The organism is Methanobrevibacter ruminantium (genome assembly GCF_016294135.1).
GTDB lineage: Archaea > Methanobacteriota > Methanobacteria > Methanobacteriales > Methanobacteriaceae > Methanobrevibacter > Methanobrevibacter ruminantium_A.
Genome location: NZ_JAEDCO010000002.1, coordinates 1 through 57671, shown reverse-complemented (window position 1 = coordinate 57671; position 57671 = coordinate 1). Strand labels below are relative to the sequence as shown.

Here is a 57671-nt window from a genome sequence, read left to right as displayed (position 1 = left end):
AATCGGTTATTTTGTTTATCCATTGGCTATCGTTATTGCCTGTTTGGTTTCAATAATTGCAATATGGATAATATCTTATTATAGGAACAATTTTTGATTCCAAAATAATTTTTATTTTCTATTAATTTTTTAAATTTATTTATAAAACTCTTTTTTAAATCATAATTATTATATATAATATAAATCAAAAATAATAATGTATATTAAATAACTTAAGAAATTATTTTTAATTTCCAGTTGTTTAAACGTATTTAGTTTGATTAATAATTTAATTATTTTATATTAGCTATTAATTCTAGTAATTAATTATTATAACGATTAGTTATTAATGAATAATTATTTTTTAATAGTTAATTGCTATAATAGTTAATTATCGTTCTTATATTATGAATTAAAGCTAAATATGTACTGCTATTTGACTAAAGTGTGTGAATAGTAAATTTTTATTACAGAGGTGTTTTAAGATGAAAACTACTGTTAGTGTTATCAAAGCAGATATTGGAAGTGTTTCTGGACACTGTGTATCACATCCTGCATTAATGGAAAAATGTGATGAAGTATTATCCGGTTCTTTAGAAACTGGCATTCTTGAAGATTATTATATTACCCGTTGTGGTGACGACATTGATTTAATCATGACTCACAGAAACGGTGAATTAAACGAAGAAGTTCACAAGACTGCATACGATGCATTCCTTCAAGCAACTGAAATTGCAAGAGACTTAAAATTATACGGTGCAGGTCAAGACTTATTGACTGACACATTCTCTGGAAACGTAAAAGGTATGGGTCCAGGTTGTGCAGAAATGGAATTCAAAGAAAGAGGAAGTGACCCTGTAATCGTTTACTGTATGGACAAAACCGAACCAGGTGCATTCAACTTACCTATTTTCAGAATCTTTGCAGATCCATTCAACACTGCAGGTCTTGTAATTGACCCAAGCTTACACGATGGATTCAGTTTTGAAGTATTCGATGTAATGGAACACAAAAAGGTTATCTTAGATTGTCCTGAAGAAATGTACGACTTACTTGCATTAATCGGTTCCACTGGTAGATACGTAATTAAAAGAGTATTCAAGAAAAACGGTGAAATCGCAGCTGCAGTAAGTACTGACAAATTGAACATGTTAGCTGGTGAATACGTAGGTAAAGACGACCCTGTAGCTATTGTAAGAGCTCAATCCGGTTTCCCTGCAAACGGTGAATGTGTAGAACCATTTGCATTCCCACACATGGTAAGTGGATGGATGAGAGGATCCCACAACGGTCCTATGATGCCAACCAGCCAAGAAGAAGCTAACCCAATCAGATTCGACGGACCTCCTAGAGTTGTAGGTTTAGGTTTCCAAGTAACTGATGCTAAACTAATTGGTCCTGTTGACTTATTCGATGACCCTGCATTTGATGAAACCAGAAGACAATCTGCAAACATTGCTTCCTACATCAGAAGACATGGTCCATTCGAACCACACAGATTACCAGCTGAAGAAATGGAATACACTTCTTTACCTGGCGTAATGGAAAAATTAGAACCTAGATTCGAAGACATGGATGATGACTAAATCATCTATCTCTTTTTCTTTTTTTATTTAATTTTTATTAGTTTTATTATATTAAAACAAACTATTGTAGGGGGAAAATTATGACTTTTTGTCCAAGCTGTGGGGCAGAAAGAAAAGAAGGAAGCAAATACTGCCATAACTGAGGATATGATTTTGGAAATGTAGGTGCTGAAGAAAATTCAAATTCTAATTCCAATGCACAAGTAACTCAAAATTCTATTCCTAATGTTCAATCTGAAAACTCCTATACTTTTTCTAAGATTTTAGGTTATGTATGTGCAATATTAATACCTTTATTCGGAATTATTTTTGGTATCTACTTAATTACTCGTGATGAAGAGAATGCAAAAAAACATGGTAAGTTAATTATTGGGCTTTCTATAGTTATATGGTTTATTTCTTTCATGGCTATGAGTATGTAAACTCTTTATTTAATTTTTTTATTTTTTAGTTTTTCACTATTTTTTAAATTTGCATTTTTTTTATTTTTCTAAAAGCATAGCTATTTCTCGTGTTTCATTTCCAGAGAGATCTGTATTTTTCATATCACAATAATACTTGAATCCTAATTTTTCCAAGACTCTTTTTGATTTGTGGTTTTCATATCTGTAACTGGCATGGATTCTGGTAATGTTCAAATCTTCAAAAGCATGTTTAATCAGTTCTTCACATGCTTCAGCAACTAATCCTTGACCCCAATATTCCTCTCCAATCCAATAACCTAATTCAACTCCATCGTCTCCCCAGTAATGATTAGTGTGTGGATAGAATAAAAGCCCTGCACAGCCTATTGCATTATCGTCTATGGTAATTGCATAAGTTTCCTTTTTGGAAAAAAGAGTTTTGATAATTTCTAAGCTTTCCTCAACACTTTTGTGTGGGGACCAACCTGCAATAGGCCCAATTTTAGGATTCCTTGCAAAATGGTATAGGCATTCTGCATCACTTTCCTCCCAAGGTCTTAGGATAAGTCTTTCTGTTTTTAGAATCATATTAAAGATTTTATCTGATAAATTATTTATTGTTTATGTTTAAATAAAAAATTAGTAAAAAAAGCAATTAGATAATCTGTAAGTATAAATTTATATAAAAAAGTAGTAAAATTTGTAAAAGAGATAAAGAAGTAAAAAAAAATAAAAAAAGTAAATGATTATATTGCACCAAGTTCATCTAATTCTTGGATAACAATATCATGAGAAATTTTAGTCATGATTTCTCTAATCAATACATTTTTTTTACCTTTATTAGTGTAACCGTTTTTTTCTAAGATATTAATTAATTGTTCTTCAGTAAGATCCTCTAAGATAATTCTAATTTCAGTAACATCAATATCTGTCATAATGATATCTCCCATTTTTAATCAAAATATTTTTAAATTTAATTTTGAAAATTTTAGAGTTAGTTTAAATTTTTAAAATTAAAAATTGTTCTTATTATGTTGAATAAATATTTATTGTTGAAAGTATTTAAATTTTTAGTTTTTATTCTATCAAATAGTTTGTATATTTATGGATGATTTTTCATCATTTTTTAGAATTTTTCCAAAATTTCAATCAAAAGATCATTCAAATTTTTGAAATTTCAATTTGATAAATATTTTAGATACAAAGTTTAATTATTTTATAGTTTACGATATAAAACTATCATTTAATCAATTGAATATTTAATTATATTAATCCATGTATCATTCTTAGTGCATCGAGTAAACCGTGGCTATATTCAATACAACCAAAAGCAGTTCTTGTGTCTTTTTTCTCTAGGTAATATTTTGAATCATTCCAATAATCGATTGCCCTATCAAAAACTTCCTTCTCTTTTCCTTCGAACTTGATGTCCTCAACTTGTTTCAAGTTTCTCTCAAGTTTTGCAATATCAATTGCAATTTTCTCTTCACTTTCAAGATCTTTCATTTCATATGCTCCGAACAATTTAAATTTTATTTTTTTTTAATTTCATTATTGAATTTTTTTTAGAAATATTAATATTGAAAAATTTTAAATTTTTAAATTTTCAAAATTTTCCAATTAATATAATTTTATCTTAATCTTTTTTGCCTATGTTGTTTTGGTCCATTCAATTCTTTCCATACATGGAATATTCTTTGACCAACTGTAAAGTATGAAAGAACTACAAGTATGTAAATGAAATATGTGAAAATTATGTTTGAATGGAATATTGCTGCAATTAATGCACCTAACATTAAGATTATCATTCTGACTGCACGTTCAGCTATTCCTATATTGCACTCAACACCTTGAGATTCTGCTCTTGCCCTAACATAACTGACTGTAATTGCTGAGTGAATAGCTAAAACACCTACAAACCAGTGACAGTATCCTCCAAATATGATTCCTATGAATATGATTGCATCTGCAAAACGATCCATAGTGGAATCCAAGAATGCTCCAAATGGGCTTGCCCTATCATGGTATCTTGCAACAGCCCCATCAACAACATCCAAGAATCCGCTGAGAAGGATAAATATTGCTCCTCCTATTAGATTTCCTGTAGCAAAGAAATATGCTGAGATAATCGCCAAAAATGGGGAGATTACAGTTACAATATTTGGATTAATATTCAATCGACTAGCCAAAGGTTCTAAAAATTTTGTAAGATATGGTCGTAAACTATTAAGCATAATTTTATTATATTGATTAACTAATATATATTTAATTAGATTATCTTAGTAAAGTTTAAAATTGAAGTTAAAAAATTAATCAAAATTATATTCAATCTATTTGGTGAATTTATGAAAATATTTAAAATAAGTCCTGAAAATCCAGACATGGACCTAATCGGTGAAGCCATTGATATAATGGCAGATGGAGGTATCATTCTCTATCCTACAGATACCGTTTATGGACTTGGAGCAAATATTTTCAATAACGATGCAGTTAAGAAAATCTATGAAATTAAAAAAAGAGATTCATCAAAGCCATTGTCTGTGTTGGTTCAAGATGCAAATAGCTTGGAACTGATTGCAGACTTAAATAAAAATTCAAGAGCTATTGTCAATAAGTGGCTTCCTGGGCCATTTACATTTATTTTAAACAAGAAAAAGATAGTTTCTCCCTATGTCAGTGCAAGCGCTAAAGTTGGAGTGAGAATTCCGGATTATAAGATAGCCCGATTGCTTGCAAGCTTGTTTCCAATAACAACCACAAGTGCAAACATTACAAATGAATGCACTTTATCAAATCCTCAGGATATTCTAAAGCAGATTGGAAATGATATTGATTTGGTTATAGATGTTGGTGATTTAGGTGCTGCAAAGCCATCCACTGTAATAGACTTAAGTGCATCCAAGCCCACTTTAGTTAGAAACGGATTCGATTCCAATGATATGGATTCCTTAAAAGAGGATTTGGAGAAACTGATTTAGGAAAATTATCTCTATTAATCATTTTTACAAGTTTATTATAATATTTGATTTAATCTGTTGATTGGAATCTATAAAAAAATTAACTTTAAATATATCTAATTAAATATTATGTTTACAGATTAAAATTTTAATTTGATCATTATTAAAATTATTAAAATATAAAAATTATAAAATTATTTTATTATTTGAAGGGAAAGAAATGAAAATATTATCTAACATGACAAGTCAGGAAAAGATTTCCACTAACTCTCCTTTAGATGAATTGTTGGATGGAGGAATTGAAAAAAGGACAATTACACAGGTATACGGTCCTCCAGGTGTAGGTAAAACCAATATTTGTCTAAATATAGCTATTGGTGTAGCCAAAAGAGGAAAAAAAGTGGTTTACATTGATACTGAAGGTGGAATATCAGTTGATAGGATTAGACAAATTTCTGGAGAGGATTTCGATACCGTTGCAAAGAATATCATTGTATTCGAACCTACTTCATTTAAGGAGCAGGAAGGGGATCTTGGTCTTATTGAATCTTGGATATCTTCCAATAGTGCAGATGTTGAACTCATAATATTGGACTCTGCTGTTGCATTGTTTAGGGTTGAAGATGACAGCACAAAATCTCACCTTTTAGGAAAACAGATGCAAATGCTTTCTGCACTTGCAATCAATCATGATCTTGCTGTTCTTGTTACAAATCAAATCTATGCCTCATTTGATGAGGAAAGTGAAGAGGATTTCTCTCCTGTTGGTGGAACAATCATTCAATACAGAAGCAAAATCATCATTGAACTCAAGCGTGAAGAAGGAACCAATCAAAGAATAGCTCTTTTAAAAAGGCATAAATCAAAAAGAGAAGGATTGGCTGTTCACTTCTTGATAACTAACAATGGAATTGAATAATTTAGTTCCTTTTTTTATTCTCTTTATTCTTTTCATTCTTTATTTTTTTTTTACTTTTTTGATTTTTTTATCCTTTTACCTATTGTCTTTCTTTATTACTTTTTTTATTTCATTTATTAATTATTAATCATTTTTTAAAAATCTAAGTTATTTTTTCTTATTTTTATAAATAATTTTATATGTTACTTTTAATAGATACTATAATGTTGTATGTTTATTTGAAAACATATTCAGTTTGATTTTTTTTTTTAAAAACTGACACTATTAAATTATATTTATTAAAATTATTTTTAGATTTTTAATTAAGATATAGGATTTGTGATAAGATGATCCAAAAGAAGAAATATGCAAAAGCAGCTAAGATTATTCCAGATGGTTATGAATCTGCAAACCACTTTTTTGAAGCTGTTTTTAAGGATAAAGAAATGATTTGGATGGGTCAGAATACAAATGAATTGCATATTGGTCACAATGAGGATGTACACAAGGCAATGATTGACTGCATTGGAAGTGACGAATACTGCAAGTACCCACCTCCAGAAGGTTTTACAGAACTGCAATCTTTGATTTTGAAAGATTTGGAATTGGAAGACTTAAGTATATATGTTAACGCCGGTGCAACCGAATCATTATACTTAGCCATGAATGCGGTTTTATCTCCGGAGGACAATGTTATCACACCAGATCCAGGATATCTCATTATTGATAACTTTGCAAGCAGATTTGCTGCAGAGGTAAGACAAGTAAAGATCTACAGTGAAGAAAACAACTATAAGTTAACTCCAAAATTAGTAAGGGAAAATATGGATGAGAACACTAGGGTCATTCTCTTAATCGATCCATTAAACCCACTTGGAAGCTCTTACACTGAAGAGGAAATCAAGGAATTTGCAGAAATAGCTATTGAAAATGACATTTTCCTCTTGCATGATGTAACTTATAGAGACTTCGCTTACAACCACACTCTTTGTGCTAAATATGCTCCAAACAACACTATAACCTGTTACAGTTTCTCCAAGATATTTGGTATGGCAGGTTTAAGATTAGGAGCTATCATTTCAAGCGAAGAAGTGATTGATGTAGTAAAAAGCATTATCATTAACGATGTAGGTACAAATATGATTGCACAAGCTGGTGCACTTGCTGCCTTGAAATCCAAACCAGAATGGATTGATAGGGTTAGAGATACCACTTTTGAAAATCAAAAGATTATCAAGGAAGCGGTTGACCAATGTGAAGGAGTCTTCTTGCCAGTCTATCCATCAAGTGCAAATATGATGGGAATTGACTTATCCGGTGCAGGAATCGATCCTGAAGACATGTCTTCCTATTTGATTGAGAAAAAGGTGTTCACCAGACAAGGTTCTTATACCAGCAATACCTTTGGTCATAACTACTTAAGAGTAAGCTATTCAATCGACCCAGAAAAAGTCAAGGTATTTGCTCGTGAATTTGTGCTTGCTGTTGAAGCTTTAAGAACTAAATAATTATTTTTTTATTTAGTTTCATTTTCTTTTTTTATTAATTCTTATTAATTTTTTATAATTTTTTTCATTGTTTATTTTCTCTTATTTTTTTATTTAAGCAATTTTAAACTATTCTTTATATTTTTCATGTAATTTCATGTAATATAATTCGTATGTTATAAAACTTTTAAAAAAGTTAAAAAAATATTAAATATTAATTAATATCTTTTTTATTAAAGTATTTAATTCCAAATATGGTAAATATGATAAAGAGAAATGCATCAATTTTTATAGATTCCCTCATATCTAAGCGGTTCATTGAAGTTAATTGGGCTGTTTGTCCATAGGGATTTATATCAAATAGGAATTGAATTAAGAGATTATTATCAGTCATTAACATTCCATTCATGATCAAAGCTGCAATCAACAGTATGAATGCTAATCCCATATTTATGATGATTGCCTTTGATTTTTTCCCAACAACTATTGAGACCAAATAGAATATTCCTACGAACACAAGCATTATGAAAATTCCAAATATGAAATATAAAACATAATCCAAAATGGAGATATTGATTGAAAATAGGAAATAGGAAACAATCAAAGTGAATAAAGCAGTAATAAGATAAACTATTACTGATGCAATTAAATTTGATAGCAATCCTGTAAGATATATTTCTCTACGGTTATTATTGGAAATGATCTTGTTTTTGATGAACCCATCATCAAATTCTTCAGATACAAATAGGCTGATTAATACTGAAATTACAATTCCATACATTACCATAGGCAAAAAGACAACCCTGTTTATTCCAACAGTATATGACATTGCTGTCTTCTGCATGAGAATAAATCCGATTGAGAATATTATCATGAAAAAACAAGCTAGATATAACCATTTTTCATGAAAAATCTTGTACAATTCAGCTTTAAGAATTTTATTTGTCATTTTCATCCATCAACCTTATAAAAAATTCCTCTAAACTAGTTTCAACATTAAAGCATTTTGTAACAATGCAACCATAGTCATTGAGTTTGATTATCAAGTCAGTAATTGTATAATTGGAAAAGATATTCATTTTTAAATTATCTGCTTCCACATATGAGATTTTCAAATCATTCATTGCATTTTCAAATGAATCTTTATCATTAACTTCCAATTGGATATGTCCTTTATTGGCATTTGAGAATTCCTCACTTGTCATTTCGGATATGATTTCGCCATGGTTAATAAAAATAAAATCAGTAGCTATTTTTTCAAGTTCATAAAGAAGATGGCTTGAAATTAAGAAAGTCACTCCTTCCTCATTTAATTTTAAAATCAGATTTCTAAGGCTAATGATTCCTTTTGGATCCAATCCATTCATAGGTTCATCTAAAATGATCAATTCTGGATTTCCAACAAGCATCATTGCAATTGCAAGCTTTTGTTTCATTCCTAGTGAAAAATGCTTCACTTTTTTATTTTTTGTATCTTCAAGTCCAACATATTCAAGGAAATCCTTTGGATTGAATTCATCTTCAAGCCCATATAAAATTAATTGTTGTGTAATGTTTTGGCTTGCATTAAGTTCATAAAATAAGGCGGGCTCTTCAATCAGCCCGCTAAAGACATTAGCATTAACATTAACTTGGCCAGAATCTGCTTTTTGCAGTGATGTGATAATTCTTAGAAGTGTTGTTTTCCCTGCACCATTTGGTCCAACAAGACCGCAGATTGAGCCTTTCGGAATGTTGATTGTAACTCCATTTAAAACATAATTCTTATCAAATTTTTTTGATATATTTTCTATGGAAACAATGCCATTCATAAAAAATCACCACTTGCCAAGTTAATGAAATTTCATTTTTAAAAATTATTTTTGCACTATAGTTTTTTAGTCTTTTAAGTAGTAATACTCTCCTTGCTCTTTTTGTTCTCTGTCAAGGTAAGAGTCATATTTATTTACTCTAGGACGTTTAGTTTCCTTATCTCTTCTAAAGGTAATGTCCAAGTCTCCTAAGAACTGATTCATGCTTGTTCTAAGGTCTGCTGGCTTGGAAGCGATACCATTGAGTCCAGGTTCTCCACTGAATACCATAGCCCTATCTGAAATGTAGTCAATAAATACGATATCGTGGTCTACGATCAATGATGCTGCATTTCTGCTTTCAATGATCTTTCTGATTACTCTAGCTGCAATCAACCTTTGCTCTACATCCAAGAATGCAGTAGGTTCGTCGAAAAGATAAATGTCTGCATCTTGTGATAATGTTACAGCAAGTGCAAGTCTTTGAAGTTCTCCACCACTTAATTTCTTAACCTTTTTGTCAAGCAAGTTATCGAGAGCAAGCGGTCTTCCGATTTCACTATTGAATATGTTTGAGCCATATGTTGGAGCATTTGCATAAAGGAATTCCTGTGCGGTTCCATCAAAGTCAGATTCAATGTATTGTGGCTTGTATGCAATATCCACTTTTTCCAAGATGTCTCCTTCAGTTGCCTTTTCAACTCCTGCTAATATCTTAGCAAAGGTAGTCTTACCGATACCGTTTGAACCGAATGCAGTGACAATCTCGTCATGGTAAATCTTACCTGCTTCTGCCTCAAGTGTGAATCCATCGTATTCCTTCTTAAGGTCGCTGTATTCACTTAGGACTTCGCCATCATCTTCAGGTGTTGGCGGACGAATGCTGAATTCAATTGGCTGTTTCCTAATTCTCACATTCTCTTCTTGCAAGAACCCATTGATGTATGCATTTATTCCCACTCTCACACCTTTATTTCCACTTACTACACCATATCCTCCAGGTTCACCGTAAAGAAGATGCACATTGTCACTCATAGCATCCAAGGTAGCTAAGTCGTGCTCAATTACAAGTACGGATTTGCCTGCTTCAGCAAGGGAACGGATTACCTTAACGGCATTCAATCTTTGACGTACATCCAACCAGGATGTCGGTTCGTCGAAGTAGTAGAAATCACCTTCACGAAGAACTGTAGCAGCTATTGCCACTCTTTGAAGTTCCCCACCACTTAAGTTTTGCATATCTCTTTCAAGAACATTCTTAAGGTCTAAATCATCTACTATTTCATCTAACTTGTTTCTTTCATCCACATTTGTAAGTAATGTTTTTACATTTCCTTTCACGACTTTGGAAAGCTGGTCAACCATTTGTGGCTTATGGATTGTCTTGATTTCACCAGCTTGAAGCAATTTGAAGTAGTTTTGCAATGCTGACCCTTTGTAGTAGTCAATTACTTTGTCCCAACTTGCTTCCTCTTCATAGTTTCCAAGGTTAGGGATAAGCTCTCCAGACAATATCCTCATGATTGTTGACTTACCAATACCGTTTTGACCAAGCAAACCAATAACGGTTCCATCCTTAAGGGTAGGTAAACCAAAGAGTTCAAAGGCATTTTGGCCGTAACGGTGAATAGGCTCATCAAGAGCTTCTGGTAAATTGATAACACTGACTGCACCAAATGGACATCTGTTGGTACAGATACCGCATCCGGAACATAATTCTTCTGAAATTAGTGGCTTTTTACTCTTTTCATCAATTACAATTGTATCTTCTTCCATACGTACGCCAGGACAATAGTGCATACATACATAGTTACATTTTTTAGGTTGGCACTTGTCCTTGTCTAAAATAGAAATTCTACTCATTTTATCTCCGTTTCCTCTAAAATAATAATATAATAAGTTTGATTAATTAATTTATAATAAATATTATTTGTTTTTAATAGTTTATAATAATTTTGTGTAATACTGTTAAATTCCATTTGTTTCCCATTTGTTAAATATTTATTAGTCGTTTTTTGGTTAAATTTAAATAATTTTGAGTTTAATATAAAAATAATATATAAAAAAATAGGAAAATGATTTTCTTAATTAATTTTACTGGGATTTAAATGAAACAGGTAATGATTGTAAGAACTGACATCAAGATGGGAAAAGGAAAAATAGCTGCACAATGTTGCCATGCTGCTATAGGTGCATATAAACAGGCTGACAAGGCAAAAATCAGAAAATGGGAAAATGAGGCCTATGCAAAAGTGGTTTTAAAAGCACCTTCATTGCATGATCTTTATAATTTAAGGGAGCTTGCTAGAGCCCATGGTGTAGCATATTATTTGGTGACTGATGCAGGAAGAACCCAATTGCCTAAATCAACAGTGACTGTTTTAGGATTAGGTCCTGATGAAGATGATGTTTTGGATAAGATCACTGGTGATTTGAAGTTATTATGATCTTATCTTTTAGCTTTTACCTTATTTATTTTTCAAACTTTTTTTTAAATTATTTTATAAATTATTTACAAATAATTTTACAAATAATTTTACTTATTTTAATCAATTTCTATAAACCTTTTAACTTTTTTAATCTTATACTCTTGATAAATCATACCGATTCCAACGAATTCGATGGCGAATATCATAAGATCAATGATTAAATCAAATACCCAATTGAAGAATCCAAACATGTCAATTCCATATTGGAGGTAAGCCAAAATTGTTATTGAAAGCATAATCTTAGTGTAATCTGCAGTATAATGTCTCCATCCTATTGTATCGATGCAGCGTTTAATGGAAAGTATGTTGAATGCACCAAGCAATCTTCCACCATCTGCAAGTCTTGCAAGTGAAATTTCCAAAAAGAATGCAACTATATATGTTATCATAATGCTTACAATGATAAATTCAATTGTGCTTACAGGATTATGCCAATAATATCATTTCAATGTTTCAATCAAATGGGATGCTGCAAATTTTAAGTGAAATTCAGCAAATAGGATCTGGTTGAAAGGTCATATAATAGAAATCCTTCTATAAATGAATAGCGAGTTATCATAATGGACGCTTTTATACCAAAAACAGTGCATTGCTTAAGTTTTATTATAGGCAATTTCTCTCCATTTCTTATGGTGTCTTTTGTAATTGCCAACCCATACCCATACATAAAAAGAGTCACTAAAAATGCCATTGGATAAAAAATGAGCTTATATTTGATTGTATGTGCATCGGCATAGCTGTTCATAAAATTTATAGACCAGATTAAGAATAAGATAATTAAAAAACCTATGGGATTTGCGCTGCAATAATCAAATGTGTATTTCAATCTTTTTAATGGCATTTTAGCTTCAATAATTGATTTGCTCCCAATCATATTTATGCTTTTTTAATATTTACTATATTGACTTATATATCTATTGACATAAATATTATTAATTTCTTTTTTATTCTTTTTATTAATGAGATGAATCATATCAAAATCATTTATTGCAAAAATTGAAGAGAAAATCTTAATGATGTCAAAATCAGATTTCATGGACTCACAAGAGAAAATAAATGATTTATTAAAAGAGAGGTTAAATGCTGATGAAAAGTTTCCAAAAAGCATCTTTAAAAGCATAGATTTTAAAGGAACTCCTCTTTTCACTTTTGGAGATAAAAATGCTAAAAAAGTGATTGTTTTTATCCATGGAGGAGCTTTTATAAATGAGATCAACTATCAGCATCACTTATTCTGTCTAGCCATTTCTAAAAAATTGGATGCTTATGTAATCGCTCCAGTTTATCCTTTGGCTCCAAAGCATTCATGTGATGAAACCTTTGACTTGATGGATGATTTATATGGATCCCCGATTTCAAAAATGGGAAAAGATCAAACAATTTCTTTAATGGGAGATTCTGCAGGGGGAGGATTTGTATTGTCATTCTGCCAGTATTTAAAGGCAATAGATCTTCCTCAACCAAATAATATAGTTGTATATTCTCCATGGGTTGACATTGCACTTAGCAATCCTCCTTATGATAATGATTCAGATCCAATTCTTGGTGAAATTGGACTTAGGGAAATAGGAAAATCATGGGCTGGAGAATTGGATACTCATGACTATAGAGTAAGCCCTCTCTGGAGACAATACTGATTTGCCAAGAACACTTACTTTTGCAGGAGACAATGAAATATTCTATAATGACATTTTAAAATATCATGAAAAGCTAAAAGAGGATGGTGTAGATGCTCGCTTGATTGTAGGTGAAGGAATGTTCCATATTTATCCATTGTTCCAATCTCCAGAGGCATGGGATGCTTTTAAAGAACTTAAAAAAGAGTTTGAATAATTCTTTAAAGTGATATTGTAAAAATAATCTTTTTTTTTAAATTTTTAAAATAAAAATAAAATTAGTATTAAAATGTCTTTTTTTTAAAATAAAATAAAATAAACTTATGAGATAATAAATATTATCTCTATTATCTCATGTATAAAATAAATTTACCGTATTGTGGGATTCTGTAAATAATAGCAGCTGCCGCGTAGCTGAATATTATCAATAAAATCCAAAGGATTATAGCTTTTACCGGTTCTGTAAATGGTAAGAAAATAACCAGCGGAAGCAGTGGAATTTTAAACAGGTTGTGTATTAAGAACACTGCAAAGGATTATTTGGATAGGAATTGAACTCCTTTAAATCCTCTGACCTTTTTCCTTCTGGAACATAACTCAAACAATGCAAGTGAACCAGTTAGGATAAATGGGAATTCATACCATAATAGGAAAGGATATCCTCTGATATATGCATAGTATTGGAACAGAACGCAAATTAAAAATGAAACAATCGCAAGCAATCTGAATTTATTGCTGGAATACTTTTTGAATTGTCCTTTTTTAACTAGCCATCCTAAGATAATGTAAATACCATAGATTCCACCACTAAAACCAAGACAGAATTGTATGTTTATGTTTCTGATTCCTTCCATGTCAAACAACAATGAGATGAATGGCAATAGGAATGCTAAAAGTGAGAAGACAATTGTAGCTTGCTCAATTGTTTTTGGTTTGTAATGGCTTAAAGTGCTTGCTACAAATGGCAATGAAAGATACATTCCAATAATCATTGGCATATACCACATATGGCTAAAGAATAGGTTTTCTGCTTCTATTGCATTGACATCCGGACTGAAAAGAGATACATACAATATGCTTACAGCATAAATTGCAGACCAAATGACGGTTACTATAATTAATCCTTTACAATTCTTTGTCCAGAATCTGTGAACTTTCTCATCATCATAAGTTCTGTCAAGCAATAAGTATCCTGTAATCATCAGGAAGAATGGAACTCCTATACGTCCAATGAAAAGGGATGCAAATTGAAATATCCTTGAAAACAATGTATAGTTCATAATTGCATCAGATGATATGATATATATTCCATCAGTTGCATGAATGTACAAAACAGTTAAAATAGATATTGCCCTTACAAGATCAATCCATTCTATTTTGACTCATCAATTTTTCTCCGAAAATTATATGTTTATTTTTATATTGCTGAATATATATAATTTATTTTTTAAAATTTGAAAAAACATAATTATATATAATGTAAAAAATAAATAATTAATAAATGCTATTTTTATAAGTATTTTATTTTTAAAAATATTCATTTTTTGAAAATTTCATGTCTTGAAATATTATTTTTGGAAAAATGTATTTTTTTAGAAATATACCATATTTTATAAGAATTAAATTTTTTAAATTATTAATCATTCAGTTGTGATAGTATTATTGAATGGGTAATTAAGATTGGTGGAAGTTTATTCCCAAAGAAAGCAATTGAACTTGCAAATGCATTAAAAGGTCAAAACTGCTTGTTTGTTATTGGCGGAGGTGGATTTGCCAATCTGATTAGAAAATATGACAAGGAGATTGAATTCTCCAAAGATGTAACCCATGAGACAGCTATTGATTCTATGGATATCTTGGCTAAATTGCTGAATGATAAATTAGCATTTACAGAAATCAGCTATACTATAGAAGAAGCAAAAAGTATTTCTGACTTGAATAAGATACCAATTATGATTTGTTCCGACATTCTAAAGGAAAATGAGCCATTTGCACATTCATGGGATGTGACAAGTGATTCAATTGCGGCCTACATTGCAAGCCTTTTGGATGCAAAGCTTTTAATAGCAACAAATGTAAATGGTATATATACAAAAGATCCATCCTTAAGTGGAGCGGAATTGATCAATGAAATTGATGTAAATAAACTACTGACTTTTGATGAATCATCAATTGACTTGATGTTGCCTACTTTATTGATTGAGTATGGATTGGATTGTTATGTTGTAAATGGAGAGTATCCTGAGAGAGTCCTGTCTATAATGAATAATGAGAATAAGGATTCCTTTGAGTATACATTTATACATAATGAATAAGCATCTTTTTTATTAATTCATAGGTGAACTTAAGATGAATTTAAGTTTTAATGGCTTAAATCAGTTTCTTAGATTAGCTGCTTAAATTCTGATTAATCATTAAGTTTATAAATTAATAAATTAAAATATTTATAATATATTCGGTGATATATATGGAAAAAGTAAACTGTCAATCTTGTAAACAAGAAATACCATTAATTGAACCTTATGTTCAATTCAACTGTCCTGTATGTGGTAAACCTATCGCAAGATGTGAAAGTTGCCGTACTTTCGGTCACTCTTACAAATGCGAATGCGGATTTGAAGGACCATAAGTTTAATTTGGTATAAATTAAGTATTGTATTTAAATTAATTTAATTCAGATCAAATTTAGATTAATTAATTATCTAGAATTATTGGAGGAATGATTATGGGAGAAGTTGTTAACACTTTAAAAGTAATGCCTGAAAGCCCAGAAGTAGATTTAGAAGCATTAAAAGCAGCAATCACTGATGCAATGCCTGCAGATGCAGAATTACACGAAATTACTGAAGAACCTATTGCATTCGGTTTAGTAGCTTTAAATGTTGTATTCATCGTAGAAGACGGTGAAGGTGGAACTGGGCCTACTGAAGAAGCTGTCATTGCTTTAGCAGACGTAGCTAGTGCAGAAATTACTGATTCTAGAAGATTAATGTAAGCAGCTTTTTAGCATTCTGCTAAAAACCTGACCAAAATCTTACCACTTTCTGTGGTAAATTTTCTTTTTTATTTTAAATTTTTTTAAACCTATTTTTATTTAATTACTTTTTTTCAAAATTTCATTATTTGTTACTTTGTTTAATCTAATTTTTTATTTCATATCTTTACAATATTTTAATTATTATAATTGAAATTTATATACAATTTTTTAAAATTTTTAAAAAATATTCAATTATACATATTTTTATTAATTGTTTAACCAGTTTTATTGTAATTTTTTTGAATAGTATTCAAAATTTTTATAAAGATTTAAATAATTAGTTAACTAAACTAATTATTAGAGATGATTATTTCCAGCTTATTCCAGAATTGATTAAATCTTATATAATTTTTTAGGAGATATAAAAATGAGAGGATTGGCAAGAATCGAACAAGACGTACTTGGCTGGGTTGACATTGAAATCGATGAATATGGACCTTACGACGCAATTTGTAAACCTTTGGCTATGGCACCATGTACTTCAGACGTACACATCGTATGGGGTCATGCATACATGAGCGATGCACCTAACCGTGTAGTAGGACACGAAGCTACTGCTGAAGTAGTTAAAGTAGGGGACAAAGTAAAAGACTTCAACCGGGGGACCGTGTAATTGTACCTGCTATCACTCCGGACTGGTTAACTGTACCAGCAGAACAAGGATTCTCCCAACACTGTTAGGGTATGGGAACAGGTATGAGCTTTGTAACCTTCAAGCATGGTGTATTTGCAGAACAATTCCATGTAAACCAAGCTGACGCAAACTTGGCACACTTGCCTGAACATGTAAGCTTAGAACAAGCTGTAATGATTTCAGACATGATGACTACCGGTTTCTATGCTGCAGAACTTGCAGAAATCAAACCTGGTGATACAGTAGCTTGTTTCGGTATCGGTCCTGTAGGACTTATGTCATTAGCTGGTGCACAAATTATGGGTGCTTCCCATCTTATTGCTGTAGGAAGCCATCCAGCAGCTATTAAAGTAGCTAAAGAATACGGTGCACATGATATTGTAGATTACCACAACGGCAGTACTGTAGAGCAAATCATGGACTTAACCGATGGTAAAAGTGTAGACAAAGTAGTAATCGGTGGTGGAGGAAAAGACACCCTCTCCGAAGCTTTATCCGTACTTAAAGTCGGTGGTATTATCGGTAACGTATTGCACTATGACGGTATTGAAACCATCCCTATCGACGGTCTTTCATGGGGTCAAGGACTTGCTGACAAGACCATCCGTGGTGGAGTATGCCCTGGTGGACGTGCTAGAATGGAAAAATTAGCAAATCTTATTGAATATGGCCGTTTCGATTCATCCAAATTAATCACCCACAAATTCGACAAATTTGATGACATCGAAGAAGCTATTATTTTAATTAGAGACAAACCACGTGACTTAATTAAACCAGCTGTTATTTTGGATGACTAGCCAAACTTTTCCAGTCTTCGGCTGCAAAAGTTTGATCAAAACTTTTATCACTAGTTGGGAGTTAATTCTCTTAACTAGTTCTTTAACTTTTTTTACTTCTTTTATTTATTTTATTTTTTTCTTGTATTCTCCATTTTAAAAATCTTTTTTTCAATTATTTTTTTACTAATTCATTATAATTTTCATTATTATTTTAATTTTTCAATTCAAAATCAATTTTTAATTGTAATATTAGTTTTACAATCTTATTTTAATATTTTAACTGTTTTTAACTGCTTATTTTAAATATAAGTTCATATAAATTAGTTATTGTATTGAAACTGCTTAAATAAGCAAAATAAATATGGTGTAAAAGATATGTTCGATTTGGTTTTGGCATGTTTTATTGGCATTGGAATAGGAACATGTACAGGGATGGTTCCAGGAATACATGTAAATACTGCAGGTGCCATAATGTTTGCATCCTCCGCATTTTTAATGAATTATGTTTCTGCAGAATTCTTATGTGTAATATTTGTTGCAATGTCAATTGCCCATGCCTTAATCGAATTTGTTCCATCAATGCTCCTTGGAGTTCCAGAGGAAGGAACTGCTACATCCATTCTTCCAGGTCATAGGATGGTTTTAGAAGGAAGATCTAAGGAAGCTATTCGTATCGTTTCTGTTGGAGGGTTTGGAGCCATCCTTGTAGTGATTATCATGATGCCAATATTTGCAGTGGCACTTCCCTTTCTGCAAGGAATATCCAAACCATATACTTGGATTATCTTGACTGTAGTATCGGTATATATGATTCACAAATTAAGTTCAGGGAATATTGCTTTTCTATGGTCCCTCCTCCTTTTTGTTCTATCAGGTATAGTAGGTTGGATAATGCTTCAAACCCCAATATCTTCAGGAATCTCTTTAATGTGCACCTTTAGTGGTTTGTTTGGGATCAGTACTATTTTATTTAGCTTGAATGATAGCTCTTCAATTCCTCATCAAAATAGATTTTATGATTTGGAAATTGATATGGATGCAATCAAAAGCATCTTTGCAGGTGGAACTGCTGGGGCTATTTTAGGATTTTTACCAGGATTCGGTCCAGCTCAAGGAAGCATAATAGCACAAGGAGCATGTGGAACAAGTGATGACAGTGATGATACAAAGAATTTCTTGCTGGCTAATAGTGGATTAAATACTTCAGACACTCTCTTCTCGCTAATAGCTATTTATTTGATTGGTAATCCAAGGAGCGGAATTGCTGTATATATGTCCTATCTGATTTCTGAATTCACTTTATCACATTTGATGATATTCACTTTTGCTTCTTTAATTGCAGTTTCAATATCTTTGATGATCTGTTTGAAATTAGGGGATAGCTTTTCAAATCTCATGCAGGGAATAGATTATAGAAAGCTTTCAATAGCGGTGATTTTATTGATGATTGCAATTCTGTACGCTTTTGCAATAATCTACAAAGGGCCAATCTTATATCTGACCCTTGCATTGATTACAACCACTGCACTGGGTTTGCTTCCACATTACTTGGGAGTGAGCAAATCACATTTAATGGGAGTTCTAATCTTGCCCGCTATAATAATTTACATGCAGATGTACATATAGAATAAAAATTTTATTGTTTTAATCTAAACTATGCTAATTTCAAATGGTTTTTAACATGATTTGGTGATTTTATGGTAACAAATTCAATCCATAATGCTAAGGAAGATGAAAATTATAACCTGATTCCAAGATACAATGTCTTGAAATTCAACTTTTCAGATGAGGAAAAGCTCATATTAGAAGAGCTAAGGGAAAATCTGATAGATTTAGCTATTTCAGAGAAGATGTCTTCCTTTAATGAGGAACTGATATTGAAGGACATTATCCGTTTTTTGGAAAATAGGTTGCAAAATAGATTTGATTATGATTACAAGGAAAATCTGGCAAGGAATATGCTTAAGGAACTTATCGGATATGGAGAATTAAGTGCATTGATTGAAGATGATAATCTGGAGGAGATAATGGTTATAGGTATAAATAAGCCAGTTTTTGTCTATCATAGAAAATATGGGATGATGGAAACTGACCTCCTCTTTGAAGATGAGGAAAAGATAACGAATATCATTGATTCAATAGCACGTGAAACAAATAGGAGAATAGATCAACAATCTCCGATTCTTGATGCAAGGCTTTCCAATGGCTCAAGAGTTAATGCAACAATCCCCCCATTATCTGCAAATGGGCCTACAATAACAATTCGTAAATTCAAGAAAGACCCATTGACTATTGTTGACTTGATTAGATACAACACATTGAATAGTGAAATGGCATCATTCTTATGGCTATGTGTTGATGGATTGGGAGTGAAACCTGCAAACATCATAGTATCTGGTGGAACAAGTTCAGGTAAGACAACACTTCTTAATGCACTTTCTATATTCATCAATCCCATGGAGAGAATAATCACAATTGAAGATACTTTGGAGCTTCAGATTCCACACAATCATATCATCAGAATGGAAGCGAGAACAGTGAATATTGAAAACCAGGGAGAGATAACAATTGAGGATTTGGTTAAAAATGCATTAAGGCAAAGGCCAGACAGAATTATCGTTGGTGAAGTTAGGGGAAATGAGGCAATCACACTATTCACTGCATTGAATACAGGACATTCCGGATTTGGGACATTGCATGCAAACAATTCACGTGAAACCATTACAAGACTTACCAACGCTCCAATGAATGTTCCTAAAATCATGATTTCATCAATTGATTTCATTATCATGGAAAAGAGAATCTACAGGTCAGATGGAATTTCATACAGAAGAATTACAGAAATTGCAGAGGTTACCGGTATGGAAGAGGGAACAATTCAGTTGAGCAAGTTATTCGAGTGGGATAGTGAAAGGGATGAATTCAAAAACCTGACAATAGTTAGCAAAACGTTAGAAGAAATGGCTAATCTCAAGGGAGTTCATATCTCTAAACTGAATGAGGAATGGAAAAGAAGACAGTTGGTTTTGAACTATTTGGTAAAAAATAACATATCTTCTCAAAAAGATATATCTAAAATTCTTGAAACTTATTATCTCAATCCAGAATATGTATTAAATAAGATGGGTGTTGAATTAGATTGATAGTTTTTATAAAATTTTCATTTTAATTAGACGTATTTTTAATATTTTGATAGTTAATTTCCTTTTCATTTTTAGCTTTATTCTTAATTTATTTTTTGATGATGGTGATTGTTATTTTAGATGAATTTTTTATTCAATTAAGTAATCTTTTAATCAGTTTTTTCATAAAAGTCATTGATTTCATTGTTTTCATTTTGGATAAATTTCATAATAAAAACAAGTGTGATGATGAGATAGAATTAAATGATGAAAAAAATTCTAAAGATGGAATCAATTTAACCAATGAAGGAATTTTTAAGATAAATGACTTCTTAAAAAATGATAGCATTTTTGAAGAGCTGGAAAATAGATATTTGCAGGAATCCGCTTCAAATGGAGTGAATTCATCTAATCAATCTCAAAATATTTTCAGCAGCTTGAAATGCACAAGTTATGGAAATGATGAGAATGTGGGAAATAAGGCCAATCGTAATGAAGATAATTTTCTAGAAACTATTAAGGAAAAATTGATTGGAGTTTTACTAAATAACAATTTTATTCAAATTGATGAATCAAATTTTTATAATTCCATTTTAAGAATCATTGCAATGGCCTTCTCTATTCTAACACTCATTGTAGCATTAATCAGCTATTTCATATCTTTAGAATTAGGTCTAGCTATTTTCATTTCCATTCTACTGGTTGCTCTTGCAGTATTCTATTATCCTAAGATAAAAAAGCAAAATGAATATGCTTCATTTTCAAAGGAACTTCCATATGCCTTAAGGCAATTAGCAACTGAACTTAGGGCAGGCAGGAGTTTGTTTGATTCATTGGATTCTGTTGCAAGTTCAGATTATGGAATTCTTTCTGTGGAATTTTCACGAGTTCTTGAAGAGATCAAATATGGTGAAAGTACAGAAAATGCATTTTTAAATCTTGAAAAAAGAGTTGATTCAAAGGCCTTGTCAAGAACGATATATGAAATTCTAACAAGCTTAAGGATTGGAGCAAACTTATCCAATTCCTTAAGCATTATTGCAGATGACGTTAACTTTGACATCAGGATGAAATTGAAGGAGTATAGTGAAAAGCTGAATGCATTTGTTATGATGTATACATTTTTAGCTATTTTAGCACCAGTCATTCTTTTGACAATGCTTCTTGCAGCATCTGTAGTGATTGGGGATTTGGTGCCTGGTGATTTGATATTGGTTCTATATTCTGTATTTTTCCCTATGATAATTGTCTTTTTAGGATTTGCAATAAAAAAATTAGAGCCTAAAATCTGATTTGTTAAAAAATACCATTAAAATAAGAAAAATGTTGTTGAAATAAATTTAAATCAGATAAAAAAAGTTTTAATAATAAAAAAATGTAAATTTATAGAAATTTATCTATAATTTACATAATGTTTTTAAATTTTATTTGGCAGCTTCACCAATTAATGCATCTTGATTGCTTACTACTTGAGTGTCAATGACAACTGGATTCTCTTCGCCTAAAACAGATTTAGTGCTTCTTAATCCAAATAGCATTGTGGATAAGTTATGAAGCAATGAAGTTGTAGTAGGTGGAATGATTCCAAGCAATCCAAGTCCAATTAAAGATTCATTGAACATTACAATGTGTCTGTAATTGGCATTTATCTTATCAAGCATTCCAGTTGAGAGCTTTCTAAGTGTTACCAAGTCATATAAGTCATCTGAAAGCAAGGAAATGTCTGCAACTTCCCTTGCAATGTCTGATGAGTTTCTCATAGCCACTGACACATCAGCAGCAGACAATGCTGGAGAATCATTGATTCCATCTCCAACCATAATGACTTGATGTCCTTCATCCTTCAATTCCTGGATAATGCTTGCCTTGTCTTCTGGAAGAACTTGTGACTTGTATTGTGTAATGCCTAAATCATTAGCTATCTTATGTGCAGCATTCTCACTGTCTCCAGTCAACATGACTACATTGGAAATGCCTAATTCCTTAAGTTGGCTGATTACATCATGAGCTTCGTCCCTAACAAGATCTGAAATGCAAAGGATTCCTTGAAGCTTCTTGCCAATTGCAAGATAAATCACTGAATACTCTTTAATGTTCTCATCAATGATCTTTTGCTGTTTCTTTGTAAACTTGATGCCTTCATCTTCCTCTACAAAGTGTCTACTTCCAATGATTGCCTTTTTGCCATCATATGTAGTTGAAATACCATGTGCAACGATGTATTCAACTTCACTATGGTCCTCTTCATGATGCAATCCTTCAGCTTCAGCCTGTTTCACAATTGCTGTCGCTACACTATGAGCGAAGTGCTCTTCAATGCATGCAGCAATTCTCAATACTTCATCCCTTTCGTATTTTCCACAAGGAATGACCTTTTCAAGAACTGGATGGGCATTGGTCAAGGTTCCTGTCTTATCGAATACTATGGTATCTGCATTGGCATATGCTTCCAAGTGTTTTCCACCTTTAACCATCATCCTATTGTCAGATGCCTCTTTCATTGCAGAGATGACTGAAATCGGGGTAGTTAACTTAATTGCACATGAGAAATCCACCATCAATACAGCCAATGCTTTTGAAGTGTTTCCTGTAAGCAAATAGGTTAATGCTGTTGTAAGCAAACTGTAAGGCACAATTGAATCAGCTAATTTTTCTGCCTTGCTTTGAATGCTTGCCTTCAACTCCTCGGAGTCTTCAATCATATCAATGATCTTTTTCAATCGGGTTTCATCGTTAACGGAACGAACTTCGATTACTATTGACCCTTCCTCAACAACGGTTCCTGCATGGACAGCTTTTCCTTCACTCTTATGCACTGCCAATGATTCTCCAGTCATTGATGCCTCGTTGATCATGGCATCCCCATCTGCAATGACTCCATCTACAGGAATGATTGCACCTGTTCTAATTATTATTTTGTCTCCTTTTTTGATTTGAGACAATGGGGATTGACTTTCGATTTCATTTCCTTCATCATCGATATCAACTTTCCATACGCTATCAATGTTCAATGCTAAACTGCTTTTTAAAGTGCTTTTTGTTTTCTGCATTGTATAGTCTTCCAGCATATCTGAAATAGACAATAAGAACATCATTGAACCTACAGACTTGTAGTTGCGAGTGATTAATGATGCAGCTATAGCAGTCCCATCAAGAAGTGCAACATCAGCTCTAAAACTGGTTAAGCTATCCAATCCATGATATAGGTAGTTGGCAGCGTGATATAACATTCTCACTTTCCTAAATGGTATTGGCAGGATAATTTTAAAGAGATATCTTTTTAAGACATGTTTAGATAATCTGAAAAAGAATTCATTTGATATTTCAGCTAAGCTTATATTGTCTGTTGCCTTTCCTTCGTAGAGGTCTGCTTGAGAGATCTTGTCCAATATGTGGAGAATTTCCGCTTTTTTGCTTATATCATTGTAAAAAATCAGTATGCTTCCGTTTCTATGGGAAATAGTTACTTCATCAATGAAGTCATATTCAAGCAAGGTTTCACTTAAGCCATAAGTTTCTTCTTTGGTAAATGCTTCTTTACCTGCACGCACTCTTAATCGAGTGCCCTTATCGTATACTATATCGTAAATCATGGCTCTGAATTGAATAAATTTATAAATTTATAAAATTTATTGATTTATTAATTTACTAATTTATTAGATTTGCCTATCCAATATTTTTATAATTTATTTATTCTTCTTCAGCAGTTACATCAACGCATACTGCTTCTTTTTTTGCAGCTTTTGCATCAGTGTGGATATCTTCTGCATTGTCCTTAATGTCTTGAATGGATTCTTCAAGTTCGCTTTTGCAAGTTAAGACTTTAGCCATACCTTTTGCAGCATAGTCTTTACTGGTTTGGGATTCCAAGATTTTTTTACCTACCACTGCAGCAGCTATTCCTCCTACAAAAATCAATGCGTGCTTATGTTCAAAAGCTTTGTCTCTTAAATCTCTATACATTTTATCACCATTTTTAATTTTTATTGTAAATTCAATTTTTAATCTAAATAGCAAATTTCACTATTCGGATTCTACTATTATGTCTTAATTTATTTTTATTTAAATGTTTAGGTTAACCTAAATAGTTATATTTATATAATTAATATATTAAACATATATGATTAATATTTTTTTTCTAATATTCTTTCTTTTTTCTAGGCTTTTTGTTTATTGGTGTCATTTCCTTGTTTTAAATTTTTTTCATTTTTCACAAATATTTCATGTATTTAATTAGGTAAACCTAAACTTTATATATTATGAAAACAAAAATAACATTATGTTTTAGGTATACCTAATTAATCTATGTAGGGTAATCTTTTTATTTTCATTTTAATTAACAATCCAAAAATATTTTTAAAAAGCAATACATTTTATTTTAAAAATATCCTCATTTTTAAAACAAAATTTAAAAATTTTAATTAAACTACAAAATACCTCAAAATAATGAGATTTCGTCTAACATGGATTTAGGTATACCTAAATTCCTACATTTTATTGATAGTTATTTTTTAGAGAAAGATATTAAAAAAATCTCTAAATGGTTATCGGTAATTTATCAGACATGATATTTATTTTATAAAATTTCTTAAGAGGTTGTATAAATGATAAAAAAATTAAACGAACTCAAATCTGGAGAAACCGGGGTTTTAGCTTCTTATGGTTCCGGTGGTGACTTGGAATTAAAAAGACATTTGCTTGGTATGGGCTTTGTTAAGGGTGCAGATGTAGAAGTGGAAAAAGTTGCACCTCTCGGAGATCCTATTCAAGTAAAAGTTAAAGGATACTCTGTATGTCTTAGAAAAGAGGAAGCTAAAAACATTGAAATCGAAGTATAAGTCTCTAAAAATTAACATTTTTTGTTTATTTTTAATGGAGTTTTACTTGGTTTTTTAATTTAATATTTTAACGTTGATTTTTTTTAATTATAATCAAAATATATTTTTAAAGGTATAAATATGGCAAATCTTAAAATAGGTTTAGCAGGTAATCCTAATGTAGGAAAAACCACTTTATTCAATACTTTAACTGGTTTAAACCAACATGTAGGTAATTGGCCTGGTAAAACCGTAGCACAAGCAAAAGGTCATTATAAGCATAATGGCAATGAAGTTGAAGTAATAGATTTACCTGGTAACTATGCTTTAAGTGCTCATTCTATGGAAGAGATCGTATCAAGAGACTTCATCGTGGATGAAGACGCTGATGTGATTGTAAACATCATAGATGCAGCAAACATTGAGAGAAACTTGTATCTCACTGTTCAAATGATGGAACTTGGAGCTAACTTGGTTGTCGCATTGAACATGAATAAGTATGCTCAAGACAAGGGTTATACCATTGATGCGAAAAAACTTTCTGAATTATTAGGAGTTCCAGTAGTTGAGATTGAAGCAAATAGTGATACCGGTAAGGAAGAATTACTTAAAACCGTTGAACAAGCAGCTCAAAACCCAGTGAACACTACTGAAAGGTTGGTTTATAACAATGAACTTAAAGAACATATTGCTGAGCTTCAGGCTGTTATAGAAGAAGACAAGAATTTATTGGACGTTCCTTCATCTTGGATTGCAATCAAATTGCTTGAAAACGATGAGATTGTAGAAGAGAAAATTCAAGGTTCTTCAAAAAGGAATAACATTCAAGCTGAAACCAAAAAAGTCAAGGAACACTTGCAAGGCATTTTTGGTGAAGACAGTGAAGAGGTTATTGCAAATGCAAGATATGCATTCATTGATGGGCTCTTAAAGGAATCCCTTACAAAACCTGATCATTTGAAAGTAACCATCAGTGAAAAAATCGATAAAATCATTACTAACAGAATATTAGGATTCCCGATTTTCATAGTTATAATGTATGCAATGTTTGAGATTGTATTTACATTCGGTGCACCTTTCCAAGACTTGATTGATGAGTTCTTTGGAATGCTTGGTGACTTCGTTATCGCTTCCCTTGGTGAAACAATGCTTTCATCCTTCCTCGTTGATGGGCTCATTGGAGGAGTAGGTGGGGTACTTGTATTCTTGCCTCAAATTATCCTATTGTTCTTGATTATCAGTTTCCTTGAAGATTGCGGTTACTTAGCAAGAGCAGTATTTGTTATGGACAAGTTAATGCATAAGTTTGTTGGATTGCATGGTAAGGCATTTATCCCTATGCTTTTAGGATTCGGTTGTGGAGTGCCAGGTATTATGGCAACCAGAACCATGGAAAACGAAAAGGACAGATTAATCACTATGTTAATCGTACCATTCATGTCCTGTTCCGCTAGAATGCCAGTATATCTCTTATTGGTTGGAGCATTCTTCGCAGCTCATGAAAGCCTTGTAATATTATCATTATACTTGCTTGGTATAATTGTTGCAGTCATTGTTGCATTCATATTAAGGAAAACTACATTTAAGGAAATGTCCGCTCCATTTGTAATGGAATTGCCTGACTATAAATTGCCTACTATCAGAGGTATCTTAATGCACACCCTTGAAAAATCTTGGGGATTCATTAAAAAGGCAGGTACCATTATTCTTGTTGCAAGTATTGTAATCTGGATGTTAAGTTACTTCCCTGCAGGAGTTGAATACGGATCTCAAGAAAGTGCTATCGGTACTATCGGTACTGTAATCGCACCAGTATTTGCTCCTTTAGGATTTGGAGAATGGCAACCTGCTGTAGCATTGGCATTCGGTCTTGTTGCTAAGGAGGTTGTAGTAGGTACCTTCAGTTCGTTATTTGGAGTTGCCGAGGAGGGAGCCGGAATCGCGGCAGCAATGCATGGAATATTCACTCCGCTTACAGCTTATGTATTTATGGTATTTGTATTGCTCTATATTCCTTGTTTCGCAGCTCTCGGGGCAATCAAACAGGAAACTGGCGGATGGAAATATCCATTGATCATGTCTGCTGTTACCTTAGTGACTGCATATGTGGTTGCTTTCATAGTATATATGGTAGGACTGGGATTAGGATTGGGTTAACCCAATTCTAATTTTATTTTTTTCTTTATTTGATTTAATATCATTGTATTTCATTAATTTGAAGAGATAAAGTAGATGTTAAATGAAATAAAGGAAATGTTTTTAAAAATTAAAGTTTATAAAATTTAGGTGGTATATGATAAATACATTGAAATCAATTATTTTCTTCATAATTGCCGGATTTTTTGAAATCGGTGGAGGATATTTGATTTGGTTATGGTTAAGGGAAGGTAAAGGAATAGAATTCGCTATTTTAGGAGCAATTATTTTGATTCTTTATGGTATTGTTCCAACATTTCAACCAGCCAGCTTTGGAAAGACTTATGCTGCTTATGGTGGTGTATTCATAGCATTGTCTCTTTTGTGGGGTTGGAAAATTGATAATGTTGTTCCGGATCAATTCGATATAATTGGTGCATGTATAGCTTTAATAGGTGTATTTGTGATAATGTATTGGCCTAGGGTATTGTCATAATCGTTTTAAAAAGTGTTTTATTAGATAATGTAAATTTGTAGTATTGTATTATTGAAAATGAGGTGGTATCATGCAATGTAGAATGTGTGGTTTTGAATTTGATCCCCAAAAAGGAGGGTCTTGCGGAAGCTGTGGACAATGCAAAGGTTGCAATAAAGCTTTTTGTCCAAGATGTGGATATGGAAATTCCCTCTCTTATGAAAAAGAATTTGATTATATTTCCAAGCTTCAAAGAAAATTAAAATCATTTAAATCAAGAGCAAAAATATAATATTTTTTGTTCAATTTTACTATTTTTTCAAAAATTCTCATTATTGTTTTCCAATATTTTCATTAGCTGTTTTTATGATATTTTTCATAATTTTTTTTAAAATTTCTTCAAAATAAGTATTACTATTTAAACGGATTTTAATGGTTTAGTAATACTAAACAAACATTTATATAGTTTTATTTCAAATATTATATTGTTTAATCAATTTTTATTTAAAATTAACTACATCATTGTCTTTATTAGTAAAATAAACTCTAAAAAATTGTTTTTAGTATTACTTTCAAATTTAAAAAATTTATAAAAAGTATTACTTTTGTATTACTGATAAGATAATAATTTTATAAAATGTATTACTTTTTAAATACTTATTAAAAAAATCAATTCGCTCAAAATTCATAGGGTAATAATGAGTATTACTCCAATTGTTTTTTTAAGATTATAAAGAGTGATATGGTGTGATATAGATTAAACTTAAAAAAATGGAGGAAAAATAATATGCATATACCTGATGGTTTTATACCTCTTGGCCAATGTGCAATCTACTATGTAATCTTAATTATTGCATTGTACTTTGCTGGAAAATGGGCAAGAGCAAATCTTGATGAAAAACGTATACCATTGCTTGCAGTATTGGCTGCAGGTATTTTTGCAATCATGTCCATGAACATGCCAATTCCATTTGGTACAAGTGGTCACATGGTTGGTGGAGCATTAGTAGCTATTGTATTTATGGCTCCTGAAGCTGCTATTTTAGTATTCACTGCAGTATTACTTATTCAAGCTTTATTCTTCGGTGACGGAGGAATCACTGCTTTAGGTGCAAACGTATTCAACATGGCAATTGTTGGAGGATGTGTCGGTCTTTACAGCTTTAAAGCATTAAGAGGATTAATTGGTAAATATCCTTCTGCATTTGTAGCAGCATGGCTTGCAACTTTAGTTGCAGCAGTAGTGGCTGCAATTGAAATGGCTATTGCAGGAACTTTCCCATTGACTGTTGGAATTGCTTCCATGGCACTTTACCATGCATTTATTGGTATAATTGAAGGAGTATTAACTGTAATCGTTCTTTATGCTCTTGAAAAATTCAGACCAGACTTGTTGGCATGGAACAGAGAATAGGGTGGTAATATGGAATTAAGTCAAAGTGATAAATATTTAATTGTTGTAGGGATCATATTTTGTATTGCTTTAGGAGTATTGTCTCCTTACATTGCATCTGGCGATCCGGACGGATTAGAAAAATCTGCTGAAGATGCAGCAGTTGGTGAAGATGTTGAAGCTCCAGTTATGGAGTCACCATTCCCGGACTATACCTATGAGCCTTTAGACAAATTAGGCGAAATCGGTGTTTTAATATTCGGTGGACTGATTACACTTGTTCTTGGTTTAGGTATAGGTTATGCATTAAAAAAATCTGACTAGTCATATAGATTAGTTTAATAATTTAAAATATCTTTGTATTTAAATTTTAGAAAAGGGGGTCTTGGATATGGATAATAAAATTCATATCCCTATTTTCTCTTTTCCTATTCATTTCTTCTTTTTTAATTTTACATAAAACTTTCCTTAATTTATTAATTAGTAATACTTTTTAACTGTTTTTTACTTAATTAGTAATACTTTTCATTTATTTGTCTAAAGTAATACTTTTTAGCCTTATTTTGACAAATTAGTAATAATTATCAATTTAAATGAATAAATATTTATAATTAAAAGCCGAAAGTTATATTATAAATTTTATTATTTAATTTTTATTTTAGTTTTAAATTTAATTTTAATTTTCAAAATTAGGATAGGATTAATTATTTCAATGCAATTTGATGGTAGGTAAAATGGCAATAGAACAAGTTAGATCATTAGAGTTTATAGCTTCTAGGGATACAATTATCCATAATTTGGAAGGAAGGGTTAAGCTTGTAGCCATTTTGCTCATTATTCTTTTCACTGTTTTTTCAGATAGGCTAATAGTTCCAATAGTATTGGAATGCTTTTTACTCATTGTAATGTATTTGGCTGAATTGTCATTTAAGGAAAGCTTTAAGAGAGTTCTACTTCTTTTGCCATTTGGGGGATTTGTGATAGCATTCCAACCATTTATACACCCTGGTAATATCATTTGGCAGGGTCCTTATTCATGGTTGTTTATCACTGATACCGGTTTAAATTGGACAGTTCTTTTATTTGCAAGATTGATTGTTTGTTTAACAGCTATTGTTATCCTTTCATCTACCTCTCCTATGCAGGAAGTGGTGCAATCATTCAGAAAGCTTGGAATGCCAAGGGATCTTGCAATGATTCTAACTATTATGGTAAGGTTCCTGTTTATCTTTGTAGATGAATTAAGGGACATTAGGCAATCAATGACCTCAAGAAACTTTGATCCATTCAATGATAATATCTCTTATAAATGGAGAGTTAAGCAAGTTGGATATAGCATAGCAATGATGTTTCTGAAGGCCTATGAAAAGGGAGAGGCCATTTATTTAAGTATGGCGAGCAGATGCTTTTCAGACAATTCCAATTTATATCATGCAAAGACAATCCTTGGAAGATCTGAATATATTTATTTGGCTATAATCATTGGCATTATAATTGTTTTGCAATTGCTTGTAGTGTTTTATTCCAATAATTTGGCTTATTTAGGTGTTTCCTTATCATTATAACTTTTAATTCATTTTTCTTTTTTTCAATTTTTTCATCAGATTTTTTATTATCGTAAATATTTAGGTATGCCTAAAAATTTAGAAACATTTATATATTATAAAGAACAACTTATAATTAACAATAAGTTTAGGCACACCTAAATTTTATTGTTTCTTGAAAAATCTTAAATTTTGTTGTTTATTAGTTCGACCAATAATAATCTAAAGTTTTCTAAATTACATATAATTATCTTCCTCCCTTTCTTTAGATTATTATTGGCTTAAAAAGAATTTCAACACATCATTTTCTTCTGTTAAAATCGCTCTCTATCCAAATGAAATTCTGGGAATTAATAAGAACTTTTTATGATTTTAAGAACCATTTTGAAATAACTTAATTGTTATTTAGCAATCTCCAAACAAGTACATGGTATTCTTGATCTCAGGTATGCTATGTACTGCCTCTTATTTTATTTTTTTTAATATTTTTAGTTTTTCAGCTGTTTCTTTTAGTTGTTTTCAAAATTTTAAAATTTTATTTTTTGTATGATCAATATTATTCAATAATTTTTTAGGTAAACCTAAAAATTTAGAAAGGTTTATATACTATGGAGACAAATCTATAATTAACAATAAGTTTAGGTATACCTAAACTATTGTGTTATTGAATAAAAATCTGTAATAATCTTGGTTAATGATAATTCTCAAATTCAAGTAATTGTACATAGTATTAGTTTAATCATAACAATCCAAATCTCTTGAATTTAGAATTTATTATTAATTTTAGTCTAATGAGTTTTACATAAAACACACATCATTTTCTTTTGCATATAATCGCTCTCAAGAATGTAAGATTCAGGGTCCAACTACAAGATTATTAATCTCCAGAAGTGTAAATAATTATTAAGAAATTATTTAACTCAACCTCCAAGATTAGTTCATAGCTTTGCTATGAATGATTTTTTCTTTTTTTTATTTTTTTTTAAATTTATCTTATTTTAAAAAATAGTATTTTTTTAATAGATTTGACAGTTTAATAATTAAATTCATCCGTTAAAAATAGTGTTTTTTTAATAGATTTTAATGCCTTTATCTTTTAAGATGGCTGCTAAATAGATAAAGGATATTATAAGGAAGTAGAACAGTATTTGTATATCCAATATTCCAGTTTCAACTCCCAAGATGGAATAAGTCAATATTAAACTGTATATTGCAATATAAAATGAGTCTTTAGTGATTTTAATTATCTTATATCCTGTTCCTAAGATGAATCCAAGAAGGCACATCTCGACTGCAACTCCAATTTTACCGAAATCAACTATCATCTGACCTAATAATGTAGGGGTTACAGTTACTTCAGTTCTCCAAGCTATTAGCTTGCCGACTAACATCCTAGGTCCAAGATCACTTCCAGGCATTGAACTTGCTATCATTTTCCCATGCAATATGCCAAAGTTGCCTGAAATCTGATTCAATAGGTTCAATACATGCATAGTGAAGTTAGCCCTATGTTCCAAGGTGGAGAATATGCTGGTGTTTGTACTTATTGCAAGCTCATTCAATGATCTCATATAACCAATTCCCATAATTGTAAAAACTCCTATCAATGCACCTAAAATCACTTCCCAAACTGATAAGATCTCACCATAGTAAGCAATGATGATCATCATGAGAAGGATAGCAATGATCGGTGTTCTGTATTCAAGTGTGAGAACAGTTATAATTCCAATTAATGTTAGAATAAGGAACCTGAATCTCACTTGGCTTCTTGAGATTTCACCGCTTTTGTATTGGTTCAATCTGTGTGATGCAATAAGCCCTATTCCAGGTACCACTAGGAACACTGGCATTGTGAATATAGGTTTTAGTGAGTATCTTAAAGAGGATTTCAATATTGGCAATCCTCCAACAGATGCAATGCTTATGAAAAGGAATATGATTCCAATTAATGTAAGGCAAAATCCTATTGAATATACGTCTTTTGTATCAAACACGGGTATTTTATTACTTTCACTATTGTTTAAAACAAATCTTGTTAATATGATTGCCCCAATGAAAAATGAGATGAATGCAATCAATATGGTGAATTGCAAATCCCTTGAAACAGGTTCTGTTGCAAGAAGTAAAAAAAGTGTAAATGTAACTAAAACAACAAGTGGTGAAAATATTTCCTCCTTAAGAATTTTGCTTTTTTTGAAAATGGATAAAAAGTTTTCACTAGGATACAAGCTCTTGAAATAGCTATTGACCCATTCATTTTCAATAAATCCTAAGATTTTGAAAATAAGTGTAAATAAGAAGGATTTGCTAATCATATCTTCTATAGTTCTAGTTATCTTGCTAGTTATAGAATATATTAAACTCATATTTTCACTTTATTATCCTTATTGTTCTATTTTTGTATTACTTAATTTTAATTATAAGTTCTGATTTTAATTTGGCTAGTCTGACCATCGAAATCGCCTAATATTTCACTAGCGGTCTTCAAATCAGTTTTATTTGCTCTATTGATTTCAAGAACATTGGTTTCAGCATTCATGACAATGCAAGGCTTTTTATTATCATATAATGCATTTAGCAATTTTTGATATTTTACGCCATCAAGATTGTCTATAGCAATGCTTGTACTGATTTCACAATGGCTTCCATTAGGCATTTCACTGATTAAATCATTGATATTGCCGATTTCTTTTGGAGCGACAGAAATGTCCTTGACATTCTTGTAGGTATCTCCGTTTGACTCTAAGCTAATTGAATCAATGAACAAGTCTGCATTTGGCACATCCTTGTAGAATCCAGCAAGCAATGGTTTGCCATTATTATCAAGGAGAACGTTTATTTTTTGATTTTCACTTTCCCCTAACCATAGGACTTTTCCATTTAGTTCAACCTTTTCTCTGGTTCTTGCATCGGTTCCAACAATTGTGCTTGTAACAACATTGCCGTTTTTATAGTAATCCAAATAGGTTTCAAGTATTTTTGAATTGGTGGAATAGTCAAAAGAAGTGGCGGAGGCATTTAAGGAGTCATCATCCGCCATATGGTAAATGGCAAATCCCGCTGCACCGATTATGCAGATAATTATTAAGATGTCAATAATTGTAATCTTATTTAAAAAACCTGGTTTTTTCATATTAATTACCTTAAAAAATTTTAAGTATTCATTCTATCCATGCTTTCATTATTAATGTATTGATTTTTTAGCTATTCTTCGTAAATAGCACCTAAAGGACACATGTCCATGCATATTCCACAGTCATCACAGCCGTCCTTAATGATCATTGTGTATCCTCTTTTCTCAATCAAGTCTTTTGGACAAACGGATATGCATTTTTCACAAACTCCACATTCATCTAAATCAATAACTATCAATATATCGCCTCATAAAATATTTTTTGTGAATTTTGTAAATTATTAAAATCTAATTTTGATTCTTATAATAATTTAAATTTAATATAATTTTTTAATAAAATAATTACTTTAATAAAAATTACTTTAATAAATAATTGCTTTAATAAATAATTACTTTAAATAATAATTACTTTAATAAAGTTTTATTTAATACTATTTTAAAATATAATCATTTTTCTTTATATAACTTTGTAAATTTTTGATTATTTCTTAATGATTTTCTGCCTAAGTCCCTTAATTTAAGCTTTTATCTGGGATTTTTCAATAAAAATTTTTTATATCCATAACATTTATATAGAATAAAGTTTAAAATAATATTGTTGTATTATTATGCAAGGGTTCCCGAGCGGCCAAAGGGGAAGGACTTAAGATCCTTTGGTGTAGACCTACGAGGGTTCGAATCCCTTCCCTTGCACTTTTTTATAGATTTTTCCGATTTTTACTGCCTTAGTGGCTCAGCCGGTAGAGCGCTACCTTGGTAAGGTAGAAGTCGGGGGTTCGAATCCCCCCTAAGGCTCTTTTTTCTAATTAATTCAAAAAGGATTAATTAGTTTTTTTATTTTTTTTTTCAACGAAAGTTGTTTTTTTTTTAAATTAGTCTATTTAAGGTATCATACTCTAAGGTATCATACCTTAAATACTAATTGTAAGTTTTTTATAATCACAAGATTATTTTTTCTTATTTTCATTTGCTGTGAATTCATCGTTGGAATTTATTGTTGTGAATTTATTAAGTCCTGATAGTTTGAATTCATTATCAATCAATTTTAAATATGATGAAATGTAAATTTTATTTGCAGTTATTATGATTTTTATTAAATTATGAAACTTAGAAATTAAAAATATGGGTGATACTTTTGGTTAAGCATTTTAACGTTATGATGGCGGCATTCATTTCTGGAACTGTAGCATTATTTACTTCAGTTTTAGGAGTTTCCGGTACAATCATTGGATCTGTATTGAGTTCATTCCTTTATCAATTGCTTTCAGGATATTCTGAAGAGAAGATTGAGGAGGGGGCTTTGAGAAAACCTAAATTGGCTAATGAGATTGTTTACATATTCCCATTGGTTGTAATAGGAATCATTGAATTGATTTTCTTCTTGTCAGCATTGCATTACAGATTTGACATGATATTTGACTTCCTTGAATCTGCTGTAGCAAATAACTTATTCAGATTGATGGGAATCGGTTTAATCATTTTAGGAGCTTATCCCTATTTCAATTCAAACAATATTGGCAAACGTAACGGTACTGTTGTTTTGATTGTAGGAGTATTGTTGCTTTTAAGAGGTCTTATGGACATTTCAAGCATCACTTCCAAAATATTCTATGCTGTGTTTGCTCCATTTGATTCATTGTTTGCATTGGTTGTAATTGTTTTATTGGCACTTGTGATAATCAATATACTAATAAGTTCAGATAAGGAATATTTCAAGTCAAATGAATTCATCAATAATCATAGTCCAAGAAAGCCTCATGCAAGAAAAGTGGACACTTCATTTGGCAGAAACGCTAATGATGATAGAGATTTCAATCATAATCAATCCACTCATTACAATAGGCCTACTCATAAAGCTAATAATTCAAATCATGATTCCAATAGAAATCCGGAACCGCTTCCAATGTATGAAGAGGAAGTCATTTTGGTAAATAATCCTGAGAATCCTAATAATCCTATTAAAAAAAGAATCTTAAAAAGAGTAAAAACAGAATATGATGCTGAAGATGACGATTATCAGGATTTATATATTCTTGATGAATCTGAATAAATAAGAATGAGTAATTTTTTTAATTTAAATGAAAGGGAATCTATCTTTTCCCTATCTACTATCTTTTTTTTTAAATTTTTGTTATTTATTAAACTATTATTTTTTTAAATTTTTATTAATTAAAAACACATTAATTTTAATTGGACCTTCTCCAGGTGTTACCGCATTTTGCACATCTGATGAAATATGTTGGAGCCTCATCAGCAGATCTTGTTTGGACTGTCCACCAGTATCCCTTTGTTCCTCCGCATTTATAGCAGGTAATCTCTTTTGTAGGAAGAGCTACATTGTTATTGTCAGTTACAATGACTCCAACCTCTTTCTTTCGCTCTCCTTCGAACTGATACTCTTCCTTGATGTCTTCATCGGATATCTCTTCAACATATCCGCAATCACATTCCAGCTTATTGTTTTTTGGTATCAGTATCTTACCGCAATCCGGACAGAATCTCATTATTTTTGCTCCAGAATTATGTTTCTATTGTAAAGATTTTTTTCATAAATTTACCATTCCCAATCTATCATTTTTATCATGGTATTTTTCAATAATTTATCATTATTTGTAATGGTATTTATAAAATTCCTCATAAAAAATTCAATAATTTTCCATGATATTTAATGAAATTTCCATAAAAATTATTTTTCAATATTTTACTAGTTTCTTTATTATTTTCTTATAATATAAATTTTTATATTATTATTAACTTTATTTATCTTTATCAATAATTTTATCAATTTTTTCAAATTCCGATGCACTATTTTTCATCACATCTAATATTTATGAGAAAATTTTGCCGAATTCATAATAATTTGTAATAATTTATCATGATAAATCAACATATTTATATACAATGTTTATTAAAAGTTATAGTATATACAATGTTTACTAATTATCGTATATGAAAGAATGGAGGAAATATCAATGATTGAAATTCGCTTCCACGGACGTGGAGGACAAGGTGCTGTAACTGCAGCAGAAATTTTAGCTAAAGCAGCATTTAAAGATGGTAAATACTCTCAAGCGTTCCCATTCTTCGGTGTAGAAAGAAGAGGGGCTCCGGTTATGGCATTTACCAGAATCGATAGCGAACCTATCAATTTAAGATATCAGGTTTACAACCCTGATCATGTGATAGTTCTTGACGATGGTCTTTTAAGTGTTGTTGATGTTTATTCTGGACTGAAAGAAGATGGTGAAGTTATTATAAATACTCATGAAAAGGTCGAATCTGAAAACTACAAAGTATTTGATGTGGATGCAACAGGCATTGCACTTGAAATTTTAGGTGTAAACATTGTAAACACCATTATTTTAGGATACTTTGCTAAAAAGACCGGTGAAGTAAGTATTGAATCACTTATTGAAGTAATTAAGGAAACTTTCCCAGGTCCAATTGGAGAGAAAAACGCAGTAGCAGCTCAAAAAGCTTACGATATGGCTTAGGTGGCTGTATTTAAAATTTATTAATTTATGAAAGGTGATTAAATGGTTTCTATTGGATGTGCAATTAGTGAACCTGGAAGTACACGTAAAAACAAAACAGGGAGTTGGAGAACTTTTAAACCAATCCTTGATAAAGAAGCTTGTGTAGATTGTGATAACTGTATCATGTTCTGTCCAGAAGGATGTGTAAACAAAGACCATGATATAGATTATGATTATTGTAAAGGTTGCGGTATTTGTAAAGTAGAATGCCCAGTTCAAGCTATTAAGATGGAAATAGAATAGCTAAGCTATTAAAGAGAAAAAATAAGAGTGGAGAAAATTTTATGGCAAAAGAAATTATGACAACAAATAGAGCAGTTGCAGAAGCTGTAAAGTTAGCAAAACCACAAGTTGTTCCTGTTTACCCTATTACTCCTCAAACTACCATATCTGAATACCTCGCACAATTCGTTGCAGATGGTGATTTAGATGCAGAGTACATTAGAGTAGAATCTGAACACAGTGCAATTAGTGCTACTTTAGGAGCTTCCGAAGCAGGAGTGAGAGTATTTACTGCTACTTCATCTCAAGGTTTAATGTTAATGCATGAAATATTATTTGCAGCTGCAGGTATGAGAGCTCCAATAGTAATGGCAGATGCAAACAGGGCAATTTCTGCTCCATTAAACATTTGGAACGATCAACAAGATTCCATCGCACAAAGAGATGCAGGATGGATTCAACTTTATGTGGAAAATGCTCAAGAAGGATTCGACACTATTCTTCAAGCATATAGAATTGCAGAGCATGAAGAAGTTATGTTACCTGTAATGGTATGTTTAGACGGATTTATCTTAACTCACACAGTTGAACCTGTAGACTTATTGGAACAAGAGGAAGTAGACACTTTCCTTAAACCATATGTGCCTAAATTCGCTTACCTTGACCCTGAAAGGCCAATGTCCTTAGGTAACTTTGCAGACCCTAATTACTACACTGAAGCAAGACATGACATGCAAGTTGCTATGGATAAGTCCATGGAAGTAATCAAGGAAGTGGGTGCAGAATTCGGTGAAAAATTCGGAAGAGAATATGGATTGACTGAAAGTTACTTATGTGAAGATGCAGAAATTATTTTAGTCTGTATGGGTTCAATGGCAAGTACAGTAAGATATGTAGTTGACAACTTAAGAGAAAAAGGCGAAAAAGTAGGGCTCTTGAAAATCAGATCCTACAGACCATTCCCATTCGAGGAAATTGATGAAATTACCAAAAACGCTGATAAATTAGCTGTACTTGATAAAAACTTCTCATTCGGTATTGGTGGAGCTCTCTTCGCAGACTTGAAAACTAAATGTCACAAGGAAACCTATGGTTTCATTTTAGGATTAGGTGGAAGAGACGTAGTTCCTGAATACATTGAAGAAGCTGTAGAATTAACTAAAAATCCAGTAAAAGAAGTTACTTGGTTAGGCTTAAAGGAGGATGAATAATATGGAATTTCCTGAAGAAGAATTATTAGCACCAGGTCACAGAGGTTGTGCTGGTTGCGGAGCAGCTATTGCTGTAAGGCTTGCTCTTAAGGCATTAGGCAGAAACACTGTAGTTGCCTGTGCGACTGGTTGTTTGGATGTTATGACATCCCCTTATCCTGAAACCGCATGGGAAGTCCCATGGATTCATGTTGCTTTTGAAAACGCAGGTGCAGTGGCTTCCGGTGTAGAAAGAGCATTAAAAGCTCAAGGTAAAGAAGATGTTAATGTTGTTGCTTTCGGTGGTGACGGTGGTACTGCTGATATCGGTATCCAATCATTATCCGGTGCAATGGAAAGAGGTCACGACATAACTTATATCTGTTACGATAACGAAGCTTACATGAACACTGGTATTCAAAGAAGTGGAGCTACCCCTTATGGTGCTTCAACCACCACTTCACCAGCAGGTAATTTAAGCTTTGGTGAAGACAAGCCTAAGAAAAACATGGCTTTCATTATGGCAGCTCATGGAATTCCATATGTGGCTACAGCATCAATTTCATATCCTGAAGACTTTATGAAAAAGGTTAAAAAGGCAGCTGAAACCAAAGGTCCTGCTTACATTCACTTACATCAACCATGTACTACCGGTTGGGGATTCAAACCTGAACAGACCATTCAATTAGGTAGACTTGCTGTTGAAACCGGTGCATGGGGATTATTTGAAATTGAAAACGGTGAATTCAGAGTAACTTACAGACCTCAAGAAAGAAAACCTGTAGTGGAATACTTATCTGCTCAAAAAAGATTCAGACATCTTAAAGAAGAACAAATTAATGAAATCCAAGAATTCGTTGACAATCAATGTGAAGAATTAGGTATCTAAGGAGGGTCTCTATTGGAGAAATTAATAGTAGATAATGAATTATGTGATGGATGCCAGGATTGCGAAAAAGCATGTGAAGGAGTCCATGGAGTTCCTAGAATCACTATTCATGAATTAGACGGTTCCTATTTCCCTATTCGTTGTCAGCAATGTGAGGATGCTCCGTGTGAGATCATTTGTCCAACTGGTGCAATGAGCAATTTAGGAGTAGATGTAACTAAATGTATTGCTTGTGGTTTCTGTGCAATGGCTTGTCCGTTCGGTGCAATTTCCATTGAGTATGGCAATGCTCATAAGTGCAATCATTGTGCAGACAGAGAAGAAGGTCCTGCATGTGTTAAAGCTTGTTCCAAAAGAGCAATCGCTGTTCATGACATTGCAAATGTCATCAAAAGGAAACAAAGAGAACACATTGAAAAAATCTATGGCTTGGATAAACCGGCTAAGAAGAAAGGTCTTCTCAGTGTCATTACAACTGATACAAGAGCTAGAAAACCATTAGATGGAGAATAGAGGTGTTGAAATGGATGAATTAAAAGTTAACCCAGAACTTTGTGTAGATTGTGGACTTTGTGAACGTAATTGTCCTAACAATGCAATTCGTGTTCATGATGGTGTCCCTTTATTCTGTATGCATTGCAGTCCTGAAAAAGCACCTTGTCTTGCTGTATGTCCAAAAGGAGCTATTGTAGCTTTAGGTGGAGCAATCACTATAAAGCAAGATAAATGTATTGGTTGTGGATTATGTCACAGTGTATGTCCCATTGGAGCCATCACCATTAATGAGATAGGTCAAGCGACCAAATGTGATCTCTGTGAAGGCTATGACACTCAACAATGTGTTGAAGCTTGTCCAACTCATGCACTCACAAATGATACAGAAAAGATAATTCATGATAAACAGGATAAAATATCCGAAGGATTTAAGAAAATTCAAACTTTACTCAAGTAATTTTTAAAGATTTATTCTTTAAAAATTCTCTTTTTTTATTTATTTTAAACTATTTTCATATATTATTTTTTAAAATTCTATTTTTTATATAAAGATTTATTAAATATTTTACATAGACTATAATTATAGTATTGTGTTTTCACGTCTTAAAATTTGAAAGAAACTGAGATAACATAATAAAGAAACTTATGTGATTATATGATAGATCCAGAATCCTTAAAAGAATCTTTAAGGCATGCAAATTTAACAGAAATTATCAAAGAAAGGGATAGGATAATAAGAGAAATACGAAAATATGAAAAAGGAAAAATTCCGGAAGAAGAATTTTTTAGGGATCCAGGTCCGGATGTTGTATATTATTGCAATTTAAGTTACCTTTCTGAAATATGTGATTTAATTCAAGAAAAAATACAGGAAGAACAAGAAGAATATTAAAAAATTATTTAAAGAAATAAATTAAATATTTTTATAGTTAAGTTTTATGTGATTTTATGATAACAGAAAAACAAATTGAAAATACTATTTATCAATTATACAAACAGGCTGCTATCGTTCTTGGCGACGATGTCAAATGCGCACTTGAAGATGCTCTTAAACGAGAGGATAGTGACTTAGGTAAGCTAAATATTGAAGCTATCTTAAAGAATATTGAACTTGCAGAAGAAAAGTCAATTCCAATGTGCCAAGATACAGGTCTCCCTATCATTTTTGTCAAGCTTGGTAAGGTTCATGTTGAAAATCTTTATGAAGGAATCAAGAAAGGAGTTGCAAAAGCGACTTCAGAAGTTCCACTTCGACCAAATGTGGTTGATCCAATTACAAGAAAGAACTCAGGCAATGTGGGAGACAAAGTGCCTATTGTAGACATTGAACTTATTGATGAAGATTATGTTGAATTCACTATCATGCCTAAAGGATTTGGGTCTGAAAACAACAATGCACTTAAGATGGCACTTCCTGCAGAAGGAATCGAAGGAGTGAAGGATTTTGTTGTTGAAACCGCTCTTAAGGCAGGTGGAAAGCCATGCCCTCCTATTGTTGTAGGTGTTGGAATCGGTGGAAGTTCTGACATGGCATTGAAATTAGGTAAGAAAGCACTTCTTGGAAAGGTGGGAGAGCGTAATCCGGACCCAACAATAGCTGAAATGGAACTTGAATGCCTTGAAAGAATCAACAAGGATGGTAAAGGGCCAATGGGTCTTGGAGGAAGAACAACTGCACTTGATGTAAAGATCTTAAAGATGGACACTCACACTGCAGGGCTTCCAGTTGGTGTAGTAATTCAATGTTGGGCAGACAGACATGCAACAGCTCGTTTAGAAGATAATTGAAGTTTATAGAAAAATTTTGTTTATATTTATTTTTGAATAATTCTTAAAAATGGGGAATTTTATGATACTTATTATAACTGGACACTTGGCTTATCCTTTGGTAAGTCAAATGGCTGAAAAATCAAAAAAGGAAACGGTGGTGCATATAGCAGAGACACAAGTAGCTGCTTTCTTGACTCCAACTCAAATAATCAAAGAAATCCATGAGCATTTTGAAGATAGATTGGATGATATTGATTTAATATTAGTTCCAGGTTTAATAAGAAAAGATACATTCCTCATTGCAGAAGAATTTAATATTCCTTGTTATAAGGCATCAACTGATGCAGCAGACTTAGCTATGGTTTTAGACCTTGTCGATGATTTAGAGTTATCACAGTCTACACCTGCAGATAAGTTAATCATTGAGGAGAAGAAGAAGCAAGCATTGAAATTCATCGAAGACTTTGAAAACGATATGGAAAAAAGAGATGAATTGCTCAAGAAGGAAAACAACATTCTTGTTAGGAACCTTCCTGTTGGTGAGGATTTCCCAATGAGAGTCTTGTCTGAGATTGCAAGTGCTCCTATATTATCAAAGGAAGACTTGATTAAAAAGGCAGAATTCTTTGTTGCTTCTGGCTCTGATATGATAGACATTGGTATGATTGCAGGTGAAGACAGGTCTGATGAGATACCTGATTTGATTGATACATTAAGACCAATCGTAGGTGATAGGCCATTAAGTATTGACACATTGAATCCAAAGGAGATTGAAGCAGCTGTAAACCATGGTATTGATATGGTTTTAAGTTTAGACAATGGTAATTATGAGGAAGTCTTACCTTTATTAAAGGAAAAGAATGTTCCTGCAGTTTTATTGCCAACTAATTTCAGTGAAGGTTATGTGCCTCACACTCCTGAAGATAGGGTGGCATCTATGCAAAAGCTTGTTGAAGCTTGTGATGGTCTTGAAGTTGTTTGTGACTTGATTTTAGACCCTGTTAACAGTGCAAGCATTGTAGATTCAATCATTGCATTCCATGATTTTCATGAAATAGACAAGAAGCCAATGTTCTTTGGTATAGGAAATGTGATTGAACTTATGGATGCGGATTCTGTAGGTGCAAATGCAGTTCTTGCAGGAATTGCTATGGAGCTTGGTGCAAGCATACTTTTCACTCCAGAGGAAAGCGGTAAGACTCATGGAAGTGTAAGGGAATTGGCAATTGCATCTAAAATGATGTTCTTGGCTAAAAACAGACAATCCATTCCTAAGGATTTAGGTGTTGACCTTCTTGTGTTCAAGGACAAGAAGAAAAGGTTTGACTTGAAGCAGGATGACAATGTTCCTATAGTCAAGCAGGATGCACCTATCAAGTTCGTTAGGGATAAGGCAGGAAGCTTTAAAATCAGAGTGGAACATGCAATAAGCGTTAAGGATTCATATATTGTAGCAACTCACTTTAAGAAAACAAAGCCAACTATAAGCTTTGAAGGAAAAAGAGCCAGTGAAATCTATGAAGAGATCATTGAAAAAGGTCTTGTAACCAGATTGGATCATGCAGCCTATCTTGGTAAGGAATTGGAAAAGGCAGAGATTGCAATGCTCACTGGAAAAGAGTATGTTCAAGACTTTGACTTATTTAAGGATCCTGAAGAGTTCATCAAGCAAAATTAGTTTTTCTTAAATTAATTGGTTTTGTCATTTTTTTTCATGAAATTTATTAACAATTTCATGTAAAAAATTTTTCACTGATTCTTTATACTTATTTTTCAATTTAAGGGTATTTTAGGGGTATTTTTTAAAAAAAATATAAATATCATTTCATATAAATATTTAAATTGGCGATTTAATGAATTATACAAAAATACTTGGAATTTTATTAATTATTTTAGGGGTGCTATTTATAGCTTACCCATTAGTAAGTGCTGGGGTAGTGTCTATAATGGCGGGTGTAACTTTAATATCCTTTGGTTTAGTAGTAATGTTCAATGCATTCACATTATGGAGTTTGTCAACTGGCAAATCAATTCTTGAATTGATAATGGGATTCTTATTGATCTTATTAGGATTCTTGTTCTTTGTTGATTTAGCTCCATTAGCTTTCCTTACCTCATACACATTTTATTTAATTGCTATAATATTGATTATCATTGGTATTCTTGGAATCATTAACGGTGAAGGAACTTCAAAATGGGCTTCCGCATTGATATTGATTTTCGGTATCATTTTCTTCATAATGGGTATTTTATCAATTAACAATCCATTATTCATTGTAATTTTAATTGGTGTATGTTTAATAGTTAGAGGAATTCTTTTCTTAACTTTAGGTAGCGCATTTGATAAAATTGATAGTTTCGAAAACAATTAATGATCTAATTCAAGAATCTTATTAGGGGAATTTTTTCCTTTTTTTTTTTTTTTTTTAAGCGTTTTAACTATTTGCAATCTACTTTTTTTCTTACTAATCTATTAATTCCATTTATCTATTTTTATTCTATTGTCTGGAATATTTTAAAGGGATTTTCATAATCTTGATAACATAAACCATCATGATTAATGCAAGGAGAAGGAATAATGCTCCAAAAATGAAGATTGACATTATTCCAAGGCCATCCACTAAAAATCCGCCTATAGCTATTCCTAATGCTATTCCCCCATTCAAGATGCTTAAGAATATTCCATTTGCAAGTTCCGGACTATCTGGAAGAACGGATGCTTCAACATATTGAATAAGATTGTATCCCATTCCATCAAGCACTCCAAATATTAAAATCAATATGATAACTGGAATCAAGTAGTTTGCAAATAGGTAAAGAAGCACAAACACTCCACCACACACCAATTGGAAGATGATGAGTGTTGCCTTGTCTCTTTTTGCTATTAGCTTTCCACCAAGCCAAGTGCCGAATATTGAAAACAATCCGTAGATAAAGAGGAATATGCTTAACTTATAGGTGTAAATATGACTTACTACCTGTAAAAATAATGGCTGGTAATTGTAGACTATGCTTGCACCTATAGGCATCATTATTATTCCAACTGTTGCAAGAATGAATTCCTTTGTCTTTAGGCTTGAAAATGGCATTTCATATGATTTGGATTTTCCTTCAATTCTTGGGAAGAATATGATTATAAGAATCAATGTTATGAAATTTATTAAAAAGATCCAAGTCATAGCCACTTGATAGCCAAATATTGTACCAAGGCCAGTTGTAATAGGCAATCCTATAATGCTTCCAACTGATATTCCAAGCAATATCCTTGTAATGTAATCCTGCTCTTCTCCCTTTGGAGCTATCTCTTCACATACAGTGAGAGCTATTGAAATGAATGCAGGGTAGAATACTGCAGACAATATCCTAAAAAAAGATGCAATGTAAATGCTTTTTGTGAATATGATCACGATATTTGAAATTGCAAACACGCTTAAAATGCTTATGAACGTTCTTTTTCTTTCATATTTTGAAAATAAGACAGGTATGAACAATCCACAGATAGCTATTGTAAATGTGAAAGAGCTTACGTAAAGTCCTGAAATAGTTATTGATGTATTGAAATACTCTGCTATTTGTGAAATGATTCCAACAATGCTTAGGGGAGTGTTTATTCCAAGTGTTGAAATCATTAAAATGTATAAGAGTATTTTAGGGTTGGCTTTCATATTTTATTTTCCTTTTTTAAAATCAGATAAATATAATATTATTTATAACATATGTTATATATATTTGATATTTTAATAATTGATTTTTTAATAATTGATATTTTGATATAGTTGTTATTTTAAGTTTATATGTACATTGTACAGATGCAAACTCCTCCGAATAGGAGAATTAAAACAAAGAACCATGCAACTATCTTTCTCATTTTCATTTTATCACTGAATGAATTTTATTAAAATGATTTAATTGTAATCAGTTTATTAGTTTTAATTATATAAAACAATAAATTATTTATATATATTAAACAAATATTTATTTACTATGTATTATAGTATATAAAATTCAATATAAAAAATTATTTTTATATTTATAATTTAATTAACTAAAAAAGGTTTTTAAATGACAGATGAAGAATTAACCATAGAAGAAATAGGAAAAAAGTTAGAAAGTACTGGTTATATTTCCAATAATGAAATCAGCACTTCAGTATTCTTATCCTTATCTTTAAACAAGCCTATCTTGATTGAAGGTCCTCCTGGTGTAGGTAAGACCGAGCTTGCAAAAGCTGTTTCTGAATGTTTAGGAAGGGAATTCTTTAGGATTCAATGTTATGAGGGAATTACCTTTGAACAGATTGTAGGAGAATGGAACTATCAAAAGCAATTGCTCCATTTGGAAGCATTCAAAGGTAGCCAAAAAGGTGAGGAATCAATATTTGAAGATGATTTCTTTATCAGAAGACCACTTTTAACCTCATTTATGAATGACAAGCCATCACTTCTTCTCATTGACGAAATCGATAAGGCAGATGAAGAAGTGGAAAGTTTCTTACTTCAAGCATTAGGTGAAAAGCAGATTACTGTAAATGATTTAGGCACTTTTGACCTTCAAAATGATTTGATGGTTATGCTCACTTCAAATGCACAAAGGAACTTGCTTGAAGAGACAAAGGACAGATGTCTTTTCTTATACATTTCATATCCTACAGTTGAACGTGAAATTGCTATTGTTAAAGCTAGAGTGCCAACTGCAGAGGATGGATTGGTTAAGAAGGTTGTTAATATGGTTCATAGAATCAGAACATTCAACTTAAATAAGAAACCATCTGTAAGGGCTTCAATTGATTGGGTAAGCTCTGTAATGCACTTGGATAAGGATTATAAGAATGTTGATGCTGCACTTGAGGACAGTGTTGGTGTAGCTATCAAGACAGAACCGGACAAAGCTAAAGTAATTAAAGAAATCTTTAGAAACGAGTATATGAACGATTAGTTTAGTCTCTAACTCTTTAGAAATTTATTTATAAACAATCAGATTTCAATTTCTGCACTCTATAAGTTATTTAAGGTTTTATTATGGAAGAGAAAATCGTAAGATTATCAAATGATTTGAGAAAAAAGGGAATGCCTGTGAGCGTCAGGTCTACTCAGTCTGCAATAGATGCATATGCAATATTGGGAGAGGATAATGTAGACATTTTAAAGGATGCATTCAGGTCCATTTATGTCAAAAGCAAGTATGACATTCCTAAATTCAATGAGTCATTTGATGGGTTCTTCGCTAAGAAAGTTCCAAAGAAATTAGATAATGACATTAATAGAGCTTATAAGCCAAATACCATGAAGGGAAAGCTTTCACAGCATGAATGGAAAATCACCATGCAGAAAGGAAAAGGTGGAAAGCAAATCCAGATGGGTGCAGAACAGGCTATGGAATACTTTGCAGGAAGACCTATTCTTGAAGATAGGGACAAGGACCTTGCAAGGGATAACGATATTCTCAATAGTGATTTGTCCAAGCTTAACAAATACGATGAAAGGGTATTTGAGTTATGTGTGGAGCTTGGAAGAAAAATCGCTAACAAGCAATCAAGAAGAAAGAGGTTGGCTCGTTCAAATAAGATTGACATGAGAAGGACAATGAGGCAAAACATGAAGTATGGTGGTGTGCCGATTGATCTTGTTCATGTAAAAAAGAAACCTCATAGAAAGCAGCATTTGTTCCTGAATGATGTCAGCGGTTCATGTGAATGGATCAGCAGTTGGTTCTTCATGTTAATGTTTGCATGTCAAAAGACATTCAAGGATTCAAGAATGTTTGAATTTGACAATAAAACAATAGAAACAACTGAATTTTTAAAAGAAAAGTATATGGTCAATGCATTTGCTGAAATAAGATTGCTTCGTATGCGTAATATGATGGTTAGAGGAACCTCCAATATGTTCACTGCATTCGAATCATTCATGAAGCAGGCAGATATAAGCAATAAGTCTTACATTATCCTATTGTCTGATTGCAGGGATTGGGCAGGTCCTAAGGTAAATGGAGTGCCTGCAAGTGTAGAGCTTATATCACAAATGTCAAGCATGGCTAAAAAGGTGGTTATCCTAAACCCTGAAGATAAGAAGAAATGGGATGTAGTTGACAGTTGCGTTTCATTGTATAAGGGAGCGGGAGCTCAAGTTTACGAAGTGAGCACATTGAACCAATTGGCTGAATTTGTCGCTGATATGTAATTTAAAAACCGATTAGTTAGTTAAATATTATATAAATCAAAAAAGAAAAAATTATTTTATTATTTTATAAAAGGATGACTTTAATATGGGATCTTGTACTAAATGTGGAAATCCGAATGTGATTATAAAGAGAAAAGCTTCCGGACAGGCTTTATGTAAGGATTGTTTTATTGAAAGCATTGAAAAGAAGGTCAAGCAAACAATCAAGAAGGAAAACTTTATCGAAAAGGGAGATAAGGTTTTAGTTGCATTGTCTGGAGGGAAGGATAGTGTAGTGACTTTAGAAATTCTCAATTCATATGTCAAAAGGCATATTATAGAATTATGTGCTGTAACCATTGATGAAGGAATTGCAGGCTACAGAGAGGAAGGAGTGGAGATTGCTAAGGCACATGCTGAGAGACTTGGAATTCCACATAAGGTTGTTTCATTTAAGGAATGCTTTGACATTGACTTGGACGAGATAATGAAAAAGGAAAACCATAGGGGATCCTGTACCTATTGCGGTGTATTCAGGAGATGGATTATCAATAGGGCTGCAAGGGAATTTGGTGCAACCAAGATTGCAACAGGTCATAATTTAGATGATGAAACCCAAGCTATTCTAATGAATTATTTAGAAGGAAATACTGAAAACTTGGCAAAGATAGGTCCTAAGACAGAATCCAACAGTGATTTGTTCACTGTAAAAATCAAGCCACTTAGAGAAATTCCTGAAAAGGAAATTGGTCTTTATGCACTTGCAAAAGGTTTGGATATTCACCTTGCAGGCTGTCCGTATGCACAGGAATCATTCAGGATGGAAATTTCCAATATCTTAAATGAATTGGTTAAGGAACATCCAACAATAAAGTATTCCACACTTAGAGGATTTGATAAGATAAGGCCAGCAATCAGAAGCGAAATGGCTCATGATTATGAATTTGACAGATGCGAACGCTGTGGAGAGCCATCTTCAAATAGATTATGCAGGGCTTGCACTTTTCTAGAGGAATTGGGAAAATAACTTTCCATTTCATTTTTTTTTAATTTTTTTATAATTTTCCATATTTTTTAACAATTGTTATAATTTAAATATTATGATTTACATATTAAAAGTGAAGGGATAAAAAAATAAATAAGGTGACTTTATGAGTTTTACATTAAAAATCAAGGATAAAGTGGAAGAGAGAGAAATTGACGGCGATTTAACTATTAAGGATTTATTGGATGATTTGGATTTATCTTCAGAAACCATGGTAAGCAAAAAGAATGGTGAGATTGTTATCGAAGAGGAAACAATCGAAGATGGTGATGAGATAGAGTTTATCCAAATTATTTATGGCGGATAATGCATATTTTATTCATATTTCTTTTTAGCTATTTTCAGCAATTTTTATTTATTTCTATTTTTTTATTATTTTCTTTTTTCCATACATATTTTTACTATTTTTTCAATAATTTTAATAATTTTAATTTATAAATATATAATTAGAATATTATTAATTATTTATTTTTTATTTCAGGTGATAATATTAAAGTTTATTATGAATGTGGGGCATGTTTTTTAAGACAAGCAAAGGAAGCTATTGACTTATCTACAGATGATGAGGATTTGAAATTCAAATTGATTCAAGATGTCTTATCTTATCTAGGCGAAAACTTCTCAAAGGAATTGTCTTCAAATGCCACTGGAACAAGGATTCATCAATACATTAAAAAGGAAACTGGTTGCTATGATCCTTATTACAATCAAAAGAAGGAAGGAAATGAGATTGCATTGTCATTAGTGCCTAAAGTTAGGGAAATCTTAAAGGAAGACAATAGTTTGGAAACCTATGTTAAGGTAGCTATTGTGGGGAACATTCTTGATTTTGGCACATTTGGCTTGGATACAGAATTTGAATCTATGATTTCAGAAGGATTAAAGAAAGAACTGGTCATAAACAAGATAAATGAGTTTGAAGATGCTTTAAGAAAGTATGATAAGGTTCTCTATTTGGTGGATAACACTGGAGAAATTGTCTTTGACAAGTTCCTTCTTGAAAAAATAAAGGAATATGATGTTGACATTACTGTGGCAGTCAAGGAAAAGCCTATCTTAAACGATGCCTGCATGAAAGAGGCATTGGAAGCAGGTCTCGATGAAGTTGCAACTTTAATCACTACAGGCTCTGATTCTGTAGGCGTTGTGGAATCAATGATTTCAGATGAGTTTAAGGAAATCCTTTTGGATTCCCCATTTGTAATCTCTAAGGGAATGGGCAATTTTGAAGGATTGACAGAAATGAACCTGGAAGGACAGGATATATTTGTATTGCTTTGTACAAAATGTTCTTCAATCTCTAAGGAATTGGGGCTTGCCGAAGGTTCCCATATCTTGACTACATTATAATTATTAGTATATTAAATTGTTAGACGATTTGGAAAATAATAAAATTGGGGGTTAATTATGAAATTTGGATTTATAGGATTCGGTGAAGTTTCATACACTTTATCAAAAATACTCTTATCCTATGGTTTTGAGGTTTTAACTTCTACTGAAGGTAGATCAAAAAAGACAAAGGAATTAGTTAAATCATTTAATTTGGCTGTTTTAGATAGTTTTGAAGAGGTTGCTCGCCAATCTGATATTTTAATTTCAGCAAACAGCCCTCAAAGTGCATTGGCTATTGCATTGAAGTATGGCTCATTGACAGATGGAATTTTCCTGGACTTTAACAACATATCTCCAAATACAGCAAAGCAAATTGAAAATTATTTAACCGATGAGCATTTCATTGATTCGGCTATTATGGGAAGAGTTAGTTCAGAGGAATTGAATCTTTATTTCTCAGGAAGAAAAGCTGAAAGTTTCGTCAAAAGCATGAGAGATTTCATTAACAATAATGAGTCTCATAGTGATATAAATGTCAATATAAATGTTGTCAGTGATGAAATTGGGGATGTTTCCAAATTGAAGATCCTTAGAAGTTCCTATACAAAAGGCGTTTCAGCACTTCTTGTAGAAACTTTTGAAACTGCAGAAAAACTAGGTCTTAGCGAAGACTTATGGGAAATATTGTCCTTGACTGAAAATAGGGATTTTGAAACTTCTTCAAAATCACGCATTTCATCATCAAATAAAAAAGCTAAGCGTAAATATGAGGAATTGAATGAAGTCTTGGAATTTTTAGATGATGTTGACAAAAAGAGAAAGTCTAAAATCATGGCTTTAGCTACACGTGAAAAATTTGAAAAACTGAAAAATAGAAAATAAAATGATTGTTGTTTCAATCATTTTTCATAATTTAGTCATATAATTTAATCATTAATAATTTAATCATTAATAATTTAATTATTTTTTAATTCATTATTTTTTTAATAATCATGGATAGTAATTTTTACTCTCCAATCATTTCTTTTATTTTTAATTAATTCTCCACTTACAGGAATGTATCTGGAGTCTAAAATGTATCTTAAATAGGTTACTTCCTTTGAAGGGAGCTTTAAATTTGTTTTTATCTTAATCTTCTTTTCCTTTATCTCACAGGATATTTGATTATCCTTATCGACAAAAATCTTTGCCTCAAGTCCTTCGTGAACTTTTTTTGCTTCAAATTTAGTGAGGTTCAAGCCGGATTCAAGAGTCATTAAAGGATTTACTTTCAAATCCTTTCTTGTTCTGAACTTTTCATTTGCTTCCTTTGCAGAAACTCCCTTATCCACTTCTTCAGCAACATACCAAGCCCTTTCAATGATTTTATCAACATTCTGCTCTTCAGGAATGACTCCTTGTTCTTCATAATGTCTCATTAGTTTCAGAACTTCATCTTTTGTAACTTCCTCTTCAATGCATGATGCTGCAAGACGGGTCATTACAGGGCCATAATCCGCTCTTCTAAAGCTTGCCCAAATGGATTCCTCATCGTCCTTATAGAATCTTCCTTCAACAATCCTATTGATTACCTTACCATTCAAATAAGCAATGTTTGTCAAGTTTGATCTGGAGTAAGTGTTCATCTTATGCTTCAACACTTTCATGTTCCTTTTTCCAGGGATTGTACCATTTTCAATTTCCCTTTCCAAAATTTCAATTGTTGTGTTAGGAAGCAATTTTCTTATATCTTTACTGATAATCAAATCGTTTTTTAGGATTTCCTTTCTAATGAATCTTCCAGAAACCTTTTTAGGTTGTGTGAGCTCTGGAATAAGGTGGAAATCAATCTTTCTATTGAACCTTTTTGATAGGAATTCATTTATCGCATACCATCTGATTACATTTCTGTTAGGGAAATCTTGTGGCATTCCAAGGAAACTGCCTTCTTGAATGAATCTTTCAGCATATTTTTTCACTTCATCCAAACTGATGTCTGCAGCGGTAATGTAATCTGTCACGCCATCTTTATGCATTTTAGCAAGTCTAATAGGTACGCTGTATGATAAGATGAGTCTATGATGTAATCCTTCAACTCCAATTACCTTATCTGCACCTAATGCAAGAGCCATTTCCTTCCTTGCTTCAAAAGGTGTGAAAAAAGGAGCATGATTTGCACTGTAGCCCTTATTCATATAAATGGCTAGTTCAATGTCTTTCTCATCAGCTATTTCACGGGCTTTTCTAATCAATTCCTCATGTCCTTTGTGAACTGGGTCAAAGTCGGCACTAATCGCTATCATAGTATATTTTCCTAAAAGTAATTTATTATTTAAAAATAGAATTATTTTTTTTTTTTAGAATTATTGTTTTATAAAAATAATATGTAGTTTATAATTATTGTATTATTATGTTTTTTAAAAAATAGTAAAGGGAATAAATAATATTTCTTATTATTTATTCTACATTTAATAACCATTATCTAATAAGTTCAATACTCCAGTTACCAATAACCAGATTCCTATTAATGAACCAAGAATGAGTGGATTATTAATGTAAGTTCCAAGGATAATGTATATTACACCTAAAACTATTCCTAATATTCCCATCCAGAATCCGTATTTGTTGTCTCTGTTTCCAACAATGATTATTAAACCTATTATGATTAAGAATATTCCTGCTAAGTAAATTGTCAAAGCAGTTAAAAATGCAAATATGCTTGGGTTGAATATTAAACCTAAACTAATTATTAACATTAATATTCCTAAGATTGTATTAATCAATCCTCTGGTTGTGTTGTATTCCACTTCACTAACACCATTTGCTAATAAGAAGATTGCAAGTAATAAAACAGATAATCCAAGGATATCTGATGCTGCAATTACTCCAAGCATTGGGAATGCAATGATAAGAATTCCTAAAATAATTGCAATAATGCTTATTGTAGTTTGTTTATGCAAAATCTTCCCTCCTTATTTGTTTTTAATTATTTTTGCTCTTTGATAAATATTAATGCATATAAGATATTATGCATAATTATTTAATAATTTTATTAGTTTTATTATTTATAAATATATATTGTTTAATACAATGGCAAATGTTTTATTGGGGTCTTGGACTTATTCAAATCAGAGAATTTTACTTCTGCAACCCATTCCTTCTTGCATTCGCAATCATATTCAATTTGGCTTTGGTCAAAGTTGGAATCTATAATTCTGTGTTTCAATTCCTTATTGCATTTTTTACAGTTGTAAGGACCTCTTCTTGAACCGAATCCTGAGGTATCCATCAATGCAGGAATCTTTACATTTTGCCTTATTGTATTGATTACTTCAATAGTTGACCAAATCCAAGGAGGATTATATGATCCTCTTCTCCAAAGCCTTTCTATTAATGTTCCTCTGTGAATTGTTGCTGGACAGCATGATACTCTATCCACTCCTAAGTCTTCACAGTAGCTTGCGGTTTCAATTGCCTCATTTATAGCTTCCTGTTCAGAGAGCAATATAGGTTTTACAAATATGTAAGCTTTAGATTTTATGTTGTGCTTGTTTTTATACTCTTTGATGAGATTTATTGCCTTTTCAAAGGTTTTATTGTTGAATCCCTTATTGATCTTATTCAATCTGGTTTCTTCATTTGAAGTTTCCAAACCTATACTGATTTCAAATAGTTTATCCCCTATTATTTCGAAGATTTCATCTAAAACATCTTCCTTAACATATTCCGGTCTGGATTCAACAACTATTTCACTGATTTCTTCCATATCAGCTAACTTTTTCAAAACGTAGTCTCTAGCTTCTTTAGGAACTTCGTCTGGATTCAAGAAGCTTCCTGATGCAAAGAGTTTTATAGCTATTTTATCTCCATTTTCGTAATCCTCCTTATAATCCCATTTGATTAATTCCTTTTCAAAGAGTTCAATGATTTTGGAATTCTCAATTGGCTTAAGGTAACAATCTGAGATATAGCTGCACATTGTGCATCCTCCACTCGGACCAAGTGCCCATGAACAGCCAGGAGTAGGTAGGATTAAGAATATGGTTTTCCCTTTTCCAGAATATAAAAGATCCTCTTGATACCAGCTTGCAGAAAGACTATCCAGTTCTTTTGGCTTAGCATATTCAAGTGATTTATCTCTTATTTCTTTTGTTAATTCTCTAATTTCCATTGTTTAACCTATTTTGATAAATATAATTTTATTTTAATTAATCAATTTTTTATAACATTTTCATTAATTAATTTCTTATTATAATATGTCATATTTATTATTTATAACTTTTTTAAATTACTTTTTTATCCAATCAGAAATATTATTTTTTTATTTTTAGTAATATCTGGATATTTTTGTTTGAATGATATTAAATGTTCTATTCTATTAAAATTAAATATTTGTTTTTTAATCTCCATTATTTAGTAGATAATTGTTTGTTTTATTAATTTATAACAAATTTAATCTATTTTAAATATTTTATTAAGTTTTATCAATTTTTTAATAACTAATTTTCTTATATATTATTTTTAATATTTATCAAGTATAATTTAATTTTGTATATAAAAATTTATTAATTTTTTATAATTGTTCATATTTTTATTAAAAAAATAAACAAATCCTATTTAATATATAAATCTTTCTATATTTTTTAAATAACAAATACTTTATAAGCTAGACAACATAATAAAAATTGGTGATAAATATGAAATTTGGTATAGAATTCGTACCTCAAATCCCGTTAGATGAACTCGTAAGATTAGTAAAATTAGCAGAAGACGTTGGTTTTGAATACGCATGGATCACTGACCACTACAACAACAAAAACGTATACGAAACCTTAGCATTAATTGCAGCAAACACTGAAACCATTAAAATGGGTCCTGGTGTAACCAACCCATACGTAAGAAGCCCTGCAATTTCCGCTTCTGCAATTGCTACTGTCGACGAAATCTCTAATGGTAGAGCAACCTTTGGTATTGGTCCTGGTGACAAAGCAACCTTTGACGCATTAGGTATTGCTTGGGAAAAACCTGTATCCACTATCAAAGCAGCTATTGCAGACATTAACACCTTATTAGACGGTGGAAAAACTGAAGCTGGTGCAGCATTAGGTGGAGCTAAAAAAGTACAAGATGCAATCCCTATTTACATGGGTGCACAAGGTCCTAAAATGTTAGAAACCGCTGGTGAAATCGCTGACGGTGTATTAATTAACGCTTCCAACCCTAAAGATTATGAAGCTGCTATGCCTATGATCAAAAAAGGTATTGAAGCAGCAGGTGGAGACAAAGCATTTGATGTAGGTGCATACACTGCAACTTCCATTGGTGCAGACTCTGAAGCAGCTAAAAACGCAGCTAAAATTGTAGTTGCATTTATTGCAGCAGGTTCCCCACCTCCAGTAATTGCAAGACACGGATTACCTGAAGGATTCAATGAACAAATGGGTGCATTCTTAGCTAAAGGTGACTTCGGTGGAGCTATTGGCGCTGTAACCGATGAAGCACTCGATGCATTCTCCGTATGTGGTACCCCTGATGAATTCATTCCTAAGATTGAAGGCTTAGCTGAAATGGGTGTAACTCAATACGTAGCAGGATCCCCTGTAGGTAAAAACGTAGAAGAATCTATTAAATTATTAGGAGAAGTAATTGCTAGCTTCTAAGGAAGCTACAATTCCTAATTTTTTAATTTTTTCTTTTTTTTAGCACAACTAAATTAACTATTGTTATATTTTTCACCACATTATTGCCATTTTCACTTATACATTTTCAGCTAAAGTATTATCCCTATAATATATAATATATTAATTTTATTATCTCCCGTATTATTCCTAAATTATCTTATTCTTAAAGATCTTTTTTTCAAAAATAGTTTTCAGGGATTTTAATGAAAAATTCATTTCTTTAAATAAAGATAAGAAAAAATAGTTATATTTATATATTAGTTCTTATTCTTGTAAACTATAAAAATATTAGAAATTGTATTTTTCTTGGAAATTTTTAGTTCTAATCTGATAAAAATTTTCCTTTTTTTAGATTTAAAGGAATAAATTTTATTATTTTCTTAAATGGATGTTATTTATCAATTTTTTTAATTAAATAAATAATTTTTTTACTTGTATTTATTTTTATCAGAAAATTTTCGATTTATTTTATTTTTCTAATAAAATTTATTGTTTATTTTATAAAAAAAGATATTTTTTTAACTTATTTATCATTTAAAGAATTTTTTAGCTTTTTTCTCATTCATTCAGTTTTTTTACATTTTTCACTTTTTTCCTATTTTCTTCTTCTTTTAACTAATTATTTTAAAGATCTGAAATTTTTTTAAAATTTTCTAAATCTTTTCTTTTTATTTTATCCTTAAACTTCAAAATTTTATTAATTTAAGTCTTATTTTAAAAAATGAAATATATTCATTTTCAATATTATTAAAGATTAATTTTTGCAATAGTTTATTTTTATTTTTGTAAGTGTTGTAACTTTCACTAATAGTTGTGCCATGTGTTTATGGCGTTGGCCTAAGTATATGTATTTACATTACTATGATGGCTGCTTTTCCACATATGGCTAAATTAATGTTTATAAATTTCATTATCATAAATATTAATCTCGTATTAATGTTTTTATATATTCGTGAGAACCTAAGTTTAACTTAGTGTTTGATGTTGGTTAAATAGATGTGGTGATATTTGATTGTTATGTCTGTGATGTAATATTTGAATATTTTGTGTAATATCTCGTCTAATTTTTTTAGTGTACTTCTAAGTCTTTATTGTACT

The 57671-nt window shown here is 31.6% G+C and carries 60 protein-coding genes, 2 tRNA genes and 1 pseudogene (1 of these 63 running past the window's edge); 42 read left to right on the top strand and 21 right to left on the bottom strand.

Translation table 11 applies throughout. The features are described from left to right. Window positions 1-97, top strand: the final stretch of a protein-coding gene (locus tag VW161_RS01245) for a TMEM175 family protein (RefSeq protein ID WP_304093088.1). It extends 1043 nt beyond the left edge of the window; 97 of the gene's 1140 nt are visible here — the last part of the coding sequence; its start codon lies beyond the left edge, outside the window; its stop codon occupies window positions 95-97. 367 nt (window positions 98-464) lie between these two features. Beyond that, complete coding sequence (gene fbp, locus VW161_RS01240; protein WP_304087624.1) at window positions 465-1565, top strand: fructose-1,6-bisphosphate aldolase/phosphatase; 1101 nt, start codon at window positions 465-467, stop codon at window positions 1563-1565. A gap of 482 nt (window positions 1566-2047) precedes the next feature. Here the strand turns inward: fbp and VW161_RS01235 are convergent, their stop codons facing one another. The 4 genes from VW161_RS01235 to pgsA form a co-directional block, all read right to left on the bottom strand. After that, the gene (locus VW161_RS01235) at window positions 2048-2557 is read right to left on the bottom strand and encodes a GNAT family N-acetyltransferase (protein WP_304087628.1); all 510 of its coding nucleotides are present in this window, start codon (window positions 2555-2557) and stop codon (window positions 2048-2050) included. Window positions 2558-2715: 158 nt separating this feature from the next. Then, complete coding sequence (locus VW161_RS01230) at window positions 2716-2904, bottom strand: hypothetical protein (protein ID WP_292787751.1); 189 nt, start codon at window positions 2902-2904, stop codon at window positions 2716-2718. Window positions 2905-3232: 328 nt separating this feature from the next. After that, complete coding sequence (locus VW161_RS01225) at window positions 3233-3475, bottom strand: DUF357 domain-containing protein (protein ID WP_292776150.1); 243 nt, start codon at window positions 3473-3475, stop codon at window positions 3233-3235. A gap of 125 nt (window positions 3476-3600) precedes the next feature. Beyond that, entirely contained in the window at window positions 3601-4203 is a 603-nt protein-coding gene (gene pgsA / locus VW161_RS01220; protein ID WP_304093096.1) for an archaetidylinositol phosphate synthase, read from the bottom strand. A 111-nt stretch (window positions 4204-4314) separates the two neighbouring features. Between pgsA and VW161_RS01215 the strand changes: the two genes are divergently transcribed. The 3 genes from VW161_RS01215 (at window position 4315) to VW161_RS01205 (ending at window position 7332) form a co-directional block, all read left to right on the top strand. Further along, on the top strand, window positions 4315-4947 hold the full coding sequence (locus tag VW161_RS01215) for an L-threonylcarbamoyladenylate synthase (RefSeq protein ID WP_304093100.1): 633 nt from the start codon (window positions 4315-4317) through the stop codon (window positions 4945-4947). Between the two features lie 199 nt (window positions 4948-5146). Next, complete coding sequence (gene radB, locus VW161_RS01210; protein ID WP_304093103.1) at window positions 5147-5845, top strand: DNA repair and recombination protein RadB; 699 nt, start codon at window positions 5147-5149, stop codon at window positions 5843-5845. A 326-nt stretch (window positions 5846-6171) separates the two neighbouring features. Next, window positions 6172-7332, top strand: a complete 1161-nt coding sequence (locus tag VW161_RS01205) for a pyridoxal phosphate-dependent aminotransferase (protein ID WP_298534033.1) — start codon at window positions 6172-6174, stop codon at window positions 7330-7332. Between the two features lie 193 nt (window positions 7333-7525). On the opposite strand, the gene VW161_RS01200 is transcribed toward VW161_RS01205, so the two are convergent. The 3 genes from VW161_RS01200 to VW161_RS01190 form a co-directional block, all read right to left on the bottom strand. Continuing rightward, window positions 7526-8260 carry an ABC transporter permease gene (locus VW161_RS01200; RefSeq protein WP_304087642.1) on the bottom strand — a complete coding sequence of 245 codons (735 nt, stop codon included), beginning with the start codon at window positions 8258-8260 and terminating at the stop codon, window positions 7526-7528. Beyond that, complete coding sequence (locus VW161_RS01195; protein ID WP_304087644.1) at window positions 8250-9122, bottom strand: ABC transporter ATP-binding protein; 873 nt, start codon at window positions 9120-9122, stop codon at window positions 8250-8252. The genes VW161_RS01200 and VW161_RS01195 overlap by 11 nt, the downstream gene beginning before the upstream one ends. Window positions 9123-9188: 66 nt before the next feature. Then, window positions 9189-10964, bottom strand: a complete 1776-nt coding sequence (locus tag VW161_RS01190) for a ribosome biogenesis/translation initiation ATPase RLI (protein ID WP_304087647.1) — start codon at window positions 10962-10964, stop codon at window positions 9189-9191. Between the two features lie 245 nt (window positions 10965-11209). Between VW161_RS01190 and pth2 the strand changes: the two genes are divergently transcribed. Next, window positions 11210-11548, top strand: coding sequence for an aminoacyl-tRNA hydrolase (gene pth2 / locus VW161_RS01185; protein WP_304087649.1), 339 nt, complete (start codon window positions 11210-11212; stop codon window positions 11546-11548). A 98-nt stretch (window positions 11549-11646) separates the two neighbouring features. On the opposite strand, the gene VW161_RS01180 is transcribed toward pth2, so the two are convergent. After that, a complete protein-coding gene (locus VW161_RS01180; protein ID WP_325192647.1) occupies window positions 11647-11979 on the bottom strand; it encodes a hypothetical protein in 333 nt (110 codons plus the stop codon). An 89-nt stretch (window positions 11980-12068) separates the two neighbouring features. Next, window positions 12069-12464 carry a DUF4013 domain-containing protein gene (locus VW161_RS01175; protein ID WP_325192646.1) on the bottom strand — a complete coding sequence of 132 codons (396 nt, stop codon included), beginning with the start codon at window positions 12462-12464 and terminating at the stop codon, window positions 12069-12071. A 139-nt stretch (window positions 12465-12603) separates the two neighbouring features. On the opposite strand from VW161_RS01175, the pseudogene VW161_RS01170 reads away from it, so the two are divergent. Next, a pseudogene (locus tag VW161_RS01170) lies at window positions 12604-13423 on the top strand (alpha/beta hydrolase fold domain-containing protein). A 130-nt stretch (window positions 13424-13553) separates the two neighbouring features. Here VW161_RS01170 and VW161_RS01165 read toward each other — a convergent pair. Next, complete coding sequence (locus VW161_RS01165) at window positions 13554-13733, bottom strand: hypothetical protein (protein WP_304093124.1); 180 nt, start codon at window positions 13731-13733, stop codon at window positions 13554-13556. A gap of 9 nt (window positions 13734-13742) precedes the next feature. Next, window positions 13743-14573, bottom strand: coding sequence for an acyltransferase (locus VW161_RS01160; RefSeq protein WP_325192654.1), 831 nt, complete (start codon window positions 14571-14573; stop codon window positions 13743-13745). 294 nt (window positions 14574-14867) lie between these two features. On the opposite strand from VW161_RS01160, the gene VW161_RS01155 reads away from it, so the two are divergent. From VW161_RS01155 to VW161_RS01120, 8 genes are all read left to right on the top strand, one after another. Continuing rightward, entirely contained in the window at window positions 14868-15521 is a 654-nt protein-coding gene (locus VW161_RS01155) for an amino acid kinase family protein (protein WP_325192653.1), read from the top strand. Between the two features lie 152 nt (window positions 15522-15673). Continuing rightward, window positions 15674-15835 carry a zinc finger domain-containing protein gene (locus tag VW161_RS01150; protein WP_296869856.1) on the top strand — a complete coding sequence of 54 codons (162 nt, stop codon included), beginning with the start codon at window positions 15674-15676 and terminating at the stop codon, window positions 15833-15835. A gap of 96 nt (window positions 15836-15931) precedes the next feature. Further along, the gene (locus tag VW161_RS01145; protein WP_298534050.1) at window positions 15932-16201 is read left to right on the top strand and encodes an elongation factor 1-beta; all 270 of its coding nucleotides are present in this window, start codon (window positions 15932-15934) and stop codon (window positions 16199-16201) included. A 409-nt stretch (window positions 16202-16610) separates the two neighbouring features. Next, complete coding sequence (locus VW161_RS01140) at window positions 16611-16856, top strand: alcohol dehydrogenase catalytic domain-containing protein (RefSeq protein ID WP_304102131.1); 246 nt, start codon at window positions 16611-16613, stop codon at window positions 16854-16856. An 83-nt stretch (window positions 16857-16939) separates the two neighbouring features. Then, window positions 16940-17674, top strand: coding sequence for a zinc-binding dehydrogenase (locus tag VW161_RS01135; RefSeq protein ID WP_325192645.1), 735 nt, complete (start codon window positions 16940-16942; stop codon window positions 17672-17674). A gap of 357 nt (window positions 17675-18031) precedes the next feature. Next, window positions 18032-19282, top strand: coding sequence for a tripartite tricarboxylate transporter permease (locus VW161_RS01130; RefSeq protein WP_304087666.1), 1251 nt, complete (start codon window positions 18032-18034; stop codon window positions 19280-19282). Window positions 19283-19353: 71 nt separating this feature from the next. Next, window positions 19354-20799: a CpaF family protein gene (locus VW161_RS01125; RefSeq protein ID WP_304087668.1), complete on the top strand. Its 1446-nt coding sequence runs from the start codon at window positions 19354-19356 to the stop codon at window positions 20797-20799. Window positions 20800-20993: 194 nt separating this feature from the next. Next, window positions 20994-22070, top strand: coding sequence for a type II secretion system F family protein (locus VW161_RS01120; protein ID WP_304093135.1), 1077 nt, complete (start codon window positions 20994-20996; stop codon window positions 22068-22070). 132 nt (window positions 22071-22202) lie between these two features. Here the strand turns inward: VW161_RS01120 and VW161_RS01115 are convergent, their stop codons facing one another. After that, a complete protein-coding gene (locus VW161_RS01115) occupies window positions 22203-24371 on the bottom strand; it encodes a heavy metal translocating P-type ATPase (RefSeq protein WP_325192644.1) in 2169 nt (722 codons plus the stop codon). A gap of 97 nt (window positions 24372-24468) precedes the next feature. After that, on the bottom strand, window positions 24469-24741 hold the full coding sequence (locus VW161_RS01110; protein ID WP_304102146.1) for a DUF6110 family protein: 273 nt from the start codon (window positions 24739-24741) through the stop codon (window positions 24469-24471). 641 nt (window positions 24742-25382) lie between these two features. On the opposite strand from VW161_RS01110, the gene VW161_RS01105 reads away from it, so the two are divergent. From VW161_RS01105 to cbiQ, 7 genes are all read left to right on the top strand, one after another. Then, window positions 25383-25616 carry a FeoA family protein gene (locus VW161_RS01105; RefSeq protein WP_295608151.1) on the top strand — a complete coding sequence of 78 codons (234 nt, stop codon included), beginning with the start codon at window positions 25383-25385 and terminating at the stop codon, window positions 25614-25616. Window positions 25617-25736: 120 nt separating this feature from the next. Then, window positions 25737-27752: a ferrous iron transport protein B gene (gene feoB / locus VW161_RS01100; protein WP_325192643.1), complete on the top strand. Its 2016-nt coding sequence runs from the start codon at window positions 25737-25739 to the stop codon at window positions 27750-27752. Between the two features lie 136 nt (window positions 27753-27888). Continuing rightward, window positions 27889-28227: a YnfA family protein gene (locus VW161_RS01095; RefSeq protein ID WP_298536609.1), complete on the top strand. Its 339-nt coding sequence runs from the start codon at window positions 27889-27891 to the stop codon at window positions 28225-28227. A gap of 70 nt (window positions 28228-28297) precedes the next feature. After that, window positions 28298-28498, top strand: coding sequence for a hypothetical protein (locus VW161_RS01090; protein WP_298536612.1), 201 nt, complete (start codon window positions 28298-28300; stop codon window positions 28496-28498). Window positions 28499-28993: 495 nt separating this feature from the next. Beyond that, the gene (cbiM, locus tag VW161_RS01085; protein ID WP_304088385.1) at window positions 28994-29620 is read left to right on the top strand and encodes a cobalt transporter CbiM; all 627 of its coding nucleotides are present in this window, start codon (window positions 28994-28996) and stop codon (window positions 29618-29620) included. Window positions 29621-29629: 9 nt separating this feature from the next. Then, window positions 29630-29923, top strand: coding sequence for a PDGLE domain-containing protein (locus VW161_RS01080; RefSeq protein WP_304088387.1), 294 nt, complete (start codon window positions 29630-29632; stop codon window positions 29921-29923). Window positions 29924-30333: 410 nt separating this feature from the next. Next, complete coding sequence (gene cbiQ / locus VW161_RS01075; protein ID WP_304088390.1) at window positions 30334-31164, top strand: cobalt ECF transporter T component CbiQ; 831 nt, start codon at window positions 30334-30336, stop codon at window positions 31162-31164. Between the two features lie 1049 nt (window positions 31165-32213). Here the strand turns inward: cbiQ and VW161_RS01070 are convergent. The 3 genes from VW161_RS01070 to VW161_RS01060 form a co-directional block, all read right to left on the bottom strand. Further along, entirely contained in the window at window positions 32214-33509 is a 1296-nt protein-coding gene (locus VW161_RS01070) for an oligosaccharide repeat unit polymerase family protein (protein ID WP_304088392.1), read from the bottom strand. A gap of 47 nt (window positions 33510-33556) precedes the next feature. Further along, the gene (locus tag VW161_RS01065; RefSeq protein WP_304094455.1) at window positions 33557-34276 is read right to left on the bottom strand and encodes an adhesin; all 720 of its coding nucleotides are present in this window, start codon (window positions 34274-34276) and stop codon (window positions 33557-33559) included. Between the two features lie 71 nt (window positions 34277-34347). Then, entirely contained in the window at window positions 34348-34515 is a 168-nt protein-coding gene (locus VW161_RS01060; protein WP_304088396.1) for a 4Fe-4S binding protein, read from the bottom strand. 371 nt (window positions 34516-34886) lie between these two features. On the opposite strand from VW161_RS01060, the gene VW161_RS01055 reads away from it, so the two are divergent. From VW161_RS01055 to VW161_RS01045, 3 genes are all read left to right on the top strand, one after another. Next, window positions 34887-34969, top strand: a tRNA-Leu gene (locus VW161_RS01055). Between the two features lie 29 nt (window positions 34970-34998). Continuing rightward, window positions 34999-35071 (top strand) — tRNA-Thr (locus tag VW161_RS01050). Window positions 35072-35411: 340 nt separating this feature from the next. Further along, window positions 35412-36326: a hypothetical protein gene (locus VW161_RS01045; RefSeq protein ID WP_325192642.1), complete on the top strand. Its 915-nt coding sequence runs from the start codon at window positions 35412-35414 to the stop codon at window positions 36324-36326. 136 nt (window positions 36327-36462) lie between these two features. Here VW161_RS01045 and VW161_RS01040 read toward each other — a convergent pair whose 3' ends face one another. Further along, window positions 36463-36780, bottom strand: a complete 318-nt coding sequence (locus tag VW161_RS01040) for a transcription factor S (protein WP_298536108.1) — start codon at window positions 36778-36780, stop codon at window positions 36463-36465. A 468-nt stretch (window positions 36781-37248) separates the two neighbouring features. On the opposite strand from VW161_RS01040, the gene porC reads away from it, so the two are divergent. The 10 genes from porC to VW161_RS00990 all read left to right on the top strand — a co-directional run bounded on the left by porC (window position 37249) and on the right by VW161_RS00990 (window position 44750). Beyond that, window positions 37249-37770: a pyruvate synthase subunit PorC gene (gene porC, locus VW161_RS01035; RefSeq protein WP_304088403.1), complete on the top strand. Its 522-nt coding sequence runs from the start codon at window positions 37249-37251 to the stop codon at window positions 37768-37770. A 42-nt stretch (window positions 37771-37812) separates the two neighbouring features. Continuing rightward, complete coding sequence (gene porD, locus VW161_RS01030) at window positions 37813-38055, top strand: pyruvate synthase subunit PorD (protein ID WP_292789376.1); 243 nt, start codon at window positions 37813-37815, stop codon at window positions 38053-38055. Between the two features lie 41 nt (window positions 38056-38096). Continuing rightward, window positions 38097-39245 (top strand): pyruvate synthase subunit PorA, encoded by a 1149-nt coding sequence (porA, locus tag VW161_RS01025; RefSeq protein ID WP_304088408.1) that lies wholly within the window; start codon window positions 38097-38099, stop codon window positions 39243-39245. 1 nt (window position 39246) lies between these two features. Beyond that, complete coding sequence (gene porB, locus VW161_RS01020) at window positions 39247-40113, top strand: pyruvate synthase subunit PorB (protein ID WP_296856338.1); 867 nt, start codon at window positions 39247-39249, stop codon at window positions 40111-40113. 12 nt (window positions 40114-40125) lie between these two features. Then, entirely contained in the window at window positions 40126-40626 is a 501-nt protein-coding gene (locus tag VW161_RS01015; protein WP_304088414.1) for a 4Fe-4S dicluster domain-containing protein, read from the top strand. Window positions 40627-40636: 10 nt separating this feature from the next. Further along, a complete protein-coding gene (locus VW161_RS01010) occupies window positions 40637-41065 on the top strand; it encodes a 4Fe-4S dicluster domain-containing protein (protein ID WP_295608552.1) in 429 nt (142 codons plus the stop codon). 198 nt (window positions 41066-41263) lie between these two features. Next, the gene (locus VW161_RS01005) at window positions 41264-41500 is read left to right on the top strand and encodes a hypothetical protein (RefSeq protein ID WP_304135012.1); all 237 of its coding nucleotides are present in this window, start codon (window positions 41264-41266) and stop codon (window positions 41498-41500) included. A 56-nt stretch (window positions 41501-41556) separates the two neighbouring features. Continuing rightward, window positions 41557-42396, top strand: a complete 840-nt coding sequence (locus tag VW161_RS01000; RefSeq protein WP_325192641.1) for a fumarate hydratase — start codon at window positions 41557-41559, stop codon at window positions 42394-42396. A gap of 61 nt (window positions 42397-42457) precedes the next feature. Further along, window positions 42458-44056 carry a dihydropteroate synthase-like protein gene (locus VW161_RS00995; protein ID WP_304103465.1) on the top strand — a complete coding sequence of 533 codons (1599 nt, stop codon included), beginning with the start codon at window positions 42458-42460 and terminating at the stop codon, window positions 44054-44056. Window positions 44057-44231: 175 nt separating this feature from the next. Next, window positions 44232-44750: a DUF308 domain-containing protein gene (locus VW161_RS00990; protein ID WP_304088908.1), complete on the top strand. Its 519-nt coding sequence runs from the start codon at window positions 44232-44234 to the stop codon at window positions 44748-44750. A 126-nt stretch (window positions 44751-44876) separates the two neighbouring features. Here the strand turns inward: VW161_RS00990 and VW161_RS00985 are convergent, their stop codons facing one another. Continuing rightward, a complete protein-coding gene (locus tag VW161_RS00985; protein WP_304163416.1) occupies window positions 44877-46043 on the bottom strand; it encodes an MFS transporter in 1167 nt (388 codons plus the stop codon). A 397-nt stretch (window positions 46044-46440) separates the two neighbouring features. On the opposite strand from VW161_RS00985, the gene VW161_RS00980 reads away from it, so the two are divergent. The 6 genes from VW161_RS00980 (at window position 46441) to VW161_RS00955 (ending at window position 51795) form a co-directional block, all read left to right on the top strand. Further along, window positions 46441-47313, top strand: coding sequence for an AAA family ATPase (locus tag VW161_RS00980; RefSeq protein WP_304088914.1), 873 nt, complete (start codon window positions 46441-46443; stop codon window positions 47311-47313). An 83-nt stretch (window positions 47314-47396) separates the two neighbouring features. Beyond that, a complete protein-coding gene (locus VW161_RS00975; RefSeq protein ID WP_325192640.1) occupies window positions 47397-48557 on the top strand; it encodes a VWA domain-containing protein in 1161 nt (386 codons plus the stop codon). Window positions 48558-48642: 85 nt separating this feature from the next. Beyond that, window positions 48643-49563: a TIGR00269 family protein gene (locus VW161_RS00970; RefSeq protein ID WP_304088920.1), complete on the top strand. Its 921-nt coding sequence runs from the start codon at window positions 48643-48645 to the stop codon at window positions 49561-49563. Window positions 49564-49687: 124 nt separating this feature from the next. Further along, the gene (locus VW161_RS00965) at window positions 49688-49888 is read left to right on the top strand and encodes a MoaD/ThiS family protein (RefSeq protein WP_304163415.1); all 201 of its coding nucleotides are present in this window, start codon (window positions 49688-49690) and stop codon (window positions 49886-49888) included. 182 nt (window positions 49889-50070) lie between these two features. Continuing rightward, window positions 50071-50931 carry a damage-control phosphatase ARMT1 family protein gene (locus VW161_RS00960; RefSeq protein ID WP_304088928.1) on the top strand — a complete coding sequence of 287 codons (861 nt, stop codon included), beginning with the start codon at window positions 50071-50073 and terminating at the stop codon, window positions 50929-50931. A gap of 57 nt (window positions 50932-50988) precedes the next feature. Then, window positions 50989-51795, top strand: coding sequence for a DUF1932 domain-containing protein (locus VW161_RS00955; protein WP_325192639.1), 807 nt, complete (start codon window positions 50989-50991; stop codon window positions 51793-51795). A 101-nt stretch (window positions 51796-51896) separates the two neighbouring features. Here the strand turns inward: VW161_RS00955 and VW161_RS00950 are convergent, their stop codons facing one another. From VW161_RS00950 to VW161_RS00940, 3 genes are all read right to left on the bottom strand, one after another. Beyond that, on the bottom strand, window positions 51897-53195 hold the full coding sequence (locus VW161_RS00950) for an adenylyltransferase/cytidyltransferase family protein (protein ID WP_325192638.1): 1299 nt from the start codon (window positions 53193-53195) through the stop codon (window positions 51897-51899). A 165-nt stretch (window positions 53196-53360) separates the two neighbouring features. Next, the gene (locus VW161_RS00945; protein WP_296856360.1) at window positions 53361-53852 is read right to left on the bottom strand and encodes a DUF308 domain-containing protein; all 492 of its coding nucleotides are present in this window, start codon (window positions 53850-53852) and stop codon (window positions 53361-53363) included. Between the two features lie 122 nt (window positions 53853-53974). Next, the gene (locus VW161_RS00940; protein ID WP_304134995.1) at window positions 53975-55063 is read right to left on the bottom strand and encodes an archaeosine biosynthesis radical SAM protein RaSEA; all 1089 of its coding nucleotides are present in this window, start codon (window positions 55061-55063) and stop codon (window positions 53975-53977) included. A 526-nt stretch (window positions 55064-55589) separates the two neighbouring features. On the opposite strand from VW161_RS00940, the gene mer reads away from it, so the two are divergent. Then, window positions 55590-56552, top strand: a complete 963-nt coding sequence (mer, locus tag VW161_RS00935; RefSeq protein ID WP_304089137.1) for a 5,10-methylenetetrahydromethanopterin reductase — start codon at window positions 55590-55592, stop codon at window positions 56550-56552. Window positions 56553-57671: the final 1119 nt, after the last annotated feature.

What these genes read in the sequence shown, in the direction of transcription:
- VW161_RS01180 (WP_325192647.1), bottom strand. Translation starts at nt 11,979, where the DNA reads ATGATAACATATATAGTTGCATTCTTTTTGGAAATTTCACTTGCAAGA.
- VW161_RS01150 (WP_296869856.1), top strand. Translation starts at nt 15,674, where the DNA reads ATGGAAAAAGTAAACTGTCAATCTTGTAAACAAGAAATACCATTAATT.
- VW161_RS01110 (WP_304102146.1), bottom strand. Translation starts at nt 24,741, where the DNA reads ATGTATAGAGATTTAAGAGACAAAGCTTTTGAACATAAGCACGCATTG.
- VW161_RS01095 (WP_298536609.1), top strand. Translation starts at nt 27,889, where the DNA reads ATGATAAATACATTGAAATCAATTATTTTCTTCATAATTGCCGGATTT.
- VW161_RS01010 (WP_295608552.1), top strand. Translation starts at nt 40,637, where the DNA reads ATGGATGAATTAAAAGTTAACCCAGAACTTTGTGTAGATTGTGGACTT.
- VW161_RS01070 (WP_304088392.1), bottom strand. Translation starts at nt 33,509, where the DNA reads ATGAGTTTAATATATTCTATAACTAGCAAGATAACTAGAACTATAGAA.
- fbp (WP_304087624.1), top strand. Translation starts at nt 465, where the DNA reads ATGAAAACTACTGTTAGTGTTATCAAAGCAGATATTGGAAGTGTTTCT.
- VW161_RS01065 (WP_304094455.1), bottom strand. Translation starts at nt 34,276, where the DNA reads ATGAAAAAACCAGGTTTTTTAAATAAGATTACAATTATTGACATCTTA.
- porC (WP_304088403.1), top strand. Translation starts at nt 37,249, where the DNA reads ATGATTGAAATTCGCTTCCACGGACGTGGAGGACAAGGTGCTGTAACT.
- cbiM (WP_304088385.1), top strand. Translation starts at nt 28,994, where the DNA reads ATGCATATACCTGATGGTTTTATACCTCTTGGCCAATGTGCAATCTAC.
- cbiQ (WP_304088390.1), top strand. Translation starts at nt 30,334, where the DNA reads ATGGCAATAGAACAAGTTAGATCATTAGAGTTTATAGCTTCTAGGGAT.
- VW161_RS01235 (WP_304087628.1), bottom strand. Translation starts at nt 2,557, where the DNA reads ATGATTCTAAAAACAGAAAGACTTATCCTAAGACCTTGGGAGGAAAGT.
- pgsA (WP_304093096.1), bottom strand. Translation starts at nt 4,203, where the DNA reads ATGCTTAATAGTTTACGACCATATCTTACAAAATTTTTAGAACCTTTG.
- VW161_RS00950 (WP_325192638.1), bottom strand. Translation starts at nt 53,195, where the DNA reads ATGATAGCGATTAGTGCCGACTTTGACCCAGTTCACAAAGGACATGAG.
- VW161_RS01200 (WP_304087642.1), bottom strand. Translation starts at nt 8,260, where the DNA reads ATGACAAATAAAATTCTTAAAGCTGAATTGTACAAGATTTTTCATGAA.
- VW161_RS01005 (WP_304135012.1), top strand. Translation starts at nt 41,264, where the DNA reads ATGATAGATCCAGAATCCTTAAAAGAATCTTTAAGGCATGCAAATTTA.
- VW161_RS00940 (WP_304134995.1), bottom strand. Translation starts at nt 55,063, where the DNA reads ATGGAAATTAGAGAATTAACAAAAGAAATAAGAGATAAATCACTTGAA.
- VW161_RS01190 (WP_304087647.1), bottom strand. Translation starts at nt 10,964, where the DNA reads ATGAGTAGAATTTCTATTTTAGACAAGGACAAGTGCCAACCTAAAAAA.
- VW161_RS01040 (WP_298536108.1), bottom strand. Translation starts at nt 36,780, where the DNA reads ATGAGATTCTGTCCGGATTGCGGTAAGATACTGATACCAAAAAACAAT.
- porB (WP_296856338.1), top strand. Translation starts at nt 39,247, where the DNA reads ATGGAATTTCCTGAAGAAGAATTATTAGCACCAGGTCACAGAGGTTGT.
- VW161_RS01135 (WP_325192645.1), top strand. Translation starts at nt 16,940, where the DNA reads ATGAGCTTTGTAACCTTCAAGCATGGTGTATTTGCAGAACAATTCCAT.
- VW161_RS01000 (WP_325192641.1), top strand. Translation starts at nt 41,557, where the DNA reads ATGATAACAGAAAAACAAATTGAAAATACTATTTATCAATTATACAAA.
- VW161_RS01125 (WP_304087668.1), top strand. Translation starts at nt 19,354, where the DNA reads ATGGTAACAAATTCAATCCATAATGCTAAGGAAGATGAAAATTATAAC.
- VW161_RS00980 (WP_304088914.1), top strand. Translation starts at nt 46,441, where the DNA reads ATGACAGATGAAGAATTAACCATAGAAGAAATAGGAAAAAAGTTAGAA.
- pth2 (WP_304087649.1), top strand. Translation starts at nt 11,210, where the DNA reads ATGAAACAGGTAATGATTGTAAGAACTGACATCAAGATGGGAAAAGGA.
- VW161_RS01080 (WP_304088387.1), top strand. Translation starts at nt 29,630, where the DNA reads ATGGAATTAAGTCAAAGTGATAAATATTTAATTGTTGTAGGGATCATA.
- VW161_RS00955 (WP_325192639.1), top strand. Translation starts at nt 50,989, where the DNA reads ATGAAATTTGGATTTATAGGATTCGGTGAAGTTTCATACACTTTATCA.
- VW161_RS01140 (WP_304102131.1), top strand. Translation starts at nt 16,611, where the DNA reads ATGAGAGGATTGGCAAGAATCGAACAAGACGTACTTGGCTGGGTTGAC.
- porA (WP_304088408.1), top strand. Translation starts at nt 38,097, where the DNA reads ATGGCAAAAGAAATTATGACAACAAATAGAGCAGTTGCAGAAGCTGTA.
- VW161_RS00985 (WP_304163416.1), bottom strand. Translation starts at nt 46,043, where the DNA reads ATGAAAGCCAACCCTAAAATACTCTTATACATTTTAATGATTTCAACA.
- mer (WP_304089137.1), top strand. Translation starts at nt 55,590, where the DNA reads ATGAAATTTGGTATAGAATTCGTACCTCAAATCCCGTTAGATGAACTC.
- VW161_RS00970 (WP_304088920.1), top strand. Translation starts at nt 48,643, where the DNA reads ATGGGATCTTGTACTAAATGTGGAAATCCGAATGTGATTATAAAGAGA.
- VW161_RS01225 (WP_292776150.1), bottom strand. Translation starts at nt 3,475, where the DNA reads ATGAAAGATCTTGAAAGTGAAGAGAAAATTGCAATTGATATTGCAAAA.
- feoB (WP_325192643.1), top strand. Translation starts at nt 25,737, where the DNA reads ATGGCAAATCTTAAAATAGGTTTAGCAGGTAATCCTAATGTAGGAAAA.
- VW161_RS01215 (WP_304093100.1), top strand. Translation starts at nt 4,315, where the DNA reads ATGAAAATATTTAAAATAAGTCCTGAAAATCCAGACATGGACCTAATC.
- VW161_RS01130 (WP_304087666.1), top strand. Translation starts at nt 18,032, where the DNA reads ATGTTCGATTTGGTTTTGGCATGTTTTATTGGCATTGGAATAGGAACA.
- VW161_RS01195 (WP_304087644.1), bottom strand. Translation starts at nt 9,122, where the DNA reads ATGAATGGCATTGTTTCCATAGAAAATATATCAAAAAAATTTGATAAG.
- VW161_RS01145 (WP_298534050.1), top strand. Translation starts at nt 15,932, where the DNA reads ATGGGAGAAGTTGTTAACACTTTAAAAGTAATGCCTGAAAGCCCAGAA.
- VW161_RS00990 (WP_304088908.1), top strand. Translation starts at nt 44,232, where the DNA reads ATGAATTATACAAAAATACTTGGAATTTTATTAATTATTTTAGGGGTG.
- VW161_RS01205 (WP_298534033.1), top strand. Translation starts at nt 6,172, where the DNA reads ATGATCCAAAAGAAGAAATATGCAAAAGCAGCTAAGATTATTCCAGAT.
- VW161_RS00975 (WP_325192640.1), top strand. Translation starts at nt 47,397, where the DNA reads ATGGAAGAGAAAATCGTAAGATTATCAAATGATTTGAGAAAAAAGGGA.
- VW161_RS01105 (WP_295608151.1), top strand. Translation starts at nt 25,383, where the DNA reads ATGATAAAAAAATTAAACGAACTCAAATCTGGAGAAACCGGGGTTTTA.
- VW161_RS01175 (WP_325192646.1), bottom strand. Translation starts at nt 12,464, where the DNA reads ATGATTGGGAGCAAATCAATTATTGAAGCTAAAATGCCATTAAAAAGA.
- VW161_RS00965 (WP_304163415.1), top strand. Translation starts at nt 49,688, where the DNA reads ATGAGTTTTACATTAAAAATCAAGGATAAAGTGGAAGAGAGAGAAATT.
- porD (WP_292789376.1), top strand. Translation starts at nt 37,813, where the DNA reads ATGGTTTCTATTGGATGTGCAATTAGTGAACCTGGAAGTACACGTAAA.
- VW161_RS01230 (WP_292787751.1), bottom strand. Translation starts at nt 2,904, where the DNA reads ATGACAGATATTGATGTTACTGAAATTAGAATTATCTTAGAGGATCTT.
- VW161_RS01090 (WP_298536612.1), top strand. Translation starts at nt 28,298, where the DNA reads ATGCAATGTAGAATGTGTGGTTTTGAATTTGATCCCCAAAAAGGAGGG.
- VW161_RS01115 (WP_325192644.1), bottom strand. Translation starts at nt 24,371, where the DNA reads ATGATTTACGATATAGTATACGATAAGGGCACTCGATTAAGAGTGCGT.
- radB (WP_304093103.1), top strand. Translation starts at nt 5,147, where the DNA reads ATGAAAATATTATCTAACATGACAAGTCAGGAAAAGATTTCCACTAAC.
- VW161_RS00995 (WP_304103465.1), top strand. Translation starts at nt 42,458, where the DNA reads ATGATACTTATTATAACTGGACACTTGGCTTATCCTTTGGTAAGTCAA.